Origin of the sequence: Gardnerella washingtoni, assembly GCF_049262705.1 — a bacterium.
Classification (GTDB): domain Bacteria; phylum Actinomycetota; class Actinomycetes; order Actinomycetales; family Bifidobacteriaceae; genus Bifidobacterium; species Bifidobacterium vaginale_D.
The window spans coordinates 403,701-459,780 of sequence record NZ_CP058398.1; the positions used below are offsets into that span (position 1 = coordinate 403,701).

At 38.3% G+C, this 56,080-nt stretch carries 59 protein-coding genes and 4 pseudogenes (2 of these 63 only partly in view); 43 read left to right on the forward strand and 20 right to left on the reverse strand.

The annotated features are described in order from the left end of the window. From HXT28_RS01450 to HXT28_RS01490, 9 genes and pseudogenes are all read left to right on the forward strand, one after another. Window positions 1-335, forward strand: partial view of a DUF4097 family beta strand repeat-containing protein gene (locus HXT28_RS01450; RefSeq protein ID WP_422113545.1) — the 3' portion only. Its footprint begins 259 nt before the window's first position; only the last 335 of its 594 coding nucleotides appear in the window; its start codon lies off the left edge, out of view; the stop codon is at window positions 333-335. A gap of 93 nt (window positions 336-428) precedes the next feature. After that, the gene (locus HXT28_RS01455; RefSeq protein WP_420027700.1) at window positions 429-713 is read left to right on the forward strand and encodes a hypothetical protein; all 285 of its coding nucleotides are present in this window, start codon (window positions 429-431) and stop codon (window positions 711-713) included. 107 nt (window positions 714-820) lie between these two features. After that, window positions 821-2,299, forward strand: a complete 1,479-nt coding sequence (locus tag HXT28_RS01460) for an Lsa family ABC-F type ribosomal protection protein (RefSeq protein WP_004113321.1) — start codon at window positions 821-823, stop codon at window positions 2,297-2,299. 442 nt (window positions 2,300-2,741) lie between these two features. Continuing rightward, entirely contained in the window at window positions 2,742-2,921 is a 180-nt protein-coding gene (locus tag HXT28_RS01465) for a hypothetical protein (protein WP_004114740.1), read from the forward strand. A 183-nt stretch (window positions 2,922-3,104) separates the two neighbouring features. Next, window positions 3,105-3,382, forward strand: a pseudogene (locus HXT28_RS01470) (hypothetical protein). Window positions 3,383-3,647: 265 nt separating this feature from the next. Next, the gene (locus HXT28_RS01475) at window positions 3,648-3,869 is read left to right on the forward strand and encodes a hypothetical protein (protein ID WP_004128528.1); all 222 of its coding nucleotides are present in this window, start codon (window positions 3,648-3,650) and stop codon (window positions 3,867-3,869) included. Between the two features lie 163 nt (window positions 3,870-4,032). Continuing rightward, entirely contained in the window at window positions 4,033-4,938 is a 906-nt protein-coding gene (locus HXT28_RS01480; protein ID WP_064623273.1) for a BRCT domain-containing protein, read from the forward strand. A gap of 25 nt (window positions 4,939-4,963) precedes the next feature. Further along, window positions 4,964-5,508 (forward strand): annotated as a pseudogene (locus HXT28_RS01485) (KilA-N domain-containing protein). Further along, window positions 5,507-5,827: pseudogene (locus tag HXT28_RS01490) on the forward strand (hypothetical protein); the annotation flags it as partial. The pseudogenes HXT28_RS01485 and HXT28_RS01490, both read left to right, overlap by 2 nt. A 310-nt stretch (window positions 5,828-6,137) precedes the next feature. On the opposite strand, the gene HXT28_RS01495 reads toward HXT28_RS01490, so the two are convergent. After that, entirely contained in the window at window positions 6,138-7,412 is a 1,275-nt protein-coding gene (locus HXT28_RS01495; RefSeq protein WP_422113684.1) for an ATP-binding protein, read from the reverse strand. Window positions 7,413-7,791: 379 nt separating this feature from the next. Here HXT28_RS01495 and HXT28_RS01500 point away from each other — a divergent pair, with 379 nt between their 5' ends. The 6 genes and pseudogenes from HXT28_RS01500 (at window position 7,792) to HXT28_RS01525 (ending at window position 11,825) form a co-directional block, all read left to right on the forward strand. Next, a complete protein-coding gene (locus HXT28_RS01500; RefSeq protein WP_016637474.1) occupies window positions 7,792-8,277 on the forward strand; it encodes an NUDIX hydrolase in 486 nt (161 codons plus the stop codon). Between the two features lie 377 nt (window positions 8,278-8,654). After that, window positions 8,655-9,227 (forward strand): DUF7010 family protein, encoded by a 573-nt coding sequence (locus HXT28_RS01505; RefSeq protein ID WP_422113546.1) that lies wholly within the window; start codon window positions 8,655-8,657, stop codon window positions 9,225-9,227. Window positions 9,228-9,683: 456 nt separating this feature from the next. Next, a complete protein-coding gene (locus tag HXT28_RS01510) occupies window positions 9,684-9,986 on the forward strand; it encodes a type II toxin-antitoxin system RelB/DinJ family antitoxin (RefSeq protein WP_004133089.1) in 303 nt (100 codons plus the stop codon). A gap of 103 nt (window positions 9,987-10,089) precedes the next feature. Beyond that, window positions 10,090-10,308, forward strand: a complete 219-nt coding sequence (locus tag HXT28_RS01515) for a type II toxin-antitoxin system RelE/ParE family toxin (protein ID WP_415695424.1) — start codon at window positions 10,090-10,092, stop codon at window positions 10,306-10,308. A 494-nt stretch (window positions 10,309-10,802) separates the two neighbouring features. Beyond that, window positions 10,803-11,065 (forward strand): annotated as a pseudogene (locus HXT28_RS01520) (hypothetical protein). A 148-nt stretch (window positions 11,066-11,213) separates the two neighbouring features. Beyond that, the gene (locus tag HXT28_RS01525) at window positions 11,214-11,825 is read left to right on the forward strand and encodes a CadD family cadmium resistance transporter (RefSeq protein WP_016788774.1); all 612 of its coding nucleotides are present in this window, start codon (window positions 11,214-11,216) and stop codon (window positions 11,823-11,825) included. 622 nt (window positions 11,826-12,447) lie between these two features. On the opposite strand, the gene HXT28_RS01530 is transcribed toward HXT28_RS01525, so the two are convergent. Next, complete coding sequence (locus HXT28_RS01530; RefSeq protein WP_422113685.1) at window positions 12,448-13,251, reverse strand: sulfite exporter TauE/SafE family protein; 804 nt, start codon at window positions 13,249-13,251, stop codon at window positions 12,448-12,450. 129 nt (window positions 13,252-13,380) lie between these two features. Here HXT28_RS01530 and HXT28_RS01535 point away from each other — a divergent pair, with 129 nt between their 5' ends. From HXT28_RS01535 to HXT28_RS01550, 4 genes are all read left to right on the forward strand, one after another. Continuing rightward, window positions 13,381-13,719, forward strand: a complete 339-nt coding sequence (locus tag HXT28_RS01535) for a hypothetical protein (RefSeq protein WP_422113547.1) — start codon at window positions 13,381-13,383, stop codon at window positions 13,717-13,719. 47 nt (window positions 13,720-13,766) lie between these two features. Further along, window positions 13,767-14,258, forward strand: coding sequence for an NUDIX hydrolase (locus HXT28_RS01540; RefSeq protein WP_422113548.1), 492 nt, complete (start codon window positions 13,767-13,769; stop codon window positions 14,256-14,258). Between the two features lie 528 nt (window positions 14,259-14,786). Next, window positions 14,787-14,966, forward strand: a complete 180-nt coding sequence (locus HXT28_RS01545; RefSeq protein WP_009994761.1) for a hypothetical protein — start codon at window positions 14,787-14,789, stop codon at window positions 14,964-14,966. Between the two features lie 155 nt (window positions 14,967-15,121). After that, the gene (locus HXT28_RS01550) at window positions 15,122-15,505 is read left to right on the forward strand and encodes an integrase (protein ID WP_422113549.1); all 384 of its coding nucleotides are present in this window, start codon (window positions 15,122-15,124) and stop codon (window positions 15,503-15,505) included. A 186-nt stretch (window positions 15,506-15,691) separates the two neighbouring features. Here the strand turns inward: HXT28_RS01550 and HXT28_RS01555 are convergent, their stop codons facing one another. Further along, on the reverse strand, window positions 15,692-16,009 hold the full coding sequence (locus HXT28_RS01555) for a type II toxin-antitoxin system RelE/ParE family toxin (protein WP_422113550.1): 318 nt from the start codon (window positions 16,007-16,009) through the stop codon (window positions 15,692-15,694). Continuing rightward, entirely contained in the window at window positions 15,990-16,262 is a 273-nt protein-coding gene (locus HXT28_RS01560) for a type II toxin-antitoxin system Phd/YefM family antitoxin (RefSeq protein ID WP_016637256.1), read from the reverse strand. The genes HXT28_RS01555 and HXT28_RS01560 overlap by 20 nt, the downstream gene beginning before the upstream one ends. Window positions 16,263-16,869: 607 nt before the next feature. Between HXT28_RS01560 and HXT28_RS01565 the strand changes: the two genes are divergently transcribed. The 3 genes from HXT28_RS01565 (at window position 16,870) to HXT28_RS01575 (ending at window position 19,501) form a co-directional block, all read left to right on the forward strand. Beyond that, window positions 16,870-17,856, forward strand: coding sequence for a helix-turn-helix domain-containing protein (locus tag HXT28_RS01565; RefSeq protein WP_422113551.1), 987 nt, complete (start codon window positions 16,870-16,872; stop codon window positions 17,854-17,856). A gap of 374 nt (window positions 17,857-18,230) precedes the next feature. Further along, window positions 18,231-18,716, forward strand: a complete 486-nt coding sequence (locus HXT28_RS01570; RefSeq protein WP_016637474.1) for an NUDIX hydrolase — start codon at window positions 18,231-18,233, stop codon at window positions 18,714-18,716. 182 nt (window positions 18,717-18,898) lie between these two features. Continuing rightward, a complete protein-coding gene (locus HXT28_RS01575) occupies window positions 18,899-19,501 on the forward strand; it encodes a DUF4097 family beta strand repeat-containing protein (protein WP_032814670.1) in 603 nt (200 codons plus the stop codon). 90 nt (window positions 19,502-19,591) lie between these two features. On the opposite strand, the gene HXT28_RS01580 is transcribed toward HXT28_RS01575, so the two are convergent. Beyond that, window positions 19,592-19,969: a type II toxin-antitoxin system death-on-curing family toxin gene (locus tag HXT28_RS01580; RefSeq protein ID WP_422113552.1), complete on the reverse strand. Its 378-nt coding sequence runs from the start codon at window positions 19,967-19,969 to the stop codon at window positions 19,592-19,594. Then, window positions 19,966-20,214 carry a prevent-host-death protein gene (locus HXT28_RS01585; protein ID WP_004128496.1) on the reverse strand — a complete coding sequence of 83 codons (249 nt, stop codon included), beginning with the start codon at window positions 20,212-20,214 and terminating at the stop codon, window positions 19,966-19,968. The genes HXT28_RS01580 and HXT28_RS01585 overlap by 4 nt, the downstream gene beginning before the upstream one ends. A 347-nt stretch (window positions 20,215-20,561) precedes the next feature. Between HXT28_RS01585 and HXT28_RS01590 the strand changes: the two genes are divergently transcribed. Then, window positions 20,562-21,206, forward strand: a complete 645-nt coding sequence (locus tag HXT28_RS01590; protein ID WP_422113553.1) for a helix-turn-helix domain-containing protein — start codon at window positions 20,562-20,564, stop codon at window positions 21,204-21,206. Between the two features lie 23 nt (window positions 21,207-21,229). Here the strand turns inward: HXT28_RS01590 and HXT28_RS01595 are convergent, their stop codons facing one another. Next, window positions 21,230-21,631, reverse strand: coding sequence for a DUF2178 domain-containing protein (locus HXT28_RS01595; protein ID WP_422113554.1), 402 nt, complete (start codon window positions 21,629-21,631; stop codon window positions 21,230-21,232). Then, window positions 21,628-21,831, reverse strand: coding sequence for a helix-turn-helix transcriptional regulator (locus HXT28_RS01600; RefSeq protein WP_422113555.1), 204 nt, complete (start codon window positions 21,829-21,831; stop codon window positions 21,628-21,630). Before HXT28_RS01600 ends, HXT28_RS01595 begins: the two co-directional genes overlap by 4 nt. A gap of 190 nt (window positions 21,832-22,021) precedes the next feature. On the opposite strand from HXT28_RS01600, the gene HXT28_RS01605 reads away from it, so the two are divergent. After that, window positions 22,022-23,215 carry a hypothetical protein gene (locus HXT28_RS01605; RefSeq protein ID WP_422113556.1) on the forward strand — a complete coding sequence of 398 codons (1,194 nt, stop codon included), beginning with the start codon at window positions 22,022-22,024 and terminating at the stop codon, window positions 23,213-23,215. Between the two features lie 128 nt (window positions 23,216-23,343). Here the strand turns inward: HXT28_RS01605 and HXT28_RS01610 are convergent, their stop codons facing one another. Both HXT28_RS01610 and HXT28_RS01615 read right to left on the reverse strand, forming a co-directional pair. Further along, a complete protein-coding gene (locus HXT28_RS01610; protein ID WP_064347015.1) occupies window positions 23,344-23,676 on the reverse strand; it encodes a type II toxin-antitoxin system RelE/ParE family toxin in 333 nt (110 codons plus the stop codon). Continuing rightward, window positions 23,673-23,987 carry a type II toxin-antitoxin system RelB/DinJ family antitoxin gene (locus HXT28_RS01615; RefSeq protein ID WP_064347017.1) on the reverse strand — a complete coding sequence of 105 codons (315 nt, stop codon included), beginning with the start codon at window positions 23,985-23,987 and terminating at the stop codon, window positions 23,673-23,675. The genes HXT28_RS01610 and HXT28_RS01615 overlap by 4 nt, the downstream gene beginning before the upstream one ends. Window positions 23,988-24,470: 483 nt before the next feature. Between HXT28_RS01615 and HXT28_RS01620 the strand changes: the two genes are divergently transcribed. From HXT28_RS01620 to HXT28_RS01630, 3 genes are all read left to right on the forward strand, one after another. Next, on the forward strand, window positions 24,471-24,977 hold the full coding sequence (locus HXT28_RS01620) for a GNAT family N-acetyltransferase (RefSeq protein ID WP_422113557.1): 507 nt from the start codon (window positions 24,471-24,473) through the stop codon (window positions 24,975-24,977). 130 nt (window positions 24,978-25,107) lie between these two features. Next, on the forward strand, window positions 25,108-26,043 hold the full coding sequence (locus HXT28_RS01625; protein WP_422113686.1) for a hypothetical protein: 936 nt from the start codon (window positions 25,108-25,110) through the stop codon (window positions 26,041-26,043). 371 nt (window positions 26,044-26,414) lie between these two features. Further along, window positions 26,415-26,639: a hypothetical protein gene (locus tag HXT28_RS01630; protein WP_004114701.1), complete on the forward strand. Its 225-nt coding sequence runs from the start codon at window positions 26,415-26,417 to the stop codon at window positions 26,637-26,639. 127 nt (window positions 26,640-26,766) lie between these two features. Here the strand turns inward: HXT28_RS01630 and HXT28_RS01635 are convergent, their stop codons facing one another. Next, window positions 26,767-26,937, reverse strand: coding sequence for an IS3 family transposase (locus HXT28_RS01635; RefSeq protein ID WP_422113558.1), 171 nt, complete (start codon window positions 26,935-26,937; stop codon window positions 26,767-26,769). 292 nt (window positions 26,938-27,229) lie between these two features. Continuing rightward, window positions 27,230-27,508, reverse strand: a complete 279-nt coding sequence (locus HXT28_RS01640) for a type II toxin-antitoxin system RelB/DinJ family antitoxin (RefSeq protein WP_422113559.1) — start codon at window positions 27,506-27,508, stop codon at window positions 27,230-27,232. Window positions 27,509-27,936: 428 nt separating this feature from the next. Here HXT28_RS01640 and HXT28_RS01645 point away from each other — a divergent pair, with 428 nt between their 5' ends. From HXT28_RS01645 to HXT28_RS01675, 7 genes are all read left to right on the forward strand, one after another. Then, entirely contained in the window at window positions 27,937-29,046 is a 1,110-nt protein-coding gene (locus tag HXT28_RS01645) for an ABC transporter ATP-binding protein (protein ID WP_422113560.1), read from the forward strand. 10 nt (window positions 29,047-29,056) lie between these two features. Continuing rightward, on the forward strand, window positions 29,057-29,836 hold the full coding sequence (locus HXT28_RS01650; protein WP_422113561.1) for an ABC transporter: 780 nt from the start codon (window positions 29,057-29,059) through the stop codon (window positions 29,834-29,836). Beyond that, the gene (locus HXT28_RS01655; protein WP_422113562.1) at window positions 29,833-30,771 is read left to right on the forward strand and encodes an ABC transporter permease; all 939 of its coding nucleotides are present in this window, start codon (window positions 29,833-29,835) and stop codon (window positions 30,769-30,771) included. The genes HXT28_RS01650 and HXT28_RS01655 overlap by 4 nt, the downstream gene beginning before the upstream one ends. Before the next feature lie 411 nt (window positions 30,772-31,182). Further along, complete coding sequence (locus HXT28_RS01660) at window positions 31,183-31,758, forward strand: hypothetical protein (protein WP_422113563.1); 576 nt, start codon at window positions 31,183-31,185, stop codon at window positions 31,756-31,758. A 334-nt stretch (window positions 31,759-32,092) separates the two neighbouring features. Then, entirely contained in the window at window positions 32,093-33,394 is a 1,302-nt protein-coding gene (locus HXT28_RS01665; RefSeq protein ID WP_064347037.1) for an MFS transporter, read from the forward strand. 205 nt (window positions 33,395-33,599) lie between these two features. After that, the gene (gene sstT, locus HXT28_RS01670; protein WP_016637719.1) at window positions 33,600-34,856 is read left to right on the forward strand and encodes a serine/threonine transporter SstT; all 1,257 of its coding nucleotides are present in this window, start codon (window positions 33,600-33,602) and stop codon (window positions 34,854-34,856) included. 93 nt (window positions 34,857-34,949) lie between these two features. Further along, window positions 34,950-35,372 (forward strand): GNAT family N-acetyltransferase, encoded by a 423-nt coding sequence (locus HXT28_RS01675; protein ID WP_016637718.1) that lies wholly within the window; start codon window positions 34,950-34,952, stop codon window positions 35,370-35,372. A gap of 72 nt (window positions 35,373-35,444) precedes the next feature. Here the strand turns inward: HXT28_RS01675 and epsC are convergent, their stop codons facing one another. The 4 genes from epsC to HXT28_RS01695 form a co-directional block, all read right to left on the reverse strand. Then, window positions 35,445-36,302, reverse strand: coding sequence for a serine O-acetyltransferase EpsC (gene epsC / locus HXT28_RS01680; RefSeq protein WP_422113564.1), 858 nt, complete (start codon window positions 36,300-36,302; stop codon window positions 35,445-35,447). 125 nt (window positions 36,303-36,427) lie between these two features. Further along, window positions 36,428-37,360, reverse strand: a complete 933-nt coding sequence (gene cysK / locus HXT28_RS01685) for a cysteine synthase A (RefSeq protein WP_422113565.1) — start codon at window positions 37,358-37,360, stop codon at window positions 36,428-36,430. Between the two features lie 736 nt (window positions 37,361-38,096). Further along, window positions 38,097-38,423: a type II toxin-antitoxin system RelE/ParE family toxin gene (locus tag HXT28_RS01690; protein WP_016637715.1), complete on the reverse strand. Its 327-nt coding sequence runs from the start codon at window positions 38,421-38,423 to the stop codon at window positions 38,097-38,099. After that, on the reverse strand, window positions 38,410-38,682 hold the full coding sequence (locus HXT28_RS01695; RefSeq protein WP_032814805.1) for a type II toxin-antitoxin system Phd/YefM family antitoxin: 273 nt from the start codon (window positions 38,680-38,682) through the stop codon (window positions 38,410-38,412). Before HXT28_RS01695 ends, HXT28_RS01690 begins: the two co-directional genes overlap by 14 nt. 534 nt (window positions 38,683-39,216) lie before the next feature. Between HXT28_RS01695 and HXT28_RS01700 the strand changes: the two genes are divergently transcribed. The 4 genes from HXT28_RS01700 to HXT28_RS01715 all read left to right on the forward strand — a co-directional run bounded on the left by HXT28_RS01700 (window position 39,217) and on the right by HXT28_RS01715 (window position 44,364). Beyond that, the gene (locus HXT28_RS01700) at window positions 39,217-40,965 is read left to right on the forward strand and encodes an ABC transporter ATP-binding protein (RefSeq protein WP_016637713.1); all 1,749 of its coding nucleotides are present in this window, start codon (window positions 39,217-39,219) and stop codon (window positions 40,963-40,965) included. Between the two features lie 352 nt (window positions 40,966-41,317). Next, window positions 41,318-42,580 (forward strand): ATP-binding protein, encoded by a 1,263-nt coding sequence (locus HXT28_RS01705; protein WP_032814807.1) that lies wholly within the window; start codon window positions 41,318-41,320, stop codon window positions 42,578-42,580. Window positions 42,581-42,791: 211 nt separating this feature from the next. Next, the gene (locus HXT28_RS01710) at window positions 42,792-43,601 is read left to right on the forward strand and encodes a nucleoside phosphorylase (RefSeq protein ID WP_016637711.1); all 810 of its coding nucleotides are present in this window, start codon (window positions 42,792-42,794) and stop codon (window positions 43,599-43,601) included. A 214-nt stretch (window positions 43,602-43,815) separates the two neighbouring features. Continuing rightward, window positions 43,816-44,364 (forward strand): type IV toxin-antitoxin system AbiEi family antitoxin domain-containing protein, encoded by a 549-nt coding sequence (locus HXT28_RS01715; protein WP_230953057.1) that lies wholly within the window; start codon window positions 43,816-43,818, stop codon window positions 44,362-44,364. Between the two features lie 285 nt (window positions 44,365-44,649). Here the strand turns inward: HXT28_RS01715 and HXT28_RS01720 are convergent, their stop codons facing one another. Beyond that, window positions 44,650-45,990 (reverse strand): Na+/H+ antiporter NhaC family protein, encoded by a 1,341-nt coding sequence (locus tag HXT28_RS01720; RefSeq protein WP_064347040.1) that lies wholly within the window; start codon window positions 45,988-45,990, stop codon window positions 44,650-44,652. A 532-nt stretch (window positions 45,991-46,522) separates the two neighbouring features. Here HXT28_RS01720 and HXT28_RS01725 point away from each other — a divergent pair. Continuing rightward, a complete protein-coding gene (locus HXT28_RS01725) occupies window positions 46,523-47,299 on the forward strand; it encodes an ATP-binding cassette domain-containing protein (RefSeq protein ID WP_016637708.1) in 777 nt (258 codons plus the stop codon). Beyond that, entirely contained in the window at window positions 47,289-49,367 is a 2,079-nt protein-coding gene (locus HXT28_RS01730; RefSeq protein WP_004110836.1) for a YhgE/Pip domain-containing protein, read from the forward strand. The genes HXT28_RS01725 and HXT28_RS01730 overlap by 11 nt, the downstream gene beginning before the upstream one ends. 108 nt (window positions 49,368-49,475) lie before the next feature. On the opposite strand, the gene HXT28_RS01735 is transcribed toward HXT28_RS01730, so the two are convergent. Together HXT28_RS01735 and nox are read right to left on the reverse strand one after the other, a co-directional pair. Next, complete coding sequence (locus HXT28_RS01735) at window positions 49,476-50,609, reverse strand: 4-hydroxybutyrate dehydrogenase (RefSeq protein ID WP_422113566.1); 1,134 nt, start codon at window positions 50,607-50,609, stop codon at window positions 49,476-49,478. Between the two features lie 181 nt (window positions 50,610-50,790). Continuing rightward, window positions 50,791-52,131, reverse strand: coding sequence for a H2O-forming NADH oxidase (gene nox, locus HXT28_RS01740; protein WP_422113567.1), 1,341 nt, complete (start codon window positions 52,129-52,131; stop codon window positions 50,791-50,793). A 356-nt stretch (window positions 52,132-52,487) separates the two neighbouring features. Between nox and HXT28_RS01745 the strand changes: the two genes are divergently transcribed. Continuing rightward, complete coding sequence (locus HXT28_RS01745) at window positions 52,488-53,096, forward strand: pyroglutamyl-peptidase I (RefSeq protein WP_422113568.1); 609 nt, start codon at window positions 52,488-52,490, stop codon at window positions 53,094-53,096. Between the two features lie 60 nt (window positions 53,097-53,156). Here HXT28_RS01745 and HXT28_RS01750 read toward each other — a convergent pair whose 3' ends face one another. Then, on the reverse strand, window positions 53,157-53,600 hold the full coding sequence (locus tag HXT28_RS01750; RefSeq protein ID WP_422113569.1) for a toxin-antitoxin system HicB family antitoxin: 444 nt from the start codon (window positions 53,598-53,600) through the stop codon (window positions 53,157-53,159). A gap of 126 nt (window positions 53,601-53,726) precedes the next feature. On the opposite strand from HXT28_RS01750, the gene HXT28_RS01755 reads away from it, so the two are divergent. Further along, entirely contained in the window at window positions 53,727-54,428 is a 702-nt protein-coding gene (locus HXT28_RS01755) for a hypothetical protein (protein WP_422113570.1), read from the forward strand. Next, on the forward strand, window positions 54,418-56,080 hold the 5' portion of the coding sequence (locus HXT28_RS01760) for an HAD-IC family P-type ATPase (RefSeq protein ID WP_422113571.1). It continues 989 nt past the right edge of the window; 1,663 of the gene's 2,652 nt are visible here — the first part of the coding sequence; its start codon is at window positions 54,418-54,420; its stop codon lies beyond the right edge, outside the window. The genes HXT28_RS01755 and HXT28_RS01760 overlap by 11 nt, the downstream gene beginning before the upstream one ends.

A 56,080-nucleotide genomic window follows, 5' to 3' on the forward strand; every position in this document is an offset into this window, starting at 1 on the left:
AAGTGCTCATCACGGATATTGAGATTGGTAAGCTTTATGTAGAAGTGAACAATGGCAAGGTAGAAGTTGTTAATTTGAAGGCGGATGATGTCTTTCTTAAATGTTATAATGGGTTGGCTTCAGCAACAAACGTAGAAGTAACTCATGTTTGTACGCTTGATACGTTAAATGGCATGAGTATTTTAGAAGGAACAATCACCAAGGATGCAAGCCTTGAAGTAGATTGTGAGAATGGTGTCACCGAGGTTTCAGATAGGAAGAAGGTAAATTGTAAAAACGATGGATTTGCGCATTACATGGTGCACTGTCTTAATGGGAAAGCTATTGCGAAGTAGCAGACATATAGATCAAAAAAGGAGCAATAAAACTTGATATAAGTTGGAATTAGAGCGTATATAGACATACCAAAATGAAGGAGGAAGTCGTATATGCTCTATGTAAAATTTGATGATTTCGAAGATGTTAGTGTCATGGGAAATGAGAAAGACCATGGCATGTTTATTCCAATTAAGGATGGAAATGTGTATGCTGAGTGCGAACGGTGCGGTGTAGTTGAAAGGATCACCTCACCATGCGAGTTCATTGCTAGCACATTTAAGTCAAGAGTGAACTTTAATGAAGGTTATGAACTTTGTGAGAAGTGCTTGCAAGAGGTTGAGTTTGTTACTGTCGCTTTGAGAACTGGAAAATTGCCTAATCGAGAATTGAAATGACTGAAAAGCAAAGCAGTGATAACCGTAGTAATACATGAAAAACTAAACGTTAAAAGGTGCACACACTTTGCACCCGGGCGGTAAATGATAATTTAGGGAGGCGTTTTATGTCAGTAATTAAAATTGAAAACCTCACTTTCTCATATTATGGATATGTAAAACCCATATTTAAAAATGTATCGTTTTCCTTTGATACAAACTGGAAAACGGGATTGATAGGAAGAAATGGAATCGGTAAATCAACTCTATTTAAGTTACTTTTAAATCAAGAAACTTATCAAGGTAAAATAAGCAAGGATGTTGAATTTATTAAATTTCCACCAAATATAAGCGATACTTCAAAATTAGGAATTGAGTTATATAAAGAACTAATATCAGATGATGAAGAATGGAAGTTATTTAGAGAACTCAGTTTGCTAAATGTAGATGAGAACCTTGTTTACAGAGAGTTTGAAACGCTTTCTAAAGGGGAACAAACAAAAATCCTTTTAGCTATTTTGTTTACAAGAGAAGATGGCTTTTTACTTATTGATGAACCAACAAACCATTTAGATATGGACGGAAGAAAAATTGTAAGTGAATATCTGAAAAGTAAAAAAGGATTTTTGCTTATATCTCATGATAGAGATTTTTTAGATGGTTGTATCAATCATGTTATTTCTATTAACAGGAATTCTATTGATGTCCAATCGGGAAATTTTACATCATGGTATGAAAACAAAGTGATGAAAGACCAATTTGAAATTAGTCAAAATGAGAGATTAAGAAAAGATATTAAACGATTAAAAGAGTCTGCAAGACAAAGTCAAATTTGGTCTGATAAAATTGAAAATACTAAAAATGGTGTAAAAGTATCAGGTGTAAAACCAGACAAAGGACATATAGGTCATCAATCAGCCAAGATGATGAAAAAATCTAAGAATTTGGAGAATAGACAAAACAAGGCAATAGAAGAAAAACAGAGTTTACTAAAAGATATCGAAACAAAGGAAAGTCTATTATTGCATCCATTACATCATCATAAAAATCCTCTAATATCGGTTAGCAATTTATCATCATGCTATGGAGAGAGACAGATCCTAAATAATGTAAGTTTCGAGATAAAGCAAGGCGACATAGTGGCTATATATGGGGGTAATGGTAGCGGAAAATCAACCTTGATTAAAATTTTATTAGGTATAAATCACGAGTATACAGGTGAGATAAAATTAGCAGGTAATTTAAAAATCTCGTATATTCCTCAAGACACATCTAATTTAACAGGTAGCCTAAATGAATATATTCACAAGCAAGATGTTGATGAAACATTGTGTAAAACAATTCTAAGAAAATTAGATTTTTCAAGAGAATTATTTGAAATGGATATGAAGAATTATAGTGATGGACAAAAAAAGAAAGTTTTAATTGCTGTAAGTTTCTCAAAGCCAGCTCATATATTTGTTTGGGACGAACCACTGAATTATATAGATGTAATATCAAGAATACAGATTGAGGAAATTATAAAAGAAGCAAAGCCTACACTCATATTTGTGGAACACGATAAGCGATTTGTAGAAGATATCGCTAATAAAATAATACAATTTTAAGTAAAATCCAAATCCCAGTTTGTAGTGCCTTAGACTTTTATCATCATACGACATTCCCCTTGCCAGTTTCTCTCCTGCAATGAACGTTAAGGCTCTTTTATTGATGCATGGTTATCATAAGGGTAGTCTTGATACACGTGAGACTGTCGTATTGATGTCTAGGGCTTAATAGGTGGGTGCATTTTTGCCCTTGTGTAGCAAGGCTTAGCGAGGGTTATCGTTAAAAGGTTTAATGCGAAGCAGCTTTAAGCTGTGTTCTCGCGGTGTTTGAGCGTATTTTGGCTGTTTGAGGGAAGATGTCTACGCTCTAGGGTCGAGTGCACAGGATGTTAACGTTAAAAAGTGCACCCACTTTGCACCCAGGCTGTGAAGTGGGAAAATATAGCTCAAAAGGTAAAATGAAACCTGATTATTAGTATGTGTACGAGGGGGTGTTTAAGGAATGGACAAGCTCGTTCGTTTTTGCCGTGAAGTAGCGACATTCGGCTTGACGGTTGCCTTAATCGCGATGCTGGTTGCCTTAATATGGGGTGGCACACTTGCTATTAGAATTGGTTTTACCTCTTTTGTTATTGGTGTCACAGTGATCTCGCTTAAGACTGTCCTTCGAAAGACTGATTGAATTTTGTTTGGTTCAAGTCAATAGTTGAATATCTCACGTTGGGTGACTATTACTGATCTCTGTCAGTAATAGTCACTTCTTTTTATGAATCTTAAAGTCAGGCTCAATGTCCGTCCTGTTTAGCCGGTGATTAGGGGTAATCGTTAAAAGATTAACAATTGTATCAATGAACATGCACGGAAATTGCAGAACCAGGATGAGTATGAGAAAAAATATACGAGTCTAGTGAACAGGTTCAATACTGTAGAATCAAGGCTTAATGGAGTAAAAGCTCGCATTGTTGAAAAGCAAATGAGGCATGATGGAGTTGAATATTTTATCGAGGACTTGAAAAACAGGACTTGTTAGCAGTGTTCGATGAAAACGTCTGGCTTAGCATGGTTGACCATCTAACTGTGCATCACGATGGAAAGGTTGATCTTACTTTCCTTGATGGGAGTGTAATGAAAGTAGACGAGTAAATAACAAATATACAATATATGAAGGCAAGTCAATATAGATTTTTTCTTGTATGATTAACTCAAGAAAAGTTAGCATAAAAGGTTGGCAAGCCATGAAAAAACTGACAAAATCCTTGACAGACAGACAGCGTAGTTCTGTCTCTTTTCACGTAGAATTTTTAATTGGCAGAAATATATACCTGATGTATAGGTATGCGTTCCTTCCTATCTTTATGAAATTTTTCAAAACAATAAAAGAACATTATTAGATTAAAAAGGAGGATTTATGAAAAATACGAAAAAATGCCCAAAGTGTGGGGGAAGTGAAATTATATTTGTGCCTGGATCTGCTGGGGTTTATGGGACTGGAAATAATATTATGACTGGCCATACAATTATGTCGGCAGTACCTATTGATAGGTATATTTGCACTGCCTGTGGTTTTAGCGAGGAGTGGATTGACCTTGATAATATGGATAAATTAAAAAAGAAATATGATGAGATTTAAATGAGAGTTACTTTTATATGAGGGTGGGATAATAGTTAAAACAGCAGGTCGAGGATTAAAATCGACCTGTTTTTATGTTTAAGGCACTTAGCTTTCAAGATATAATGAGTATTAGAAGATAAATTTGTAAAAGCTCATTTCAATAGATGAAGGAGGTGCTTTCATGTCCAATTCAAACTCAAATTACACTAAGCAACTCATTGATGATTACTGTGTGCTAGATACCGAAACGACCGGCTTTTCTGCGTATTATAATGAGATTATTGAGATTGGTATCTTAAAAGTTAGAAATAATGAGATAGTAGACCGTTATGATCAGCTGATTAAACCGAGTATAGAAGTAGACGGTTTTATTACAGCATTAACAGGAATAACTAATGACATGCTGGAAGGTATGCCATCTATAGACAGTGTGAAAACGTCTGTGCTTTCGTTCATAGGTGATGACATTATCCTTGGTCATAGGACTTCTTTTGATATGCGCTTTTTGAATGAAGGCTTTAAGGAACAACTGACTAACCGGTATATGGATACGATGCAATTTGCAAGAAAACTGTATCCTGAGCTGAAACATCACAGACTCTCCGATTTAACTGACTACTTAGGATTACACAATAATGAACACCGTGCTTTATCAGACTGCACATCAACGAAAGAATTATATGATGCTGTTAAAACACGCATGGCTGAGAAGAATCTAGTAATTGAAGATTTATGGCCTGTTAGCGGAAGTCACGGTGGTAAAGGGATAGATATCAAAGCAATTAAGCCTGATGAAGTGGTTGTTGATAAAGATGGATTTTTCTATAATCGGCACGTGGTTTTCACCGGTAAGCTTGAGAAAATGCTTCGAAAAGATGCTAAGCAGATTGTAGTGAATCTCGGCGGTGTCTTAGATAATAGTGTGACTAAGCAGACGAACTGTCTGATCCTTGGTGACAATGATTACAATGCAATTCTTAAAGGTGAGAAGTCTTCAAAGCATAAGAAAGCGGAAAAGCTCAAGCTTGAGGGGCAAGATATAGAAATTATTGATGAGCGTACTTTCTATGATTTGCTAAATGTGTGAAATTGGATGATTGAGAGGTGATTACGTGTCTAAAATAAATGTTGAAGGTTCAGAAATCAGTATTATTGCCATTGACAATAGAGATTATATTTCTTTAACGGATATGGTTAGAAATATTGATAACGGTTCTGCTTTGATTGAAAAGTGGCTTAGGAATAAGAATACGATAGAGTTTTTAGGTATTTGGGAAGAAATGTATAACACGAATTTTAATTCCACCGAATTCGAGGGAATTAAAAATGAAGCAGGACTTAACCGTTTTATATTATCTGTTAAGCAATGGGTGGGGAAATCAATTTTATTTATGCAAATGAAGCGGATATTCTTAATGTTTCTTTATTTGGAATAACAGCTAAAGAGTGGCGTGATGAAAATCCGGATTTAAAAGGCAATATTAGAGATTATGCAGATATATCTCAGCTTGTTTGCCTTTCTAATCTTGAGAATCTTAATGCGGTATTTATAAATGAAGGTATGAGTCAATCTGAAAGATTGGAGAAATTAAATGCAATAGCTATTGAACAAATGAGGATACTATCTGAAAGTGAATCAATTAAAAAATTGCAATAAGCTTGCGTCGTATCATTGGGAAACAGTAGCGATGTCTCGGGAAGAGTTTCGTATACCGGAAAACTATATGGATAAAGATGAATTGTATCTCTTTGTGTCGCGCGATATTCTGGATTCTCATTATGATTTGTCTAAAGTCACTCTTGGAGATAAGCCCATCGAATTAGTTGACTCATCGTTCAATTTACCTGGTCCAGGACTTAAAGCTTTATTTTTAGTTGGTAAATTTGATTTAAAAGACAAGCCAAGCTCTAATGTTTTTAAAGTACCAGGAGTTAATAAAGCAGGTAATGTTGCTGTAGGTTATAAGAAGAAATAGTAATATTTTGCACTCAAGAATCAAGCTATTAAGCCAATCTCAAACTTTTTAACGATAGCTTTTTCTATCGTTAAAAGATGCACCCACTATCCCATAGTGTGCACTCAAAAAAGTGTAGCTATACTACCCGTTCTCTCAATCCATACAGAATCAGTGGCGCTCCTTTACAAATCGCACTTAATCAAGATATCGTTTTGATGACATCTACTATGCGTGCAGTCTAGTTGCTGCGTTTTAGTCCTTGTGTAGCAGGGTTTAGCGAGGGTTATCGTTAAAAGGTTTAGCGTTTGTAGTCATGAAAGGCTTCGTGTTAGTTTTTTAAGCAGCCGATAGGAACTACGCAAACACCGTCTTTGCGGCAATACGCAAAATCGCCTGTTCCAGTCAAAACCATAAGGAAAGATGGCTCGTTCATTTTACTGGTGTCGATTTTTTCTTTCATCGCTTTAAGGCTTTTTACTCCTTCTTCAATGAGCTTTTCGCCTCCGAGTTTAATTTCAATAAGACCGTATTTACCGTTTCTTAAATGAATAACCGCATCGCATTCCTGTCCGTCTTTATCTCTGTAGTGGTAAACTTCGCCGCCTAGAGAATCTGCAAAAATTCGCAGATCTCTGATGCAAAGTGTTTCAAATAGAAAACCGAAAGTATTTAAGTCGTTTATCAAGTCGTTTGGTCCAATTCCCAAAGCCGCTGCAGCAATAGATGGGTCAATATAATAACGCGTATCGGATGAACGAATGGCAGTTTTTGATCTTAGATTTGGATTCCAAGCAGGCATATCTTCTACAACAAATATTTTGCGAAGCGCATCAACATACGACGCAACGGTTTCCTCGCTAATTGTCTTATCTTCATTAGCAGAAATATCTCGCGAAAGCACAGTATTTGGTACTTGTGCTCCTTGATTCCTTGCGTATGAGCGCATAAGACGCTTAACTTTTTCAGCATCTTTTTTTACGTCATCGGCACGATTAATGTCGGAGTGTACAATAGCATCGTAGTAATCAAAAGCTTGATCTAAAGCAATTTCATCACGCATATCCACCGATTGTGGCCATCCTCCACGGCATACAAGAAAAGCTAGGCGGTCAATACTTAAGTTTGAATCACCCTCAATACTTTTAGTTCCCGCAAAAAGGTTTTCCAAGCTAGCTTCGCCCGTGGAATCACCGGATTCATATAAGCTCATTGGTCTCATTGTTAGCCACGTGAAGCGCCCAGTACCAGAGTGAGTAATTTCTGTAGTGTTTGCAGGAACAGCAGAACCAGTTAGTATAAATTGCCCAAGCTCACTACGATGATCAACCTCAAACCGTATTGCATCCCAAAGTTTTGGAGCAAGCTGCCATTCGTCAATTAATCTTGGGGTAGCTCCCTTCAGTAATCGCTTTGGGCTTAGTTCCGACATAGCGATATTCTGTTCTTTCTTTTCGGGGTTGTCCATATATAAAACGCTTGCTGCAAATTGTTCTGCAGTAGTGGTTTTCCCACACCATTTCGGCCCTTCAATCAGTACCGCGCCTTTGCCTTCTAGCTTTCTTTTCAAAATATCGTCGGCAATTCTTTTCCTATATTTTTTCAACTCTGTCACCCTGTTTTTTTAATTAAGTCTGCTCGTATTTTCTGCTGATAATATGAATTCTATCATCATTTTCCGACGATTGTCGGAATTCTGTCCCGACGATTGGCGAATTTTCATTCCGATGATTGGCGGGATATTAGTACGACGATTGGCTTTGTTTAGAAATGTGGTTGTAAGGACTAAATGTTAAAAGGCATAGTTTGTGATGGTAATTCGTGACTCCCATTTGTTTTTAACATGAGCTAAGTTGTATATGGTGAACTGTAAGCAATAAGTTTTAATTTTCGTACATTAATATGTTTTATCGATGGATACAATGAATTTTTCGCAAGAAGGTATTATACACAAATATTTACCAGATTTTCTAAAGGAGTAAACCATGGAACATAATTGCGGATTTATTAACGATAAAAAAGCATTTAGATATAGAGCAGCAGCCATCATAGTCGAAGAAGGTTGTGTGCTATTTGCAAGAAATGATGAGGACGACTATTTCTACTCAGTTGGCGGAGCGGTTCACATGGGTGAGACGTCAGAAGAAGCCGTTAAGAGGGAAGTATTTGAAGAGACAGGTCTTAATTACGAGGTCGATCATCTTGCTGTCATACACGAGAACTTCTTCATCGGTAGCTCTGGCTTAAAAGGAGTAGACTTCCATGAGCTGACATTCTACTACATGATGAAGCCCATGGGCAAAAGAGATTTTACGAGCCATAGCACTACAGAGGCAGGTGCTAAAGAGACAATGCATTGGTTACCTATAGATGAGCTTGATAAGTGCAAGGCTTACCCGACATTTATGAAAGAATATCTTAAATCGGAGCATAGCGGAATAGAGCATATAATTTCAGATGAAAGATATTAATGAATCCCGCTATTATGGCGAGAGATCGTTACATAAACATTATTTCTGTTTATGTTCGGACAGAACAATCAGCTGAAAACATTAGCCAGGATACCATTAGAGCAGTTCGAAGATGTACTCTCTTATATAAATTATGAAAACATAGATCATGATACAATTACGCTTATCTGAGTCTCGAAAGGCGCAGAATACGCGTTGATGCCGGAGCAATGATCATTGAATTCGGTGGAGAGGAAGAAGAAAATCAGAAGGCTAAAGCGGAGTCTCAAACCTTGATACTTGAAACACTTATGTTTTGGATTGATTACCGTAGTGCCTTTACACTGCCACGACGTTGAATATCAGATTGTATAAATTAGCATTTGAAGGAGAAATCAATGAGCTTAGATGAATTGAGGAATGATATCATCATAAAGCAGAAAAAAGGATTACCATTTATCATGGCATCGGTGATTATATGGCTTCTGATAGTACTTGTGTCAATTTTAGATATCAATATGGATATGAAAAATTTATTGGTATTTTGCTGTTCATGCCCATTATTACCGCTGGCTTGGCTCATTGGTAACCTTATAAAGGTTGATATCTTTTCAAAACAAAATCCACTTGGACAATTAGGCTTCATTTTCACCCTAAATCAAATGATTTATTTATTAATCGTTATGTGGGTGTTTAGTGCGGTTCCGGAAAAGATGATTATGGTGTATGCAATGGTCTTTGGCGCACATTTACTGCCGTATTCATGGCTGTACAAATCAAAGGGATATACAGTTGCTGCAATTTCCATTCCGATGATTTCCTTGATTTTAGGATGTGCATTAAACGGCACAACGGTTGCTGTTGTGGCATGTATTATTGAGATAGTATTTGCTTGTGTATTACATATGGAATTAAAGAAAATGGGAGATAACTACAACAAATCCCAGTTTGTAGAGCTTAGCAAGGATTAAGTTTCTATGAAATAGAAATCTAAATCTAAAAGCGTTATGTGTAAATGATTAAGGCGGTAGTAATACCGTCTTTTTTGATGCCCAAAAAGGTTTCAGAATTCAAGGTTAAATTTTCAGAGTTCAAAGAAATAGCTTCATAGTTTAAGGGTAAGTTTTCGTTGTATCCAACACGTGATGAAACTAGACCACTCAATTTCATGTGGGGATGTTATAAAATCCAGACTATTGAATTTTCTTTAGTCTATTCTTATGTTCAAAAATCAACCTATAGAATAGATGGAGTTATCGCCGGCATCATGGTACTTGACCGTGCTATAAAAAGCGGTAATACAAAGGCAATGCGAAGGTAACACGAACACGAAAAACATGTATGGCAGCTGAGGGATCTTATTCATATAAATTGTGTTGCAATATGCGACACAATAATTTATTATATGCGTATGGAGGTTGGTTTATATGGCAGTTACTAAGACAGCGAATGTGAATGTGAGAATACAAGAAAATATTAAGCAGCAGGCGGAGCAGATTCTGGAAACGATTGGAGTTCCTAGGGCTACGGCTATTGACATGTTTTATCGTCAAATCATTCTTAATAAGGGTATTCCGTTTTCGCTTACTATTCCAAAGTCTCTTCCAGCACAAGATGATATGGATGAGAAAACGTTTAACGCGTTGATGGCTAAAGGTTATGATCAGGCGGTTCGTGGTGATAGTTATCCGATAGATGATGTTTTTGAAGATCTTGAACGAGGTCTTTAATGGATGAGTATAAGATAAAAGTCACTCGTCAGGCGAAAGAGCATCTTGCACTTATCGAGAATATATCGCCACGGAGTTACAAGCACCGATAGTGGCTAAAAGAATGCTCGAGCTGTTGAAGTCGGAAATGATGTCTTTGCAGACGATGCCTTATCGTGTGAAGTTAATTAGTGAGCAGCCGTGGTGTGAACTTGGTTTTAGAAGAATACGCGTAAAAAATTATTACGTTTATTTTTGTGTTGATGATAGTAGAAAAGAAGTTCAAATACTCGCGGTTATCTACGTGAGAAGAGACCAGACTAAACAACTGGAAGAATTGTAATGTAACGCGCTATCAAGCCAATCTTAAACTTTTTAACGATAGCTTTTCCTATCGTTAAAAAGTGCACCCACTATCCATAGTGTGCACTCAAAAAAGTGTAGCTATACTACCGTTCTCTCAATCCACGTCGAGAGTGTTGTATTGATGTCAAGGGCTGATTAGGTGGGTGCAAGTTTGTCCTTGTATAGCAGGGGTTTGCGAGAGTTATCGTTAAAAGGTTTAATGCGAAGCAGCTTTAAGCTGGCTTGGCGTGGTTTTTGAGCGCGGTTTGGCTGTTTGAGGAAACATGTCGACGGTGTAGGGTTTGAGTGTACAGGATGTTAACGTACTTCGCTTGCGTTGAAAGCACACTGTGCTTTCAACTTTGAGCAAGCTCAGCGAATCGAAGTGCATTCGCGAATTATGCTTTAATCGCGCATGCAAGTCGATTTGCCACTTTGCACCCAGCTGGTGAAGTGGAAAAAATTTATGCAGAAGGAAATGTACCGTAGCATATGTGGGAGAAAAAATATGCGAGTCTAGTGAACAGGTTCAATACTGTAGAATCAAGGCTTAAGGGAGTAAAAGCTCGCATTGTTGAAAAGCAAATGAGGCATGATGAAGTTGAATATTTTATCGAGGACTTGAAAAACAGGACTTGTTAACAGTGTTCGATGAAAACGTCTGGCTTAGCATGGTTGACCATCTAACTGTGCATCACGATGGAAAGGTTGATCTTACTTTCCTTGATAGGAGCAAAACGGAACTAAAGTGTTAAGCTTACAGGAAAAGTGTAAGGTAAAATAAAAGTATATCAGCAAGTCGCTGACGTGCTTTTTTGCTGTTAAAAGAGTTATGGGTTGAGTATCAATGGAGAGAAGAGGGTGCGTCTGTCTAAAAAATTAAACATTTTGAAAGGAGGAATAATGGAAACAATAGTATCCGCTTTATTAGTTTTTGTTTCTACATCCATTGACTACTTAGTTGTTTTGACTATTTTATTCGCTAGTCAAGGAAAGAAAGGTTTGAAATCAATTTATGTAGGGCAGTATTTAGGTACAGGACTGCTTGTACTGGCTAGTCTTATTGCCGCTTACTTTTTAAATTTTATTCCACAAGATTGGATTATCGGACTCCTTGGTCTAATTCCGCTAGGTCTTGGTATAAGAGCAATTTTTGTGGATGAAGATATTGATGAAGAAGATATCGAGGGGAAAATTACAGGAAATGGATCAAAAATCTTAGCATTTACAAGTTTAACAGTGGCAATGGGTGGAGATAATTTAGGAATTTATATCCCCTATTTTACAGGAAAGAGTTTGATTGAGATTAGTATAAGTTTAGTAATATTTGCATTAGGGATTTTGATTCTATGCAAATTATCTCAAAATCTCGCCTCAATTTCTGCTATCGGAGAGACTGTGGAAAAGTACGAAAAAGTAATTGTACCTGTCGTGTTTATTGGACTCGGTCTTTATATATTGATTGAAAATGGAACTATTAATTATTTCATAGGTCAAGTCCTAAAAGTGGTGTAAATTCATTTCCTTCCCTTTATCTGTTATTTTTATGTTCAAACTCAAACGAGAAAAATAAGTGGTGCTTCCCACCGTCACGGCGCTTCACCGTGCTATAAGATGCAGGAGGCTGATTAGGTGGGTGCAAATTTGCCCTTATGTAGCAGGGTTTAGCGAGGGCTATCGTTAAAAGGTTTAATGCGAAGCAGCTTTAAGCTGGGTTCTCGCGATTTTTGAGTGCAGTTTGGCTGTGTGAGGGAACATGTCAACGCTTTAGGGTCGAGTGTACAGGATGTTAACGTACTTCGCTTGCGTTGAAAGCACACTGTGCTTTCAACTTTGAGCAAGCTAAGCGAATCGAAGTGCATTCGCGAATTATGTTTTAATCGCGCATGCAAGTCGATTCGCCACTTTGCACCCACCCTGTGAAGTGAGTATATACAGTATAGTTTGCGTAATTATTTATCACGCAAAAAACATGATAATAAAATTTATACAAGCAAAAAGAGATGTTACTCAAATGGCATAATTGTAAAAAGTTACTTTATAACATTCTCCTATATCGTGGGGCTTAAATCTAAGCCCCACTTTTTATATTCAAAACTATTTTTTCAAATAAATAAAAGTCAAAGACTTTACATATTTAACGCTTATTCTTAGCTAAAATACCTGTTTTTAATATCATTTGTAAGCATACGCTGAACAAAAAAATACAAAACAATATATTGCATATAAAAGGTGAAATACTGCGCGCAATTATTGCGCCTAAGTTTACAGTAAATGTCGCAAAAATACCGATAATAATTCCTTCAGTAAAATGAGTATAATGGTAACGAGCATTAGCAATACTACCACTTATAGCTGTAGGAAGCGTGACAAGCAAAGCAGTTCCTCTTGCCATAAGGTCTCCCATGCCGAGCAAAAGTTGCACGCATGGCACTATAATTCCTCCGCCACCAACACCTAAAATACCTGAAAAAATACCAGAAACAACGCCTATAAATATAAGACATATAGCTTTTAAAAAATTAACATTAAAATCTACATTTCTTAACGGAATCCAAACTTGACTAGAACATATAACTAGTAATACAAAAAGTGTAAAACACCAAGGAAATATTTTTTTAGGCAAAATATGTGAAAAATATACCCCAATTTGTGATCCGAAAACTGAACCTATTATTAGAAAAAATGCTGATAAAAATGACACTTTGCCGTTTAAACCGTAAACAATGCTTCCACAAAGCGACGTTATAATTATGGCAACAAGAGAAGTAGCAGTAGCATGACGCTGATCAAATTTCATAAAAACAGTTAATGCAGGAACTATCACCATTCCTCCACCTACACCGAACAATCCTGATAAGAAACCTGCTAATAGTCCAATGAAAACGATTAAAACAATATTATGGAAATTATATTTGGTTTTAAAAATATTTCTCAACATATATCTTTTCTTCACAAAACACCTCCTCGTACTTTATTCACTACTTTTACTATATTATATGAAAAATAGAATGTTTCTATACTAGTTCAATTGTAATTTATGTATTTATTTATCTAATTAACGTAAGTAATGGATAATAAGAAGTTTATCGCAGAGACGAAAGATGTTCGTTTAACGGTGAAACGTGCTGATACCTTTGGTGTGAGCTTTGTTAACTGTGAACAAGATATATTGAGGGTTGAGGAAGCGCAAAATGTTATAAGGCTTATTCAAACTAAAAAAGTCTCAGCTTCGAATTGGCTGAGGTGGTTTACTCAGGGTATGCCTGAAATTGTTGTGAGTTTGCCACATGATGTGGAAGTTTGTGAGGTTGAATCTGATTCTAATCAAGTGCTCATCACGGATATTGAGATTGGTAAGCTTTATGTAGAAGTGAACAATGGCTTTATATCCACTGGAGAAAGATAAAATTCATATTTAATGAAATTGACAATCAGGCCTTATGGAGGGTTTTTATGGCTGAGATTTGGGATGCGTATGATAAAGAATTTAATAAATTAAAGAATATTACATTAGTGAGAGGAGAACCAATTCCTGACGGCATGTATCATTTGGTGGGCGAAGTAATTGTTAAACATATAGATGGGACTTACCTTATTATGCAAAGAGATTTTGAAAAGAAATTCGGTGGAATGTGGGAGTTGACAGCAGGTGGTTCTGCATTGCAATATGAAACACCATTAGAATGTGCAGTAAGAGAATTAAAAGAAGAAACAGGTATTGAAGCTTCAAAAATTATGGAGATCGGAAGATTTGTGCAGGATGTTTACCGCTCTCTTTATGTTGAATATCTATGCGTAACCGATTGTAAGAAAAATGCAATTGCTCTTCAAAAAGGAGAAACGGTTAATTATAAGTGGGTAGATAAAAAGAGCCTTTTGGAAATGAGCCAAGACGAGTTAGTATCATCAAGGGCAATCAAACTTATTAAAACAGTAGATATATAAATTCAAGTTTGGCTGTTTGAGGTAAGATATCAACGCTCTAGGGTTGAGTGCACAGGATGTTAACGTACTTCGCTTGCGTTGAAAGCACACTGTGCTTTCAACTTTGAGCAAGCTCAGCGAATTGGGGTGCTTTTTCGCGCTACGCTTTAAGTGAAAAGGCAGGTCATGTCGTTCGCGCGGTCTAAGCGCGCTCACGTCTTCGCCGCGCAGAAGCAGTGCTTCTGCCTTGAGCGGCTCAGCGCTCCGAATTACCTTTTCGCGCTACGCTCTAAGCGAAAAGGCAGGTCGGAACGCACGGCTATTAGTAGCCGTTCGGCTGATTTGGCACATAAAGTCCACTGGACTTTACATTTGAGCCAAATCACGCTTTGAAGGAGCTTGAAATGCGTTATGCAATTTCAAGCTCTGTCAAAGCGCCCATGCAAGTCGATTCGCCACTTTGCACCCAGGGTGTGAAGTGGTAAAATATAGCTTAAAAGTTAAAATGAGGCCTGATTATTAGTATGTGCACGAGGAGGTTTTTAAGGAATGGACAAGCTCGTTCGTTTTTGCCGTGAAGTAGCGACATTCGGCTTGACGGTTGCCTTAATCGCGATGCTGGTTGCCTTAATATGGGATGGCACACTTGCTATTAGAATTGGTTTTACCTCTTTTGTTATTGGTGTCACAGTGATCTCGCTTAAGACTGTCCTTCGAAAGACTGATTGAATTTTGTTTGGTTCAAGTCAATAGTTGAATATCTCACGTTGGGTGGCTATTACTGATCTCTGTCAGTAATAGCCACTTCTTTTTATGAATCTTAAAGTCAGGCTCAATGTCCGTCCTGTTTAGCCGGTGATCGGTTAGGGTAATCGGATGAAGTATTGGATACGTTGAAGAATAATATTAGAGAAATTATCGCTGGCAACAACTTAAGTGAGCTTGAAACGGTTGATAAAAGAATTGCAGATAAACAAGCGATACCATTAACCTTGCTTAAAGCTAAAAAAGACTACACGAAAACTGCCAACGAGATTGATGAGCTTAAAGGTAAGAAACAGCAGCTTCTTATAGAAAAAGCAGGTCAAGAAGATGCTAAAATACGAATCAGAGAAATGGAAGATTTTCTGAAAAGTGAGCGTCACGATATTAGTGAGTATGACGAGAAGCTGGTAAGAAAGTACATCAAGAAAATAAAAGTTTACGAGGACAGGTTCAGTATAACTTTTAAATCAGAGATTAGTGTGGATATTGAAAGGGCATCGTAAATTGAAAGGGCATCGTAAAAGCCAAAAGAATGTGAGCATTTGAAATGTTACAAAAGTCAGCCTAGGTGGTGAATCCTCTCTAGGCTGTTTTTATGCTCAAAAATCAAGCTATTAAGCCAATCTTAAACCTTTTAACGATAGCTTTTTAATAATCGTTAACATAATAATGATAGTTACTAGGAATAGTTATTCCAGTAGTGCGTCAATATTTCGTTTTGAATATAGAAGTCTGCGCACTTCCATAGTGTCGTCGATGACAACGTAAAAAACAGAAAAGTTGCGTACGCCAATCCTGTAGTAGGGGTGTTCTCGTGTTGTTGATGATTGGTAAGGAGCAAATAAGAGGGGCGATTCAAGTCGTTTATCGATTGCTGATTCTATGTCGTCAACAAGTCTGTGAGCAGCTTTTGGATTTTGCAGTGTATTGGTTATATAGTCAACTGTTTCTAATAAATCTTCTTTGAATAGTGGTAGAAAGGTTAATTTATACGTGTTCTTGCTCATTAATCCTTCTCCTTGCGCTATCAAAGACGTCGTCTTTAGAAAGACGTGTAGAAGTGTTTGCGGCAAAAGTATCTGCTTCGTCGAGTTTTCTTTCAATGTCGTCAGTGAGGGCAGAGTATTGTTTGATGCTCATGAGAACCATAGTCCCATAACCATTTTTTGTAAGGAATACTGGTGTATTTGAATTTATAACTGTTTCTTCTACTTCTGGAAATTTATTTCTTAAATCGGAAACTGGTCGAATATTAATCATAGTATCAACCTCCTTTTATCAAAAAAGTATCATAATATTATCAAAATTACAATAGTTAGCGCGCTATCGAACTTTTATTCCGACGTTTGGTGAGATATTAGTACGACGATTGGCTTTGTTTGGAAATGTGGTTGTAAAGACTAAATGTTAAAAGGTTTAGCGTGCGGTGGATTTAATATTACTTCTCGAGATTCTAAATGCTATTTTGCTGTCGAGTAGTTGTGCGATTTAGTTGCTTATGTTTTGGGGAACAAATCGGTGTAAAAATTGTAAAAAAGTTCCCTACACTGTTTGATTTATCATGGTAATGGCTTGTTGGTTATTCCAGAAAATAAGGTTCCTGAGTTTAAGAAGTTGCTTGTTGAGTATTATGAGGATGAAGATTTGCAGTCTGTGACGGATGCGTTTGCTTGCGTTTGTGAAGATGATTGGAAAGCGCTGTGCAAAAATGAGAGAAAACAAATTGGCGGTCGGTTGCGCTCATTTGTCGGCAGAAATTGCGCTTTCAACGGAAATTGCCAATCGCACTTGCTACTACGCAACTGCTGTTTCATCTATAATTTCACCATAATCATGATGAATTCGAGTTTGAAATGGAGATGTTTTTATGATTTTAGCAGATAAAATATTGGAACTGCGTAAACAAAACGGTTGGTCGCAGGAAGAATTGGCGGACAAATTGGGCGTCAGTCGCCAAGCTGTTTCCAAATGGGAAGGCGCACAAAGTATCCCGGATATGGAACGGATAATTGCATTGAGCCGTTTGTTTGGTGTTAGTACAGATCTTCTGGTAAAAGATGAAATTGATGTTATGGGGAAGAACGTCAACGCAGATGAAAATGCCTACCAGGAAGAAGCCGGCGTTCGCATGCGGGTAATTGAGCTGGAAGAAGCCTCCGCTTATATTGCTCACAGAATATCATTTGCCGCCTATGTTGCTCTAGGCGTTCTTCTTTGTATTCTGGCGGCAATCCCGTTGATAGGCAGTAATCTTTTGCTTTCTCCCACAGTAAATGCGCAAGTCGGTAAAACTATTGGCTTAGCATTCAGCGTTGCGATTATTACTGTAGCTGTAGTTATTTTTATTATTCAGAGTTTCCACGAAAAGCGTTATCAATATTTGGAAAAAGAGGACTTTGAAACGGCTTACGGCGTTGACAGTGTGCTCAAAGAACGCTTGGAACGGTTCATGCCGTCGTATGTGCTGCGGACGGTCAGCGGTGTCGTTTTATGTATGGTTGCCTTTATTTTTCTTATAATTTCGGATGCAGTGTCGAAATTTTATCAACTTTCATCCGGCTTTTTTGTAGTTATCGCTATTGTCCTGGTGGCAGCAGCTGTTTATTTATTCGTGCAGGCGAATATTGTTCGCTCGTCCTATTACCGTTTGCTGCAACCGAAGAAAAAGATTGTCTATCCTGCAAAGATTAGGTTATTGCTCCAAGCTTACTGGCTTATGATTATCTTCATTTATTTAGCCTACAGTTTCATCACGTCCGATTGGGGAAAAAGTTGGATTGTTTGGCCGTTGGCTGCATTGACTTACGGAGTAATAGAAGTAGTGCTCAAAGTGTGGAGGCTTGGAAAGAAATAAGTGACTTTCAGCGTCGATTTTCTGGCGAATAACAGGTGTTATCCGGATGAAATATGGTATGCCCACGCTTATATTACCCCCAAAGAGTGAAAGTATGATTAAAAAATGTCGCACATATAGGCTTTACCGTCGGTGGTGCGGACATTTTTTAGACAGCCACACCCAGTCTACTTTTGTTCTAGATAAGACTTATTCCTACGAGTTATCAAGTCTCTTATTTGCTGGCTGGTGAAGAGACTCGTAGCTGGGAATTTGGTGTTTATCGATTGGTTAAGGATAATTATCCTAAATATGTTTTATCGATGGATACAATGAATTTTTCGCAAGAAGGTATTATACACAAATATTTACCAGATTTTCTAAAGGAGTAAACCATGGAACATAATTGCGGATTTATTAACGATAAAAAAGCATTTAGATATAGAGCAGCAGCCATCATAGTCGAAGAAGGTTGTGTGCTATTTGCAAGAAATGATGAGGACGACTATTTCTACTCAGTTGGCGGAGCGGTTCACATGGGTGAGACGTCAGAAGAAGCCGTTAAGAGGGAAGTATTTGAAGAGACAGGTCTTAATTACGAGGTCGATCATCTTGCTGTCATACACGAGAACTTCTTCATCGGTAGCTCTGGCTTAAAAGGAGTAGACTTCCATGAGCTGACATTCTACTACATGATGAAGCCCATGGGCAAAAGAGATTTTACGAGCCATAGCACTACAGAGGCAGGTGCTAAAGAGACAATGCATTGGTTACCTATAGATGAGCTTGATAAGTGCAAGGCTTACCCGACATTTATGAAAGAATATCTTAAATCGGAGCATAGCGGAATAGAGCATATAATTTCAGATGAAAGATATTAATGAATCCCGCTATTATGGCAAGAGATTGTTACATAAACATTATTTCATTGAAATTAACAAATAACCGCCAATGATATATTACAATAATTAACAGTACCCGACGCGCCTCTTAACAATGCGAACCAAATCGGGTCTTTTGATTTTTGGTCTATAACCCGATATTTAACAAGGAAGTTGTTCAAGTGGCGAATAGTAGGAAGTTTGTAGCAAAAACGAAAGATGTTAGCTTAACGGTCAGAAGAGCTGATTCTTTTAGTATTAGTTATGTTAATTGTGAAAAAGATATATTTTGTGTTGAAGAAAATCAAGACGGTATAAAGTTCGTTCAAACAGAAAAAGTGTCGGCTTTTTACTGGCTTAAGTGGCTTGCTAAAGGCAGTCCTGAGGTCATTGTTACGTTGCCGGAGAATGTTGATTTTTGTGAGATTGAAGCTGAGTCGAATCAAGTATTAGTAGCAGATATTAAAGCTGACAAGATTTATGCAGAAGTTCATAACGGCAGGGTGGAAGCAAGGAATGTTCAGGCGAATGATGTTTTTCTAAAGTGTCTTAATGGTTCTGCTGTGGTGAATAATGTTAAGGTTGTTGTTTCTTGCATGGTGGATACGTTAAATGGTACGAGTGTTTTAGAGGGAGAAATTACCAAGGGTGCATGTCTTGAAGTAGTTTGTGAGAATGGTATGGCTGAAGTTTGTGATAAGCATAAAGCAGATCTTGGGCGCAAAACAAATGGATGTGCTCACTATGCTGTGCACTGCTTGAATGGAAAAGCTGTAGTGAAGTAATACTGTTGTGGTGTTTTATGTCCGCTACTTTGACTAGTCGCACGAAATAGAGTTTGGCATATTCTAAAAATGTTTTTAAATGTTGGAGTATTAGGCTTGGTGATTTTTAATCCAAGTGTAAAGGTCATTTTCATTTGCCTTGCCTGATGCAACTTTGAGAATAATATCAATCAGTTCTTCATCTTTATAAGACAACATAATGTTGTTGAGTGCCAGAAAGATTAGCATGACATGTGTGCCGATACGCTTGTTTCCATCTATGAAAGGGTGGTTCTTTATAAGACCAAAAGCTAGACGTACTGCCTTATCTAAGACAGATGGGAAAAGTTCATTCTCGTCAAATGTTTGCAGTGGAGTCTTTAATGCAGAATCAAGCATTCCTACATCTCGGATACCTGAAGAACCACCACTTGCTTCAATCAGAGCCTGGTGAAGTTTAATCACCTGTTCTCGTGTTAGATACTTCATTTAGCAAGTTCCTCATAAACTTTTTTGTTCTTTTTGATGAACATGTTGGATAAAGCCATAACTTCATCGTCTGCTGGAACAGTAACTTTTTCAGTTTTGGCTTTTGGGAACTCTAAAATCACATAGCGCGGAGCGTTGTTTTTCAAAATAACAGCTGATCCGTATGTGTCAACAAGTCGTGCAACCTTGGAAAAGTTTTGATTTGCTTCGGAAATAGAAACGAGCGTGTCTGTATTTACATTCATATCAATAACCTCCATTTTTAGAAGAATTATAGCATATATTTTAGGATAAATAAATCCTAAGTATTTTGAGAGCTATTTTATAAATGCCATATAGCCTATGTGTGCTCTAGTTGCTTGTGTTTTGGGGAACAAATCGGTTAAATAATCATAAAAAAGTTCCCTACATTATTTGATTTCTTATGCTGTTACAGTTGGTAACTATAGTGTTTCACCTTGTTTCTTTTTCCGCTGTAAATTATTTGTTAGTTTGTAATTAGGCGGTATCTCAATCAAATGTTTCAATACTAATTTGGTTTCCGTCAAGTAATTTCATGATGTGTAATAACTGATTTGAAAGGAGTTGTGTTATGAGTAGTGTTATATCTTTGGGAGAAAAAATTAAAAAGGCTCGTCTGGAAGCTGGGTTGACGCAGGAGGAGCTTTCGGAATTATTGATGGTATCTCGTGCTGCTGTAGCAAAATGGGAAACGAATCGGGGTTTGCCAGATATAGAGAATCTGAAATTTATTGCATCTGCTCTAAGCGTGAGTGTTGATTATCTTTTGGATGAGAACAATAGCGTTGATTTTTCTATTACTAAGAAGCCTATTAATCTCAATAAATATGGTTTCGACGGTAGGTTGAGCGGTTTTAAGAAGCTGAAAATTAAAGAGCAGATTGTATTAGATGAATATCCTGACTCAGAAATCAATATGCTAACTGTTGTTAAGACTTATAACAGTTCATCTGAGAAAATGGTGGATAATTTTGTTGGATGGTTTTCTACGCTCCTTGGAGGATTGCCATTGTTTGGCATATATGATTTCAGTAAAGCTGTTGCCACTCTTGGGGCTGATCAGTATTATTTGGTGGATAAAAAAGATAAGCAGTATTTCGTGCTTATAACCGATGAGTATATTATTAGCAGAATTATGGGAGTGGCGTTTAATAGTAAAAAGTTCCGTATTGGAGATAAGGAATTTATGAAAGTTGGTTTTCTTCGTAATAAGTAGTAAATGGGTGGGTGGGTCTGGTTTTAATATTTTTTCTCATAATATTTGTTGATAAAAAACATGATTAATGGAGAGAAGGCTACTGAAATAGTTAAAAGAGCAGCTGGTAAATATGCCTTTGTTATAAATGCAATTATGGCAATTATTCCCATTAGGTGCATCAGTATGAATGCCATTGTTGCATTTACTTTATCTTTGATTTTCTCGTTTCTTTCATCGTTCACATTTATTTTGTAGTTGTGGTCTTTTTTCATCATCTTATAGTGCATGATTTTTACGTGTGAAAGTGAGATAATCGCAACAAAAACAACCGACAATGCAATTTCTACGGATTCGTTCAGTTTAAGAGTGAGTGCAAGAATTAATCCGCAAATTCCTATTACATATCCTATGTACCAAAAATTCTGGGTTTTCTGTTTTTTCATTTTTTATCTTCCTCGTAGATAAATATTTCTTCGATTGTTAAATTAAAGTACTTAGCAATTTTGTATGCCAATATGATTGATGGGTTGTATCTTCCATTTTCCAAAGAACCGACTGTCTGTCTTGATACTTCGAGTGCGTCAGCAAGTTCTTCTTGGGCTATGCCTTTTTCTTTTCTAATTTGTTCAAGTCTATTTTTCACATTACATTCTCCTTCCTAATGGAAAGTTAGCTTTACATATAGGATAATCTTTTCGAGAGTAAATGTCAAGTTTACTTTCCATTGGATTTAATATCGATAATATTGTTTGTGAAGTTTCATAGTATTCAAGAGAGTAGAAAACTAGAAGTATAATTTTCTTTCAGATACTATTTCAGATAGTATTGTTCTTATGGATAACAGTAGTGAGCTTTTGGCAAGTAACAGTGAAAATGCGTTAGTAGATTTTACTGAAAAACTTCTTGTGGATGTTAAAGATTTTAACAATAACAACAATAAAGTATTAAGTGTTCCCGTATCTGAATTATTGAATTTTGGATCTGGTTTATCGTCATTAATTCCTGCATGTAATACAGTTACTCAAACAATAACCATTCCTACGGATGGTCTTTATAAGATTGCTAATAAAGCTGCAGGTGATACTCTAAAATACGCAAAAAATGGGAATCTATGGGGATCTTTAAGAAAAGCTGACGGTGGCTCTAGAATGATGCAGATTTCAAAGATGGAGTCTTTGCAAGGTTCTATGAAAACAGTATCTGCGTTTAATCCTGCTCTTTTAATGATGGCTGTGGCTATTTATTCTATTGAAAAAGATATGAAAAAGATTAAAGAGACGCAGGAAAAGATACTTACCTTCATGGAGGTTGAGAATGAGTCACAGATTGAGGCAGATGTTGAGTCATTGATGGGGATTGCTTCTACTTATAAGTGCAGTTGGGATAATGAAATTTCTGTTACGAATAATCATAAGCTTGTTATCGATATTAAGAATCGTGCTAGAAAGAACATTATTGCTTATCAGAAAAAGATTACTGACATTCTTCTGTCAAAGAAGTTTATTGTGTCTAAAAGTAAAGTAAATTCGACGTTGTCTGATTTAGGGAAAAAGTTTAAGTATTACAGATTGTCGTTATATATTTTCTCTCTATCATCTTTGATGGAAATAATGTTAAGTGGTAATTTTTCGGAAGAGTACATTACTAATGCAGAAAATGAGATAAAGAAATTGTCTGATGACTACTGTGAGAAATTTGAAAAAAGCTCTTTATATTTAGAAAAACTTGGTAATTCGGAAGTAGAAGTCAATGTTGTGAAAGCTATAGGTACTGCTGGTACTGCTGTTGGTAAGTTAATTGGTGGTATTCCTTTAGTTAAAGATGGTTCTGTTGATGAGTTTTTACAAGATAAAGGAAACGGATTACATGAAAATGCTAATGCAATGGGAGTAAAAGCAGTGAAGGAGTTTGCTGTTTTGCGTAATCCGGAAACAAAAGTGTTTGTGGAAAAAATGGAGGATATAACTCAAATCTACAATCGTACTTCGCAAATATGTGTTGATAAAGAAAAAATATATTTGTTGTAAGTCATATATTATTTCATGTTGTGAGAAAACGTTTAATGCGTTGATGTCAAAGGCTGATTAGGTGGGTGTGTTTTATAACGTTCGAAATTACGCTATTTCATTCGTTACTTTTTAACCCAAATCGCGCATTAGTTATTTGGGTCGTTAACAATGTTTTCTATATTTCTGCCTGAGTAGAATATGCGAATAACTGTTACAGTCATTTGGTTTTCGTCTACTTGGTAGAAAACAGTGTAGTTGTCGACTGGAACTCTGCGTATTTCTTTAGAACACCACGGCTCCCACTCTACAAGCTGATAGCACATAGGCATAGTGTTAAGAGAACGTATAGCATGCTTAATGCGGTTGACTTGTTTTTCCGCCGTTTTTGGAACTTTTAAATTAAAGCGAATGTATTCGTATAGCCCAGTGAGATCAAGGAACGCTTGCGGAGAATAAATGACGCTATAGGTTGTGCTCATACGCCGTATTCCTTAGCGAAGAATTGGTCTACTTCATCTGCACTGTATTGTTTGCCAGTTGAAATAGAGTCGATGCCTTTTTGTAATTCTTTATCCAACTCGGCTCTTGTTAAGCTGCCTAAAGCAAGCGGTTTTTCTTGCTTATTAGTCGGCAGACGAAGTTCAAATGGCATGCCTTTTTGTAAAACAATCTGGCTGTAAAGCATTTGGATTGCTGAAGATGGTGTTATTCCAAGCTGGTTCAATATGCTTTCAGCATTTTCTTTAAGATTTGTATCGATTCTTGCATATACAGCGTTTGTGTTTGTCATTGTGCTCGCGTCCTTTCTGACCTTATTTTACAAAATGTTTGCAAGCATACGCAAGCAGATGAAAGCAAAAGTTTAATCACTATTCAGATTATGACTTCACATTGTTGTATCTTCGGATTCAAAATCAAGCTATTAAGCCAATCTTAAACCTTTTTGCAATATTTTCTTATCGTTAGAAAGTTTAGCGTGTGGCGGCTTTAAGCTTGGTTAGTACGATTTTAGATGCGATTTTGCTATTTTATCAGTTATAACTTATAAATTATCGATTTTGTTATTAAATTTCACTTATAGGTGTGATGAACTGTGATTAGTTAAGTGGTTATAAGTGTATTCGAAAAGCCTGCACTTATTGGAAAAATAAAAAATTTTCTTTAATAAAGCTTGTATGTATGGTTTTTTTTTAATAGTAATACTATTAAAGCTAAACAGACTATTATGGATTCTAATTTTAATAAAATTGCATATTAGAAATAAGGAGCACGTATGCGACTAATTAGACCAGATAAGAAATATATTCAAGGTTATATAGAAGCAAATGAAGAAGATGAAATTTTTAGGCCGAATGCAGAAAGACGTTTTATACACCCTGAGACAATTATAGAGAGTTCTTATAACTATGAGCATGGTATAAATTTACCTGAAAATTATGTTAAAGCTACTACATTTTGGCTGATAGATAATGAAAAATTTATTGGTGAAATTAATATTAGGCATGAATTAAATTCTTTTTTAATTAACTATGGTGGTCACATAGGGTACGAAGTTAGGCAGTCTGAATGTATGAAGGGCTATGGAACGAAAATGCTTTCTATGGCACTTACATATTGTAAAGAGACTTTGAATCTGCATAAGGTTTTGATTACATGCGATGATGACAATATTGGCTCCATACGAGTTATAGAAAATAATGGTGGAATTTTAGAAAACAAAGTGAAAAATAGCTTATCAAGAGGAAATGTTACGACAAGAAGGTATTGGATTAATATATAGGGAAAATATTAAATTTTATCTATACTGACCACTCAATCGTGGCTTAGGACAATTTTTTAGATATTCTGTGCAATCAAAGCTGTACAATGAAAGCACGATATTTCGTAATTGCATTTTCTGGAGAAAGATGATGAGTGAGGCGAATGTAAGGCCAGTGCTTTTCAAGCATGCTTTTTGGGATAATGTGATTATAGAAACTGTTGCTGGCATTTGCACGCTTATTATTTCGCTGCTTGTACAGCAGTTCGTAGGGCACCGAGTACTAGGTTGGGAAACTGTGGTCATACTCGCGTTGAGTGTTGTGGTGTTTTCGCTGCTAAGTGCAGCGTGTCTGCAGTGGTATAGGCATCGTAGACCGGATGACGGGTATTTGCTTATTGGAATTATCGATTTTGTGCTCAGGCTGTTGGTGACTTCTGGTATTGCTTTATTGCTTGTTTCCGATATCACGTTGCTAAGCATTATTATTGGTGCAACAATCACCAGTGTGTTGCTGTTTGTTTTTGAAAAGCCTTGGCAGCGTGGTATGACGGATGCGCAATTACAGGAAGCTTCAAAGAAATCGGTTGAGCTTGGCGTTCAAATGCTTGAAGAAGAGCGCGTAAAGCGCGCCGAGGCGAGAAACATGATTGCATTACAGCATGCGAGCGAAGTTAAAACAGACACTCCTAGAGGTGTGTCTCTAACATTCTCCTCGTTAATCGTTGCGAATATGCTGATGGAAGCAGTATGCGATGTTGTCATATTTGTGCTTGCGTTGATGCTGCAATGGTGGGTGCTTGGTACTATCTTCGGATGGCGAACGCTGCTTGTCATGTTCTTGGGCAATATGCTATTTTCTTGCGTGGCGGCTGCGGTTATGGTTCTGATGGGCGCATTGAAGGCTGATCAACAGAAATGCCTAACAAAAAGTTTGCCTTTCTTGGTTATTGTTGTATTGCTTCGATTGCTGATTTTTGGTGTTCTCGCTTGGCTGCTTACACCGAGCTTAGTATGGGTAAGCGTAGTTGTTGGTATTGTGCTTACCGATATTATCCTCGTTATCAAGTGGAACCCTAAAAGGTGAATTTTTAATTTGTTTCGTTTATAATAGAAACAAATGTAAAAAATGATAAATTTATCGACTATAATCGAAAAAGACTTGCAGCTGAGAATTTGGTGTTTATCTATGCACCCAGGGTGGTTTATGCAAAAGTAACTATAAAAGTAATTACAATAGAAGTCCAAAAAAGTCCTAGTTTTTGCTGCAAGAATCCCCGTGAAAGGGATAGCATAACCCTATTTCTATTTGTTACAAGTAAAACTTAGAACACCTTATACATTTTATGTGTTATCAAAAATAACAACAACAATTGTATGGCAAAAAATTATTGGATAGAATGAGTGTTAAACCTATTTGGTGTTCGACTCCGTGGAGTGAGTGAGGAGGATATTCTCATGTACAAGGTTCTTATGTTCGTGCTGAAGTTGGTTATGTTTACAGCTGTGAATTTTATGTTCCTTTACTTGTCGATGGTGGTATACGGCCATGATTTTGGTGTGATGTTCAAAACGTATGGGAATGCGCTCGGTCCGTTTACGTTCATGCTTGCTTTGATGACAACGATGTTGTTGCCTAATGAAGGAACTATTTTTGAGGGTAAGCGGCAAAAAGTGTGCTAAAAAACCGAGTTATCGTTGAAATACCAAGGAAAACTTGCTGTAGTTAAGCTAAAAAGGCTTAACATTTAGTATTACTTGACATTGAAAACAAAAGGGGCTTAGGACAATTTTTAGACATTTTGTGCAATCATAGTACGATGTTCCATAATTGTCTTTTAAGCCCCATTTTAATTCTGTGGTTGTTGTAAGAATCAATATAAGTATGAATAGCTTGACGTAATTCTTCTGTGCTATCCCAGCTACTGCGACTTAGATAACAAATTGCGAAAAAGTTATGCAATGAGAACGTTATTTGCAATTTTTATATTGCGAGCATGCTGTTAGCGATTAAGCCCTCACTTTGGTGTAAATTCATTTCCTTCCCTTTATCTGCTATTTTTATGTTCAAACTCAAACGAGAAAATAAGCGGGGCTTCCTACCATCACGGCGCTTGATCGTACTATCTGATGCAGTAATGCGAACATAAAAATCGTGTATGACAGTCAAAAAATCCCATTCATGTAAATTGTGTTGCAATATGCGATACAGTATTTTATGGTATGTGTATGGAGGTTGATTGATATGGCATTCGTGAACTTAACGTTGTACATCAGTCTTGCAACGACGCTTTCTTAAGGTCTTCCATAGAGGAATACGATGGTACGTTAGGGTCTCTGGAAATTCTTCTAGCTTCTTCCATAGCAGCCAGTGTTTCAGTGTTATATTGTGGCTGCTTAATTATGAATGGGAAACCGCCTTCCATTATGGAAGTTCGTAAGAAAATATTGATAGCATCAGTGACGGAAATTCCGAAGCTGCCAAATAAGTCTTCAGCACTTTGTTTTACACTTGGTTCAATACGTATGTTGATGTTTGCAGTTTTAGACATATTATTATCTCCAACTACTTATATTGTATTGCAAATGTTAAACAAATGTTTTGTGGTTGCTTGTATTTGAGTTTTTGACGTAATACTCATATAATTTTCCACGTAAAGCACATTTAAGTTTATGAGGTGTTGCGCTATGACTGCCCAAATGATCGCTAGTCTTAAGAACGGTTTGAAAGGCATATAAAAGCACATAAAACAGCTTAAGATACATATTCTTTAGCAGTATTAAACACGCATTGCACATGATGTTTGTCATTATGTTTGCACGTGCGCGTTGGTTTTTGCATGTTTTTGCATGTTTTGCGCGTTCTTATCGTTCTTATAAGCAAGCGTTATCTTTTTATCTAACTGATTTTCATTGTTGAAATTTATTCAATAACAGTAAGAATGAAACTTTAATAACAAGTAAGAACGAAGCAATAATAATGAATAATAATATAGAAAATGCAACTAATAGTCGCGATAACAATAATAAGCAGTCAGCTAGCAACTTAATATTGCGTATTGATAATGTAACAAGATCTTATTCTCGTGGATTTGGCCGTAAGAAGACAACTCGCCAAGTTTTACATAACGTATCTTTTGATATTCATTCTGGTGAAATATTTTGCTTGCTTGGTCCAAATGGTGCAGGTAAAACAACTACCGTGAAAATTGTTGGTACGTTGTTGGCTCCTGATAATGGTAGTGTTCGTATTGCCGATATTGATGCTGTGAGTAATCCTCGAGAAGCACGTAAGCACGTGTCGTTACTTCTTGGAGGTGAGCGAGGATTTTATCAAAGGTTAAGTGCATTAGATAATCTTCGTTATTTTGCGGATCTTTCCGCTGTTCCATATAGGGAGCAAGGAAAGCGTATTCACGATGCTCTTGAGCAAGTTGATTTACTTGATAAAGCTCATGATGTTGTTCAAACTTTTTCAAGGGGAATGTGGCAGAGGTTGCATATTGCTCGATCGCTGGTTGCTAGAACGGATCTTATGCTTTTAGATGAGCCTACCACTGGTTTGGATCCTGAAAATGCTAGGAAAGTACGTGAAATTATTCATGCTTTACGAGATCAAGGAATAGCGATTTTGTTAACTACGCATGAGATGAGTGAGGCTGAAAAATTAGCTGATACTGTTGCTGTAATAAATCACGGTAATATTATTGCTCAGGGAAGTGTTCAGCAGTTGGCTTCTTTGCAGCATATTGATCATGTAACAATGTACGCGTATGACGGTGAAGTATCAAGCGGAACTACTAGTGTTAAGGAAGAATTGCAAAAACTTGATGGAGTGTTGTGGTGTGATGTTTTTGAATCGCATGGAGTGTTAAATATTACTATCGCGTGGAGTAAAACATTATCGCAAGAACGAAATATCAAGATTTCTGTTGATGGGATTACGCGTTTAGGTGATCGCGCTGCAAGTTTGGAAGAAACGTATCTTGCTATTGTGCAAAATGATAATATTTCTGCATCAAATACTTCTACTTCTTCTGCTGCTGCTACGCCGTCTTCTTCGTCTTCTTCACCTTCATTGAATAAGTAGGAGGCTTAATATGAATACTTCTACTCATTCATACGCTTCTGTGATTCGTGGCATGTGGTTTCAGCTTAAAAGCTTAGCAAAAACAACGTTTTTCTTGCAAAATGCGATACTTGCTCCAGTATGTTTTGCGTTGATGAAAATTGTTGCATACTATGGTTTTTCTCATGATTGCGCTAATTGTCTTAATAATATTTGGGTTGATTCTTCTATAGCTGGATTATGGTCTGCTACAACTACTGCTGTTGGAATTATTGGATACCAGCGTTATTTAGGAACATTGCAATATTTAACTTTAAGTGTTATCTCACCTTCTGCAGTGTTTCTTCCTATTGTAGGATCTGCAGCTTTACTTGGTTGTATTGGTATGCCGCTTGCGATTATTACCGTTGCTGTTTTCTGCCATGGGTTCTTTATAATAACATTCACGCAGCTAGTTGGATACTTACTTTCTATGCTTGCTTGCGTAGCTTCTGCTGCATTATTATCTGGAATTTTTGTATTATGCCGTAAAGCTACAGTTTATGAAGGTTTGATTTTAATTCCTGTATGGATGCTTTGTGGAATAGTAATCCCCGTAGAATCAATGCCATTGCCAGCTAGCATTATTGCGTTTATTCATCCGCTTACGTCTGCAGTGTGGGTGTCTCATGCGCAATCATTTAATGCTACTACTGTGTTAGCAATTGTTTTATGTGTTGTATTATCCAGCGTTCTGCTTGTTATTGCAGGTTTTATGTTACGTCATGCTATTCGACTTGCAACGCTTAATGGAAGTTTGAACATAATATGATACGAAATAATAATCAGGTTGAAACTATGAGAAATAAAATTATTCAAAATAGTAAGTGCGATAGATTGCATCAATATAATCAATATTCTCAGTATGGTCACGTGAGCGTGTTATCTAGTATACGAACTGGTGCAAGAGTGAGTATACAGAGTATACCTAGCTTAAATAGTTGGAATACTGCTGTTATCCGTATGATTGTTGAGCCTCTTTTATCCACGTTCTTATACGTTTTTCTAGCTGGAGCTGTAAGCGGAGGATTCAATGGAGCAGCTAGTTATGCGACTAGCGCGGGTTTTAATCATAGTTTGATTGCATCAACTCTTGCTGCTGTGATGGGTGCGTGTTCTATTTCCACAAGTATGACGGTGTCAGAAGCACTAGCATGGGATCGTTTTGAAGGCACAACACCATTCGTGCTTACAAGCGCAAAAGTTGCATTACCATTATGGTTCGGTCGTATTATTGCGCTCGTGACTATTTCTTTGGTGAGTGATGCTGTGACTTTGTTTATAACAATGCTTGTAGTAAGCCCGAGTGCTTTCTTTGTGATTAATATGAGTGCGTTGATGCTGTTGTTCCTTATTGTTCCTGTTGCTTCTACGGGATTTGGTATTGCTATAGCTGCTATAAGCATGATGATGAATGATGTTTATACTATTTCTAACGCGCTTAGTGCAATACTTCCTATTGTTTGTGGTGTGATTGCTCCAATTAGCGTATTTCCTAAGATGATGCAATACGTGTTATACGTGATTCCAGTAACTCATGTTACTCAAGCATCTCGTAGTATAATTGATGGTTCTGTAAATGTTGGCGTATCGCTACTTGTGATTCTTATTGTTGGCATGTTATGGGCAATTGTTGGTGTGATCATATGGAATATTGGTGTTGCGGTTCAACAGCGTAAAGGTACTTTAACAAATATAGGGTTTTAGGTAATAAATATGTGAATTTAGTTAATTAAATAAGGATTTTATTAGTGGGTATAGGGGTGGGTGATACTAAAAGCATGTTGATTATTGCGTAAGGTTGTTTAGCTATCTTAAACCTTTTAACGATAGCCCTTCCTATCGTTAAAGCGTGCACTCATTTTGCCACACATCTGTTTATGTATGGAATAAAATCCCATAGATTATCGGATGATTTTTAGCTACAATTATTTTGTAGATTGCATATATGCGTTCTTTGCCCATAATTTACATCCCGTCAGTTTTATTAGACTCAAAGATGATTTGTACTACGAGATGAATGAATATTGGGCAGATGATGGTGAAGAACAGGGTAAAGATTGAACATGAGAATCGTAGCTGCAATTAGGTAAAGATTAAGTTGTGGAGGAGGCATAAATGAAGCATATCAAGCATTATGCTTTTTTGACTGTGGTAGTTTGTCTTATGTCACTTATTTCAGGCTGTAAGAATCAGAATAGTTTTAGCAATAATAATAGAGAGCAAAAAACAGAAAATCAAAAGTCTGCAAAAAATGAAGGACACTCAGAAAATAATGAAGATGTTGACTGGAAAGAGGTAAGTAAAAATGGTGTTGATGAAACTTTGCTCATAAAAAACATAGATGAAAAGGTTCTCACACATGTGGCTAAACAATTACAAAACCTATGCGACGAGATTGGTGAAAAGGGGATTAAAGATAAATACTATTGGCTGACAGGACAATGGTATAACGATGTAATATATTCTAAACAATACAAGAGTGTTGTGTCGTTGGGTAAAAAAGCAATGAAACCATTGTTCCTAATAATATATAAAAGCAAAGAGGCTGGAATGTATGAATGGGTTTGTAGTAAAGCGTTAGATGAAATATCTGGTTTTGATTTCTCGGGATTAAACAATGGCGTAGGCTGGAGTAATTCTAGAGAATTTTTAAAGGCATTTACTGATAAAATTATTGAACAAAAGAATTAACAATTCTCTGTTTACAATTGTCTTGGATGCCTACTAGGCAAGGTGAAACTGAGTATTATCAAGTCTATTATTTGTGATTACTACTGGAGAAACTCGTAGTAGTTTTAGGATAGTTTCTCACGGTTTTAGATGCAAATTTTGCTTTTTCTTTAAACGAGAGTATAGTGTTACCAAATTTGTAAAATAAGCTATTGGATTTGTGTAGTTTGTAGTGAATTATTTAAGTTGGATAGCAATTTGCAAGTAATCATGCGAGTAGTTATGTAAGTTTGCATGTAAGTATTCATGTGAGTTTGCATTATTTTGCAAGAGTTTTAGGGGAGAGCTGGTTGCTGTGAAGACGATTTTTAGCAAAGATAATATTTTTATTCGTATGAGATCTATTAGTCCTGCATTGCGATGGGCGCTGGTTGGCTTCTGTTTTTCTATGCTCGGCAATCAGGCGTATGAAGGATCGGTTTTGCCTTCGATTATTATTGTTGGCTTGCCGGCTTGGGTGATTGGTTTTCGTAAGACTTTCATGACGGTTGCCGATTTTCTTTCGCCATGCTCTGGTTGGATTGTTGATAAGCTTGGTGGTTTTCGCGCTCTTGCAATGACTGAAGGTGTAGAAGGCGTGCTCAGTTTGCTACCGCTTCTTATGCTTGGCTCTCCTGCGTGGAAGTGGTCGCTTGTTGCTCTTTCTTGCGCGTTGTTGATTACTGGTCAAGTGATTGATATTGCCAGTGAAGTTTTCGAGGTTGATGCTGCAGGCGGCGATGACGGCATGATTGTAAACTACAGCGGCATTGTAAGCGTTTTGGCGAGTGTTACAGGAACCTTGCTCGGCTCTCCGCTTGGATCTTGGATTGCAAGCTGGTCGATTCCTGCGGTTTTGATTTTCTCGTCCGTGACTTCTTTTGCGGCTTGTGCTACGCGATTTATTATGAAACAAGACATTGCGCAAGCATCTAACGAAGTAGAGGGAGCGTCGCAAGATGTAGAGAATGAATCGCAAGCGATTAGTGAAGAAGGAGAAGTATCGCAAGTATCGCAAGAAAATGACGTTGCCAACAAATCTACAGCTAAGCAATCTGTGAATCCATTACTCAAGAGTAAAATCATGCTTCTTGCTGGATCTCTTTTGGTTGCTTTTATTCCTGCATGCTCTGTTTCTTATATTCTTCTTGGTCTTGGTAAGCAATATGGTTCTAACTCTTTGACGATATTGTATATTTTCACTGGTGTAGGAAGCGTGCTTGCGTCCGTTTTGTATGCGCATTCGTCTCAAAAACTCGGTTTAAGAAAAGTTGCGATTTTAGGTATTGCTGTGAGCCTGCTTGCTTATTGCCTTATGTTTATTAATCTTTTGCCAATGATGTGCTTTGCATTCTTACTTGAAGCTATTGGCGGAATGCTACTAGTAGAGCCGATTATTGTTGCGCGTCAGATTCTGTTTAAAGGAAGTACTCTCGCTAAGTTTTCTGGTTGGGCGCGCCTCGCGTTTGCGATTGGTGCTACTACTGGTTCGTGGATTGGATTTGCATTCTCGTCTACGTTCCAATGGCAGCTTTTGCCTATACTCGCGCTGATTTTCACAGCAGGATTGCTGATTGTTTTACCGCAGTTACCGAACACGAGTTATGTCACAGACTAGGGTGCGATGCTATTTCATAATTCAATAGTTGTGATTTTACTCAAATATACTTGCTGAATCGACACAACATAGAAACCTAACAATTTGCATATATATGCATACCTATGTATAATCTGTAAAAAATAAAAAATAAAAATCTTGCAAGTGTAAATACAAATAAAAGAGTATAAAATATTCTGCACAACTTATAATACAGGAGACTCTTATGCACAAGATTATTCAAAAGTGGAATAGTATTGACCTTATTCTGCGCATTGTCATTGGTCTTTTTCTCGGTGCTGCACTTGGTATTTTTGTGCCTGCTCACGTTTATGTGCTTGATCTTATGGGAAAGCTATTTGTGAGCGCACTTAAATCTGTTGCTCCGATTTTGGTGTTTTGCTTGGTGATTGGCGCGCTGGCGAAAGCAAAAAGTGTTGGCAACATGAGGCTCGTAATCGTGTTGTACGCGCTATCTACGTTTACTGCAAGCCTTGTAGCTGTATGTGCGGCTATGATTTTCCCTGTTAATTTCACTTTTGCGCATGTTGAAGCAGCATCTTCGCCGTCTCCTCAAGGAATCGGTGAAGTTCTTAATTCTCTTGTGTTAAATATTGTTGTCAATCCGGTAGATGCCCTTGCTAAGGGTAACTTTATTGGCATTCTTTTCTGGGCAATTGCGTTTGGTGTTGCCCTTCGCTTAGCTGAACCTTCTACCAAAGCATTCTTCGATAATGTTTCGTCTGCTATTGGAAAAATTGTTCACTGGATTATTAATGCAGCACCTTTTGGCATCATGGGTCTTGTGTATACAACAGTGGCAAGCAATGGTCTTCGCATTTTTAGTGAGTATGGTTCCGTTATTGCCTTGTTAGTTTGCACAATGGCTGTTGTTGCTCTGATTGTTAATCCTATTTTGGTCTTCCTTCTTACTCGCAAGAATCCGTATCCTCTTGTTTTTAGAACTTTGCGTGATTCGGGTGTCACAGCGTTCTTCATGCGTTCTTCTGCTGCGAATATTCCTGTAAATATGAATTTGTGTGAAAAGCTTGGATTTAACAAAGACAATTATTCTGTTTCGATACCGCTTGGTTCAACTATTAATATGAGTGGAGCTGCTATAACGATTTCTATTATGGCTTTGTGTGCTGCGCATACACTTGGTATTTACGTTGATATTCCAACGGCTGTGATTTTATCTGTACTTTCTGCAGTTTCTGCTGCAGGTGCATCTGGTGTAGCAGGTGGTTCGCTTTTGCTTATACCTCTTGCATGCTCGTCGTTTGGTATTTCAAACGATATTGCTATGCAGGTAGTTGCTATCGGTCTTATTATTGGCGTTATTCAGGATTCTTGCGAAACTGCACTTAATTCTTCCACAGATGTTCTCTTTACAGCAGTTGGCGAATATCGCATGTGGCAGCATGCGGGTCTTAAATTTGTAATGGGTAAGGATCACGAGACTGTGCAGCTTAAAAAGTAGCTGTTGTTAAGTATTCTTCTTAGTGCACGTTCTTACGTTTATGCGTTTTATGAGCGTGCGCTTTTTGCTATATTTTGTGGGGTGTTATTGTAAATGAATTTAGCAGACGTGCAAATAAAAGAGTACGAAAAGTATAATAGCAAAGATATTTTAAGGCTGTATGATTCCGTTGGCTGGTCTGCGTATACAGATGATTTAGTCGCTTTGGAACATGGTTTTAACAATTCACTCAAGGTTTTAGCTGCATATAAAAATGATGAGCTAGTTGGCATTGTTAGGGCTGTTGGTGACGGGTATACGGTTGTTTTTATTCAGGATATTCTTGTCTTGCCTGAGTATCAAAGGCAGGGGATAGGGTCTGCTTTGTTAAAGGCGATTGTGGATCGTTATCCTCATGTTCGTCAAATCCAATTGACCACGGATTGTACTGAAAAAACTATTGCTTTTTATAAATCAGCTGGTTTTATTGAGTTTTCAGAAATCGATTGCTGCGGTTTTATAAAAGACAGAACATGATACAGTCGTTTTATCACTATTGGGTAAGGAATAGCGAAATAGTAGAAGTGGAATCAGCATTTTTAGTGCGCATTAGGCTTTAGGGAAGTGGTAGGTTGTGTTTGCAGGAATACTGCGGTTAATCCACGCATTTGCTGCGATTATACTTCCGCTTCCTATTGTGGTTTCTCCGCCTAAGATTGTTGCGTTTGCGTAAATTACTGCGTTATCGCCAATATTTGGATGCCTCTTTCCGCCTTTTATAGGATTTCCATCCTCGTCTAGCGCAAAACTTTTTGCACCCAGCGTTACGCCTTGGTAAAGCTTAACATGCTCGCCGATTACAGTTGTTTCGCCGATTACAATGCCGGTTCCGTGATCAATGCAAAAATATGCGCCAATTTTCGCGCCTGGATGAATGTCGATTCCGGTTTTTCTGTGTGCATATTCGCTCATAAGTCTAGGAATTAGCGGTACGTTAAGTTCGTAGAGTGCATGAGCTGTGCGGTGAATAAGCATTGCATAAAAACCTGGGTATGCGAGTGTTACTTCTACTTTGCTTGTGCAAGCAGGATCGCCTTCGTATATGGCTTGAATATCTGTTAAAAGTAACTTTTTAATTGTAGGAAGAGTATTTATAAATTGATCGCAAATTTCTCGAATTTCAGCTGCGTTGCTTGTGTAGGATTGAAGTTCGTGGAATATAATGCGTTCTATAGTGTCTAGTGCGTTTGAAGTAACGGTATACAAACTAGCGTTATTATTCAAACTAGCGTTGAGTTGCGTAGTATTATTGCTTTCATTGCGCACATGCAACTCAGGCAAAAGTAACACCTGAGTCGCATGTATGAGCGCAATAATATTGTGATAGTTAGGTATGAATGTAGCTTGCCTTATGTCAGAATCATGAATTGAGTTGAGTTTGCTTATAAGGTCAAGATGCTCATTCATACATTAATCTCCAGTATTTTTATTTTCTTTATTTCTTCTTATTTTCTAGTTTTGATTACTAATTAATATTGTCATTTATTATTTAATCAAAACTTGTGTGCTTATAGTAGTTCTCCTAAAGGTATTTAGTCTTCAAATAATGCGGTAGACAAGTATCGATCTCCGGAATCTGGCAGTATTGCAACGATGGTTTTGCCCGCATTTTCTTCTCTTTTTGCTTCTTGGATTGCTGTCCAAACTGCAGCTCCGGAAGAAATACCTACGAGCACGCCTTCCTTTTTGCTTATAAGCTTACCACTTTCGATTGCGTCTTCATTTGTTACATGAACAATGCGATCGTAAATGTTTTGGTTGAGCACATCTGGTACGAATCCTGCGCCGATTCCTTGAATCTTGTGTGCTCCTGGCTTGCCGCCTGCGAGCACAGGGGAGTCGGCTGGCTCTACTGCGATTACTTCAAGATGCGGATTTTGCTCCTTTAAATATGTGCCAGTACCCGTGATCGTGCCGCCAGTTCCAACGCCAGCGATAAGAATATCCACGTTTCCGTCAGTGTCTTGCCAAATTTCTGGGCCGGTTGTGTTGTAGTGTGCGTGCACATTTGCTTGGTTGGTAAATTGTCCTGGAGTCCACGCGTTTGGCGTGTTTTCAACGATTTCTTTCGCCTTGGCAATTGCGCCTTTCATTCCTTCTGCAGCTGGGGTGAGCACGAGTTCAGCTCCGTATGCTTTCATAAGTTTTCGGCGTTCAATAGACATGCTTTCTGGCATGACGATAATGCTTTTGTATCCTTTTGTTTGAGATATCATTGCAAGACCAATACCTGTGTTTCCGGAAGTTGGCTCAACAATTACTGAGCCTGGTTTGAGAGTTCCTGCGGCTTCTGCTTCTTCAATCATCTGCTTTGCGATGCGGTCTTTTACGGAACCTGCTGGGTTGAAGTATTCGAGTTTTACGAGGATTTTTGCTTGAAGATTGTGCTCTTTTTCAATGTGAGTAAGCTCCAGAAGTGGAGTGTGACCTACGAGTTCTTGCACGGACTGGTAGATGTTAGACATAATATTTCCCCTTACTTGTTTGTTTTGTTTTGTTTAATTTTGTTTGTTTTTAATTTTTTAAAAATAATTTTTATTAATAAAGCGACTATTGCTTATTAGTTGTTTCTAACGATGCCATTTATTCGTTTTAATATTTAATCCGTATCAATTTTTATTTTTTAACATTTTATATTCGAATTTTGGCATAAAAAAAGAAACAGCGCGCTGTTTCTTAAATCGTAATTTGCTGCGTTCTAACGTAAATGCTTTTAACACAGGCTAGATGTTATGCACAGTCAGTGCTTGAAAACATCATTTCGATTAAGAAATGCGCAACAGCATACGTTACAACAACAATTTGTCATCATATTTGTATGATACATGTGCACTCCTTTACTCGTCGAAATGGTGATAAGTGAAGACTATAGCGAATGGATTTGTGTTTGTCAAACTTTGATTTGTACTACTTTTTCTGCGTGAGTGTCTGATTCTGGCTGTTTTGGGGCACTGGTGCAGATTGCGTTCTGCGTTATTGTCTCATTTTGTCTATCTTCGGACATTAATGCAGTTTGCGCGCTGCGTGAGTGTCTCTGTTTGGCACTAGTGGTCATTAGGTGCAAAATTGCAGAGATTGGCTACTTTAAGGCGGTGAAGAAAATTGCCGCAAACGGCAAAATCTTCACTGGTATTTATTAGATGCGTATCTCAATAGCAGATGTATATCTCACTGACATGTGCGTATCTCAATAACTTTAACTTACAGTATGTCAACCCAGTTTTGTCTAGCATGAAGTATTCTATGCACCATAACTGTTTTGTTCTCTTCGCAAATTTTATAGAAGATTACATATTTTTTAACGAAACATCTTCTAAAGTTTTTGCTACTTAGGTAATCATCGTTCGCCAGTCTGTATCGATACGGCATTGTTGATAGGTTTGAAACAGTGGCTTCTACGTTATCGAGGAATTCGGCTGCTGTAATTGGTGAGTCTAGATTGTGCGCAATGTAATGAACTATGTCTTGCAAATCTTTGTGGTAACTTTGCGAAACGATTATTGCGTATTTTTGGTTATTTTGCGCCATTGTTGAGTTCTTCTCTTAAGCTTCGCATTGATTCTTCAAAAGATAATGTGCGATTGTTACTAAAATCAGACTCGCTTTGAGAGAGTGACCTGTACAGTTCATATTTGCTCATGAACTTGTTGAATAAGTCAATACTCATTACAGCTAAGTCTCCGCGACCGTTTTTTGTAATGAAAACTGGCTCTTTTGTTTCGTGACAGAATGTTGATATCTCGTTGTAGTTATTGCGTAAATCTGTGCTTGACTTAATAGTTGGCATCGTGCGAGTCCTTTGAGATGATTGTTATTTCGTTATTTTTGGCTATTTTATTATTTTTTTGAATGAGCTTATCTAGTTTGCTTTATGTATATAAATAAATTATCAACATAGTTTAATGTAATATAAAGATATTATATGATTATTTCTTTAGATTATTGACTTTGATTGTTTGATTTCCATAATGCTAGTAGCCAATCGTTGCAAATTTGCAGTGATTGGCTACTTTGTTGTTGGTTTGCGCATTTGATACGTTTATGCTGATATTACATATGAGATCAGCGTTTTAATTTGATTTTTTTTTTAACTCTATGCTTATTATTTCTAGCAAGCATTATGTATAAGTGTGTTTAAGCATTTATATGTGTTGTCAAGTAGATAAGCATGACCAATCAGGATAAGTATGATAGTGTAGCTTTCAATGCTTTGTAGCGAGTGAATAAGCAAATAGCTTATGAAGATGCTAGCTGCGAAAATGCTATTAGAGAAGAGATAGTAGAAATAGTATAGATATAAAGGAAGTGAGAGGTAGCGAGAATGAGTAAAACTGACAACGCGGCAAATCAGCAATCATCCACACTGCATCCCGACGTAAAAAATTACGTAAAACTATTTTTCAAAGAAAACAAGTTTGTAGCTTTTCTTTCGATGATAGTTTTTATTGCCTTGTCTATGATTTTCACTGCTATTTCTTGGCTTTTGCAAATTATTTTCGACTATATGTCTGGCAAAGGAGCCTTCTCTTTAACTACTATTTTGCTGCTTGTCGCTTCCTTTATGCTGGTAATCTCCCTGATTTTTGCGTTGAAGCGCAGTGCGTACCCTCGCTTTCTTGAAAAAGCAATGAATCAGTATAAAGAGTCTGTTATTAAGAAGCTTTTAAAGAAGAGTTATAGTGATTTTTCGCTTGCGAATTCCGGCACGTATCTTTCTGTACTTACTAATGATTGCGAGCGTATTCAAGAAAAGTATTTGAAGAAGATTTTTGACTTTGCTCAAGACGTTCTTATGCTTGTAAGTTCGCTGGCTCTTATGATTTACTATAGTCCGCTGCTCACTGTTATTGCTCTTATTATTTCTGTGCTTCCTATGGCGTGCTCAATTCTTACAGCTAGCGGAATTGCCACTCGAGAGGAGCAGGTTTCTAAGTCGAATGAGTCTTACACTGCTTTAACGAAGGATGTTTTGAACGGAGTTTCAGTTATTAAGAGTTTTAAGGCGGAGCAGGAGGTTATTGATCGCTACAAGAATCAGTCGATGGAGCTTGAGCATACGAAGAATCTTCGCGAAAAAACGATGACTACTGTTTCTGCTCTTGGCACGATTTCAAGTCTTGGGACTCAGCTTGGCGTGATGCTTGTTGGTGCTTGGATGGTTAACGCTCATGTTGGCGTTATTACTGCTGGCATGGTTTTAGCTTTCACTAATTTGATGAATGGCGTTCTTCAGCCTATTGCAACTCTTCCGCAAATGCTTGGCGAGATGAAGGGTGCTAAGAGGCTTATTAGTAAGATGGCTGATTATATGAGTAACGCTAAGGAAGATTCTGGCGAGATTATTGACGATTCTATTAAAAGTGTTGTTTTGCGAGATGTTTCGTATTCTTATGATGCGGATCATAAAGTTTTGAAAAATGTAAATCTAACTTTGCAAGCTGGAAAATCTTATGCAATAGTAGGACCTTCTGGAGCTGGTAAGAGTAGTTTGATTAATCTGCTTATGGGATACTACAAGGATTATGAAGGTAGTGTGAAGCTGAATAATCACGAGCTTAGCAATGTAAGCAAGAGTTCGCTTTACGATAAGACTACTCTTATGCAGCAGTCTGTGTTTATGTTTGATGCTTCGATTTTAGATAATATTACGCTTTTTAAGCCGTTCCCGAATGCGGAAGTTAATCGCGTGATTCACTTGGCTGGTTTGGATGATTTGATTGCTGCTAAAGGCAAGGATTATCAGTGTGGCGAGAATGGTAGTCATCTTTCTGGCGGCGAAAAGCAGCGTATTGCTATTGCGCGAAGCTTGCTTAAAAAGTCCGAGATTCTGTTGGTTGATGAGGCAACGAGTGCGTTAGATAACGAGACGAGCGCGAACGTAACGCAGTCTATTCTGGATTTGCAAGGAATTCTTCGACTTGTGGTAACTCACCGCTTGGATGCTAATTCGCTTAAGCAATATGATGAGATTCTTGTGATGAAAAGCGGCGAACTTATTGAGCGCGGAAGCTTTGAGGACCTTATGAATCAGAAAGCTTACTTCTACTCGCTTTACACTGTGTCTATGTGAGGATGTTGACTGGCTTGTTGCAATGCTCTGCGCAATTTAGCGCAATAGATCCTGAGCCAGTGTTAGTGGCCATTAGGTGCAAATTTGCAGCGATTGGCTACTTTGAGATATTGAGAGTTTAAATTATCCAGATTATAATAGTAGCCATTAAGTGCAAAATTGCAGCGATTGGCCACTTTGTGGTTGGCTACTTTGTGGTTGGCTGATCTTGGATTGTCCACTTTACAATTGGCTAATCTTGATTCGGTCACTTATGCATACTTTGTCGCAGTGCTTGCGGAAATATTTGCATAGAAATAAGAGCTTTGTGCCACAGCACGTTTGCACAATACTTATTGAAAGGATGCTAGATATGCCTGTTAAAGAAATAAAGAGAGACTATTATATTCAAAAGCTCGATTCGACGAAAAATAATGGTCTTATCAAGGTAATATCCGGCATGCGTAGATGCGGTAAAACGTATATTTTAATGAAACTATTTTATGACCATTTGATTGCGGATGGTGTAGAAGATGATCATATTATTCGCATAGCATTGGACGATAGAAGAAATAAGGACTTGCGTAATCCTGATAATATTCTTGCACATATTGATGAGCTTCTGAAAGACGATAAGACATACTATCTGTTTATTGATGAAGTTCAAATGATGGATGATTTTGTAGATGTGCTTAATAGTTTTTTGCATATCAGTAATCTAGATGTTTACGTTAGCGGTAGTAATTCTAAATTCCTTTCGTCGGATATCGTTACAGAGTTTAGAGGAAGAAGCGATCAGATTAGAATTTATCCTCTTTCGTTTTCTGAATTCATGTCTGTTCGTGAAGAGGATGAGCGGGATGCTTGGGAAGAATATTGGAGATTTGGCGGTCTTCCTCAAGTTGTTTTAATGGAAAGCGATGAGCAAAAACGCGAGTTCCTTCAATCAGTTTTTGAAAACACTTATAAAAGAGATATTCTTGACCGTCATGCAATACGAAAAAGAAGTGAACTTGATGATGTTACTAGAGTAATCGCTTCTTCTATTGGAGCTTTAACTAGCACTAGAAAAATCGTTCAAACGTTTAAATCTGTTTCACAGGTTTCGACTACAAGAACGACTGTTGAGAGATATATCTCTTATCTAGAAGATTCATTCCTTTTAGAGAGCGCTATTCGATATGACATTAAAGGCAGGAAGTATATAGGTAGTCCTGTGAAGTATTATTTTACGGATCTTGGCGTAAGGAACGCGCTTCTCGGCTTTAGGCAGATGGAAGAAACTCACATAATGGAAAATGTTATTTACAACGAGTTAAAACGTCTTGGTTACAAGGTGGATGTTGGTAGTGTGCAAGTTAGTGAAGTGAATAAAAATGGTAAATCAGTTCGCAAACAAACGGAAGTTGATTTTGTTGTAAATATGGCAGATCAAAGATTTTATATTCAATCTGCGCTTGCGCTACCTACTAGAGAGAAGACGTTGCAAGAAGAGAAATCTTTGATGAATATTAGTGATGCGTTCCGTAAGATTATTCTTGTTGGTGGGAGCGTAAAGCCTTGGCATACTGAGGAAGGCGTTCTTGTATTGGGATTGCTGAATTTCCTTCTTAATCCTGAAACTATTTATAAGTAAGGCATTGCGATTTTTTACACCTGAGCTGGTGCTAGTAACCATTAGGAGTAGTTTTTCCTTCTGTGTTAGTGTCTCTGTTTGACTTAGTGGTCATTAAGTGCAGATTTGCAGTGATTGGCTACTTTGTGATTTTTGTACGATAATGTGCGTGCTGGTACATAGGATTGAGTTGCTTGTAGGATGGAGCTGATCGTATGGAGGAGCTGATTGTATGGCAGAATATGATTTACCGATTTTAGAGTATGATTCCGATAAAAGCGCAGTTTTAATGCCAAATCACGATAATATTTCTGTTCAGCTTCCATCTAAAGCGGTTTTTGCTTTCTTGGGCGATGAAATTGATCAGTATGCTTTAAGTAGAAAAGCTACGATTGTAGCAAATTTTGAATCTGCAACTAAAGTATATCCGATATATGTTTTGGAAGAAAAAGTAGGAAATGCAGTAAGAGAAAATACAGGCAGCGAAGTAGAAGAAGAAACGCAAAAAATCTGCTTAGTGCAGGCTCCAGTTGGCGCTCCTGCCGCTGTTCAGATCTTAGATTGGTTGATTTCTTACGGTGTTAGCGAAGTTGTTAGTGCTGGTTCTTGCGGATCGCTAGTTGATTATGCGGAAAACGTTTTTCTGGTTCCGTATAAAGCTTTAAGGGATGAGGGGACTTCTTATCATTATTTGCCTCCAAGTCGTTATGTTGATGTTTCAGAGCGTTCAAGGCGTGCTATTTTGCAAACTTTGCAGGCGCATAATTTGCCTTATCATGAAGTTAAAACGTGGACTACGGATGGGTTTTTTCGTGAGACTAAGACGAAAGTTGCTAGTCGTAAGCAGGAGGGATGCGCGGTTGTTGAAATGGAGTGTTCTGCTTTAGCTGCATGTGCACAAATGCGCGGGATTGTTTGGGGTGAAATTCTTTACACTGCAGATACTTTGCACGATGTTGAAAATTATGATGAGCGTAATTGGGGTGGGGACTCTAAAGCGTATGCGCTTGAGCTTTGTATTGAAGCAGCGTTGCGTATTTGATGCGTTTATGCTGATATTACATGTTGAATCAGCGTAAACGTGTCATTAAGTATTGTTGTGCTGTAATCGCAGAATCCTATCAGCATAATCATGATAGTAATCGTAATAGTAAAATTTAATATAATTCATCCAATCGTGCTAATATAATTTACAATATATGCACGAAAGGACGGTGACTATTATCACTACATTATTAAACGCTAATGGTAGCAATATGGTTACTTTAAAAGAAGCAAAATCTTGCGGACTGTCAAAATACAAGTTTTATAAATTTGTTAAAGATAATGAACTAGAACAGTTAAGCGGTGGAATATATGCGTCTAAAGACTCGTGGGTAGATGAGTTGCTCCTTATTCATAAGCGTTCACCATCCGCTGTTTTTTCTCACGACGAAGCTTTCTTTTATCATGGATTAGTTGATATGGAGCCAATTACTCACACTATTACTGTTTATAGTGGTTTTAATGCTCACCGACTGAAAGCATCGTGCAATGTGAAAGTTTATAGCGTAAAAAAGGAATTGCTTGAAGTTGGAAAGATTTTAGTCACGGATAATCTCGGTAATAAAGTGCCAATGTATAATCTCGAAAGAACTGTCTGTGACGCGTTTAGAAGCAGAAATTTAATTGAAATTCAAGAATTTAATACAATCTTGAAATCCTATATTGCTAGACCAGACAAAGATCTCAATTTGTTAATGGAGTATGCGAAACTTTTTAGAGTAAACAATGTTGTTCGCAAGTATTTTGAGGTGTTACTATAAGTGAATTTAACTGATGCGCAAATAAGAGGTAGAATCAAAAACCTCGCCGAACAAAATAACGCAGATCCTCGTGTATTAATGCGTCTAACGTAGTCATGCGCTAGTGTCTATTAACTGCAGATTTGCAGCGATTGGCTACTTTTGGATTGACTGATTTGTGATTGGTTGATTGGGATTTAAAAATAAACGCCAGTAAAGTTTATTTTTAACTCTACTGGCGTTTATTAGTTATTTTCGTTATTAGTTATTTTCGTTTTTACTTGCTGTGTTTACCAAAATAATCTGCTAAATAAACTGCGACAAAACAATGCCAGCAATCATAAGCGGAATGTTGAAAATAAGGAATGTTGGAACGCAAGTATCCCAAATATGACTGTGCTGACCGTCCGCGTTTAAGCCGGCAGTAGGTCCAAGCGTGGTATCGGAAGCAGGAGAACCTGCGTCGCCAAGAGCTGCAGCTGAAGACATAAGAAGAATCGTTGCAGGAGTGCTAAAACCAATGCTCTGGCAGAGTGGCACGAACAAAACCGCAAGAATAGGAACTGTACCAAACGAAGTACCAATACCCATAGTGACTAGCAAGCCAATAATCGTAATTACAAAAGCAGCAATTAACTTGTTTTGTCCCATAGCAGTAACGCCTATATGTACAAGTTCATCAACCCCACCAGTTGCTTGAATCACATTAGCGTAGCCGCCAGCAATCAGCATTACGAAAGCAATAAGACCCATAAGCTTTACGCCACCCATAAGCTGCTTGTCGATGTCGTTCCACTTTATTGCGCCAAAAATAATCATGGTTGCAAGACCTGCAAGAGAAGAAAGCGAAAGATCCTTACTAATAACTTGCACTACTACAACAACAATAATTGCAAGAATAGTTACGTAATGTGCTTTAGTAAGAGGGCCAACAACAGCGTCCGCAGCACGAGTATCCGCTTGCGTGGTTTCATATTCGCGAGGCTTGCGGTATAGCACAAAAACTGCGAACAGTAAGGCTGCAAGCATTGCAGCACCCAAATACCAGTTAACAGCACTAACGTCTGCAACACTAACCTTCATGCCGTTTTTAGAAAGATTCGTAGCAATAACAGTTTGGAAAATTAGGCCAAATCCAAATGGAATAGCAATGTATGGAACTTCAAGACCAAAAGCGGTGCAGCAGGCAGCGGCTCGGCGATCAATCTTAAGTTTGTTCATAACTTGCAAAATCGGCGGAATAAGAATAGGAATATAAGCAATGTGAACTGGAACAATGTTTTGAGACATGCACGCAATTACTGTTAAAACAGCAAGAAGAATGAATTTGTTAGTTCCAATAATTTTGCTAATTTTTTTAGAAATAATTTGAGCCAAACCAGTTGCTGTAATTGCTTCCGCAAAAGTACCAAGTAAAATGTAGGCGAGTGCAGTTTGTGCGTTAGTAGAAAAACCGTCGCAAAGCAACGCCATAATCGTGTGATTCCCATCTCCAAAAAGCGGAAGATGGCCGGCAATGCCACCTGCAACGCAAGCTACTATCATTGATAGCAAAACATTAAGTTTTGCAAGACTAAGTGCGCATAGCACTACAACCGACACAATAACCGGATTAAATATAATATTTAAAATTTGCAAACTCAGCATGCCGTTCACCCCTTTAAATGCTTGAATTTAATATATTGTTTGAAGTAATACGTTTTATTTCGTATTGCTTACGCTTGTATTTTTGCATATGTATTCTTACATATGTATTTCTTACATTTAGTAATTAAAGACAATATAGCATGGAAGTGTTTACAACATGTTTCTTGAGTGAATATAAAATATAAACAATTAAATAAAAAAATTAGTGTAACTCAACAATTGTTTGCACAAAAGAGTATTCTAAATGATTAGTGGTGAAGAATTGATAAATCACCAAATGTTCGGTTTTACACCGTTTTATTGCAGCATTGCAACGTGAGTTTATCGCTGAAAAATAGCGGTAAAGCAATGCGAAAATTAAAAATTGTTTTGCTAATTGTGAAGATCTAAAAATAAGCAGTAAACAATAAACAACAAACTGAAAAACTAAAAAACTGAAAATAAGTTATTTAGAGTATTTAGAGTAAGGAGGAATGCCTGGCGCTCTAAGTAAAAAGGATATTACGACATATCTTAATTACAAGCGTCAAACATGCAAATTATGAAAGATAGTAAAACACTTTTAGAAGCTAAAGAATTAGGCTTACAAATATTTAGAAGAACACCATTTTGGGACGTATCGTTAAAAGTAGAGCCTCATCAAATCGTTGCAATATCAGGTGAACACGGCTCTGGAAAATCAGCTTTGCTGCTTGCACTGTCTGGTTATATGAAATTTACGAACGGAACTCTTACTATTGCGGACTCAACTCTTCCTAACGATTTTAAAAAATCACGTAAATATGTGGGATTGGGATTATTCAACGGAATTAACGAATTCTACAAAATGCAAACAATAGAAGAAGTGTTGATGAGTGAGCTAAAACTCGCATCATCTTCGCCACTATTTCGCGAACAGTATAAAAATGATGTAAAAAATCGCGAAGCATTGCGCCAATACGCGTACAATCTTCTTGCTCAATGGAAAGTATTTTCTCCTCACAAAACAGCAATAGGAGAGTTGACTCCGTGCGAGCGCATGCGTTTGGCAATTGCGTTGGCATTATTAAAGCAACCGTGGCTGCTATTTGTTGATGGAATTGAGACGGAGCTTACTAGTGAGCAACGCGAATGCTTACTTTCCGATATTCGCGAATATGTTAGCAAAAACTACTGCTCCTGCCTTGTTGGAGTTTTGCAAAGTGAGTTAGAAAAGCAAGCGGATCAAGTCTTAAGACTTATGCCAAATAATGAGAAAACAGAAAATTCTCATACTGATTCTCAACTTGCTACAAGTGAAGCAAACGGTGGTGAAAACAATGCACGTTAGTACTATTGCTCTTGCATTTCGTGAGATTAACAATACGATGAAAGGAAAAGCTCGAAAGCTTGTTATTGGAACCGTAGCTTTGATTCCACTTTTATACGGATCGCTTTACTTATGGGCATTTACAAATCCTTATAAGACTTTGGATACTGTGCCTGTGGCTGTTGTTGTTGAAGACAATGGCGCTATGATTAACGGCAAAATGCGAAACATTGGAAACGAAATCAAAACTCGTTTAAAGAATCAAAAAGACGGTAGTGAAGGTTTCCAATGGAATTTTGTAAATAGTGCTGAAGCAAATAAGGGCCTTAAAAATGGCAACTATTTTATGGTAGCAACTATTCCAGCTTCCTTTAGTAAGTGCATTGCTTCCGCGCAATACGATACTCCAACTAAAGCAAAACTTCACGTAAAGTACGATCAAGCAAGCAATATGCTGGCTTCACAAATTGGTAAAACTGCTTTCCGCACTATGCGTACTGAGATTAGCGAGGCGATTGCTCAAGAGTATTGGGAGCACATGTTTGCGAAAGTTAATTCAGCTTCCGATTCTCTTGGTGCTGCTGCAAACGGTGCTGGAGCATTGCATGAAGGTTCAAAGTCTTTGCAAGGCGGAATAAATAAGCTTGCAGATGGGTCGAATAAACTTTCGCAATCTTTGCAAAAACTTCAAGGCGGATTAGGGGAGCTTCAAAAAGGCGCGAATACGCTAACTGAAGCCAATGCTCGCAGCAAAGAAGGAGCTCAATATCTTGCACAAAAAACGCAAGATTTAGCAAACGGAGCCCAACAGTTAAGCGAAGGAACGCAAAGGCTATCGGCAGCGACAAGCGAATTCTATGAAGGAGCTCAAAAGCTTGCAGCTTCAAGCAACGAATTAGAAGAACATGTTAAAGCTGGAAACGCTGAAACAAAAGCACAAATTACTGGTCTTCTTATGCAAGCGCAAAACCCAGCAGTAACAAAGGAAGACGTGCTTGCTAATTTGCAAAGATTGGCAGAAGGATTAGGTGAAAATTCTAATCTTCTAGAAACAAATCTTTCTGCTTTAAGCGCTGGAGCAGACAAGCTTTCTGCAGGGAGCTTGCAAATAAAGGGCGGTGCTGACGCTCTTATGCAAGGCATGGAGAAAGTTAATGTTGGTTCAGATAAGTTAGTTGCTGGCACAAATAAGCTTGCTGACGGTTTGGCTCAAGTAAGTAACGGTAGCGAGAAACTAAATAGTGGCGTGAATGAAGCTGCACAAGGTTCTGCGAAAATAGTGAACGGTTCTGATCAGCTTAATTCCGGCGCTAAGAAGCTATCTGATAACACTCCAAAGCTTGTTGATGGTACTAAGAAATTGCATGACGGGCTTAAAGATGCTCAAAAGTCTGGAAAAGTAAACGGTATTGTTCAAAAAAGTAAGATGATGAGCGCACCAGTTTCCTTGGAGGAGCACGAGTATTCGCACGTTGAAAACTATGGAACTGGTTTTGCTCCTTACTTTATTTCTATCGCCCTTTGGGTTGGTGCTCTTATGACAACATTCGTTTTGAGAGTTATGGATAGGCGAGCGATACTAAACGGCATGAATCCGCTTAAAAGCGCGCTTATTAGCTTGACGCCGTTTGTGATTATGGGCGTTTCGCAAGCGATTATTCTTATGGGCGTTGTTCAAGGAGCGTTGAAGTTCCAAATCGATAATGTTGTTGCATTCTACGCGCTGGGGATTCTAGCGTCAATAGTCTTTATGGCTATAATGCAAATGATTATGGTGGTGTTCCGCATGCCAGGGCGAATAGTTGCGATTGTGCTACTTATGTTGCAAATCACAAGCTCTGCAGGAACGTTCCCAGTACAAATGACGCCGGCATTCTTTAGAGCTGTTCACCCATATTTGCCAATGACGTACTCGATTATGGGGTTGCGTCAAGCAATGTCTGGAAAGAACAGTGGTGAAATAGTTTCAGGCATTGGAATGCTTGTGCTTTTCGGCGTTATTGCGATTGCCATAACAAGCATTGCCTTCCGCATGAAGCGTACTGTAAAAATGTTTGATTTGCATCCTGTAATAACGCTTGATGCATAAGCGTTCATGCAGGCGCGATAATTAAAATCCCCGCAGCTCTTGTTGGTTGCGGGGATTTTTTAGTGAATTTTGTTTAATTTAGTTACTTTATAAATACGTTATCCGACTTTAGAAAGTAGACGCGTAGACTTCAGCAATAGCATCTTCGTCCATATGTATATAGGAGTTCTTCAAAAGTCGCTGCTGTTCTTTAACAACGCTTGAAGCCCAGCTTTGAATCATGTCTTTGGTCATGCCATACTCGTGAAGCTTATGCTTAGGAAGAATCGTGTTAAGAACTTCGTCAAGCTTGTCTAATACGTCTGCATTCTTGCATTCTAGAATATTTGCCATGAAGTCGAAGAGCTTAGAAAGCTCAGTGTATTCAGCGCTAGTGCTGCTTTCAGCATCGTGCTTAGCATAATAGCGCAAAACGCTTGTAAGAAGCGCAGCATTCGTCTCGCCGTGAGCCACGTGGAAAGTGCCGCCAAGCGGATAAGCCATCGCGTGAACGCAACCGCAGCCAGCGTTACCAAACGCAATGCCAGCGTAAAGGCTTGCCGAAACCAAGTCTCCCACAACTTGGGCTTTTGCGCTGCTACCTTCCTTCACAACTCGCATATAACTTTGCAAAATAAGACCGCAAGCCTTGTAACTAAACATTTTTGTAAGCTCTGTTGCAATAGGAGAAAGCGCGGACTCAATCGAATGCGTAAGAGCATCAATAGAGCTGGTTGCAAAAACGTAATCCGGAAGGCTCTTTAACAATTCCGGAATAAGAATCGCGTCCGTAGCGTAGCAAGCATCGTTCGCCAAACCCTTCTTAGTGTTGCGCTTAGTAAGCGAGAATACGGCAACGTTCGTAACTTCGGAGCCAGTGCCGCAAGTAGTTGGCACAAGAATAAGATCCGCACCTTTTTGTGCAGGAATCTTGCCGTCGACCAAATCTTCAAGTGGGCTTGTTTGCTTCAACGCGCAAACCTTGGAAATGTCCAAGACAGTGCCGCCGCCGATGCCAATCACGCGCTTTGGAGTAGTGTGAATATCGCTAACAATCGCATCAACCATTGCGTCGCTTGGCTCGCCTTTGCCGTATTGCTCTTGGAAAATCACGTCGCAATCAAGATTCAAATCGCCAAAATAAGGCTCCCAAATGTACTGGTTTGTAATAACCAAATCGCCCTTACCAAGCTTGAATTCTTGCGCAAAGTCACGTGCGTTCTCGAACTTATGAATAGTTGGTTTAATAGAAAGCTGCTTCATCCTAGACTCCTTTGTGTTGATTTGCATGTCTTACGCTAATAGTGCGCGTTGTGTGCGCGCTTTGTGCGCGGATGATTAAAAAACCAAGCAACTGCTCCATTATAGAACAGATTGCTTGGTTTAATAAATGCGATTTAAGCTAATAGCAGAAGCTAATCAGCAGAGATTAATCAGATATTAATCATCCCTTCAACAAAGCCGTGTAAGCAGCCATCGTAATGTAGTTGTACGGCTGGTTGAAGTGAGGCATGAAGAAGATGTCGCACAAAGCAAGCTCCTTAATAGTAACCTTCTTCTGAATAGCCAGCGAGAACAGGTGAATTGCGGCAGACATATCGTAGTTAGAAGCCAACTGGCAGCCAACAATAATCTTCGTATCCTTCTTGTAAACGATGCGAATCTTCACCTTTGGATTCTCAACTTCCATAAACGTAGGCTTTTGAGTATCCTCAAAATCAACGTAATCAACATCCATGCCCTCTTTTTGAGCGGCAGTTAAGCTCAAGCCGGTGCAAACAAGCTTGTAGTCGTAGATCATCATTGCGCTAGAACCTTGCACGCCCTCGGTTTCTACAGGAGTTCCGCAAACGTTGTGACCTGCAATCAAGCCGCTTCGAACGGCGTTAGTAGCGAGCGCAATGTAGTTTACGCGGTCTCGAGCGTTGTCGTAGATTGTAGCGCAGTCGCCAATTGCGTACACGTCCGGGTCGGAAGTTTGCTGCTTCTTGTCAACGAGGAAAGCGCCGTTAGCATACTGCTTCAAATGATCCTTACCGAGCGCAACGTTTGGATGGAAGCCAATAGCGCAAATCACCATATCAGCATCGTAAGTGCCTTTGCTTGTTTTAACAGCCTTAACTTCAGTGTCTCCAACAATCTCCTCAACAGCTTGACCAAGCTCAAACTTAATGCCCTTATCTTCCATAATTTGCTTCAAATTGTTAGAAAACTCTGGGTCAAAGTATCCGTTAAGGATATGGTCTTCCATGTCAATAAGGGTCACGTTTTTACCAAGACGTTCGAAGGCTTCAGCAAGTTCCACGCCAATGTAGCCGCCGCCAAGAACCACGACGTTACGGAAATCGCGTTCTTGAAGCTTAGCGATAACAGTTTGCGCATTCTGGAAAAGCTTTACCATTTGCACGTTTTCTAAGTCAATGCCTTTAATGCGAGGCTTGTTTGGAAGGCTGCCGGTAGCAAGAATCAGCTTGTCGTAAGAATCGTGAATAACAGTGCCGTCTTTAAGTTCGACTGTTACTTCTTTCTTTGCGTAATCAATGTCAAGAACTTTGCTTTCAAGATTTACCTTAGCGCCTTTTTTAACGAAATCTTCTGGCTTCTGGTAGAACAGTCCGTCACTGCTTTGAATCTGCTTGCCAATCCACAAAGCCATACCGCAACCAAGGAAGGAAATATTGCTATTTTGATCGTAGATGGTAAGTTCGTTTCCTGGGTAGCTCAAAATGGTGTTAGCGCAGGCAGTGCCGGCGTGATTTGCGCCAATCTGAATGATCTTCGTCATCGGTAATCTCTTTTCGTCGTTGAATCTAGTTTAATTTTGTTTATTTCTGTTGAAATTATGGTATGTGCTGTATTAACTACTTTGTTTAAGTTACACTGCAGCGTGATGGCACATCTAGCGCACAATCTTATTACATGAATGCGAGTCTTACCAATTTTGATTTTGTGCGTGTTGTGTGTGGAGTGTGTGGTTATTTCACAATCTGACTATAACTAATCTTTTTGTGAACATGAATTACGTAGTAGAATCCTGAAGTTTGTATACTGTTTATATACAGTGACATTCACATATGTACAGTTTTTTGTGATGCGTTTTAATGTTTTAATAAAGTGATATTCGTATGAAGGGGTATTGTGATGTGTATTTTGATTACTGGTTTTACGCCGTTTAATAATGAGTCTATAAATCCGTCGTGGGAGATTGCACAATCAGTGCATGCGCCTGAAGGTGTGGAACTTGTTCGTTTGCAGATTCCTACGGAATTTAACAAAGGTGCGCAAAAAGTTATTGAGAAAATAGAGGAAGTTCACCCTAATGTTGTGCTTTCGTTAGGGCAATTTGGTGGTTCTGCTTGTTTTAACGTTGAGTATGTTGGCATTAACTGTAGAGCTGCGCGTATACCAGATAATAGTGGGTATAAGCCTTGGTATGAGCCTGTTGTGCAGAATGGTGATGTGGCTTATAAAGCGACTTTGCCAGTTGTGAACATAGTTGATGCTTTAAATAAAGCAAAATTGCCGGCGTCTGTGTCTTTTTCTGCTGGCGCGTACGTATGCAATGACGTGCTTTACAGTGTTTGTTATTATTGTCAGACTAAAAAATTGCCAATTAAGAGCGGTTTTATTCACGTTCCGTATTTGCCTGAGCAGGTTCTTGATAAGCCGAGTACGAGTTCTATGAGTTTAGCTGATATGCTTCGAGGTATTGAGATTGCGCTGCAAGTAATTACGGATGATTGCAAATAATTACAAGTAATTACTAATGAATAGTGTGAAATTTTGGGGAATAGCCCGAAATTTTATTCTCTACGCTCGCTCAAGCACGCGTTCAATAGCGTTATTTTGCGAAAGAAGATACACGCAATACTGGTTCATGCTTATTCCTTCTGCTTGAGATTGCTCAGCCAACTGCCTGTGTAATTCTTTAGGAAGACGTAACTTGAACTGACCTGAATAGTCATTCAGCTCATGGTAAGACGGCTCTTTTATGTTGATTTTACTTTCAAGTGCTGCTTCAAGCCAAGCCTTTTTAGCATCCTGCGCATTTGCTGCTGCTTCTTGTTCAGAGTCTCCCGAACTTATGCATCCTGGCAAATCGGGGTAGTAGGACACAAATCCGCCTTCATCTGAATCTTTTACAATCTCCAGCTTATACGATAGTGACATGTAGTAGCTGAGCGTTTTATTTGTTAGTGTTTTGGCGTTGTTTTTGTGAGTGATATTTTTGCTAGCTTTATTTGTTTTAGTCATATTTGATTTCATATTCTGCTGATTTTTAAAAGTTTCATAAAAGTATAAATGGTGTTATATGTGGTGTCAATGGGTTATTGTATTACAATTTGTCAAATTGCATAAAATACCCCAAAACAGCCACTTATGGTGAAGGTGTGGTATAAAAGTCTTATGTTTTCTAAACGCGCTATTACCATTTTTGCGGCTGCTGTCGTAACTGCTTTAGCGCTGGGCACGTTGAGTGCTTGCGAGCCGCAGGGTAAAGCTGTGGGGGATACTGGTCGCGCTGGAGACATAGTTCACGATGGCATAGATATTAATGACATTCATTTGCTGGTAATTGGTTCTAGATCAGCAGCTCTCGATGCTGAGATTATCCAAAAGTGTAAGATGGCGAATTTAAGCGCTTCATACGTGTCGGTGTCAAATATAAATAATGCGAACGATGCAGCTCAGCAAGCTATTCGCGCTGTAAGCGAACAACCTGTTTCATTAATACTTATAAACGCGCTCGACGTAACAAGCTTTGACGATCCGCATAATGCTAATGATCAACTCAATAAAAAAGAGAACAAACAGCTCAATAAAATCGCGCGCAATAAACAAAACGAAAGCGAAGCATGGATTTCAGCGCTGCAATACGCGCGTTACGCTGGAGTGCCAGTTGCGTTAATAAATCCTGTAAAAGCACCAAAAGACGCAACTTTATATGCTGCAATATTGCGAGTTGGGGTTGGGGATATTTCGCATAATTTAGCGCCTGAGCGTTCGTCTTTGCTCAGCATTGTTCGCGCAATAATCGACAATACTCCACACGGTAGGGAAGTGATTATACATGACAAGTAATGAACAAAATGCAATAGCGTCTACAGAAAACACCAATAATAAAGCTATTGCAGCGCTTCCTAAAGTAGAAGTTTCTGGATTGAGCACTGAAGAAGTTGCAGAGGCAGTTTCTCGCGGAGACGTAAATATTACTTCTAAGCAGACTTCGCGTTCTTTCATGGATATTGTGCGCGCGAACGTGTTCACATTGTTTAACGCGATTATTTTTACAGCAATGGTAGTTGTGCTTGCAACTGGTTCGTGGAAGGATGCTGTTTTTGGTGCGGTAATTCTGGTAAATACTGGAATTGGCATTGTGACTGAATTAAAAGCAAAGCGTACGCTTGATAGTCTTTCTATATTGATCGCAGCTCGCGCAATGGTGCGTAGAGGCGGAGAAAATATTGAGATTGCGCACAAAGATATTGTGCTTGGTGATGTTTTGTGGCTTAGAGCTGGCGAGCAGGTTCCGGCAGACGTAGAAGTGCTGGAATCGTGGGGCTTGGAAATGGATGAGTCCATGCTCACGGGCGAGTCTGCTACAGTTCGAAAAACCAAAGGTGACGACGTTTATTCCGGATCTACTGCAGTTTCTGGAATGGCTTTAACACGTGTTACTGCCGTAGGAGAGCACAGTTATGCGGCAAAATTGGCGGCACAGGCGAAGGTTTATACCAAAACAATTTCTGACTTAAGCCGTGGAATTAACACGATTTTGAAGTATATGACGATGGTTGTGGTGCCTTTGTGTGTGTTACTTGTGTGGTCTCAAATGCACAAGGTTGGCGGATTTGTTGAAGCTTGGCAGACTGGTGCTTGGAGGGGAGCTGTTGTTTCTGCTGTTGCAGGCGTTGTTGGTATGATTCCAGAAGGGTTGGTGTTACTTACTTCGCTTAATTTTGCGGTGGCTGCTATGCGACTTGCGCGTAAACAAACGTTAGTTCAGGAATTGGAATCTGTAGAAACCTTAGCGCGCGTAGACTGCTTGAATCTGGACAAAACTGGCACTATAACCGACGGAGGTATTGCATTCGTTGGTGTGGAAAATATAGATAATATTGGCGTAGAGAATCTGAATAATACTAGTGCAGAAATATCTTTACAAACCAGCTTACAAACCAACCAAGCTTTATTTGACTTATCAAACGAAGAAAATCCAAACGCAACAGGTGTTGCAATTATGCAAGGGCTTGGCGCTCAAGGAGTCGCAGCTAGTGAGCATATATCTAACCGCCTTCCATTCTCTTCTGCTAGAAAGTGGAGTGCTGTGCAATATGCGCAAAGTAGTGGAGAGCATGAAACTTGGTATATGGGTGCTCCGGAAGTATTGCTCAGCGCGATTAATTATGTAGATTCCAATGAACTCTTAGCGAAAGTTAATTCTTATGCTGAGCAGGGTGAGCGCGTTCTGCTTCTTGCGAAAGTAAGTAGCGAAGTAAGTAGTGCTGTAAGTAGCGTCGAAAATAGCGAAGTAAATAGCGTCACAGAAACAGATAAAACTTTTGGCGATTCTCCTACTATTTGCTCCGCTGCTCAGCCTGTTGCTTTAGTTCGCTGCTCTGAGCGTATTCGTGAAGATGCGCGTAAAACGCTCGAATGGTTCCGTGAGCAGGGCGTGCGCTGCCGTGTAATTTCGGGAGATAATCCTACAACTGTTGCGGCTGTTGCTGCAA

What these genes read in the sequence shown, in the direction of transcription:
- HXT28_RS01455 (WP_420027700.1), top strand. Translation starts at nt 429, where the DNA reads ATGCTCTATGTAAAATTTGATGATTTCGAAGATGTTAGTGTCATGGGA.
- HXT28_RS01460 (WP_004113321.1), top strand. Translation starts at nt 821, where the DNA reads ATGTCAGTAATTAAAATTGAAAACCTCACTTTCTCATATTATGGATAT.
- HXT28_RS01465 (WP_004114740.1), top strand. Translation starts at nt 2,742, where the DNA reads ATGGACAAGCTCGTTCGTTTTTGCCGTGAAGTAGCGACATTCGGCTTG.
- HXT28_RS01475 (WP_004128528.1), top strand. Translation starts at nt 3,648, where the DNA reads ATGAAAAATACGAAAAAATGCCCAAAGTGTGGGGGAAGTGAAATTATA.
- HXT28_RS01480 (WP_064623273.1), top strand. Translation starts at nt 4,033, where the DNA reads ATGTCCAATTCAAACTCAAATTACACTAAGCAACTCATTGATGATTAC.
- HXT28_RS01500 (WP_016637474.1), top strand. Translation starts at nt 7,792, where the DNA reads ATGGAACATAATTGCGGATTTATTAACGATAAAAAAGCATTTAGATAT.
- HXT28_RS01505 (WP_422113546.1), top strand. Translation starts at nt 8,655, where the DNA reads ATGAGCTTAGATGAATTGAGGAATGATATCATCATAAAGCAGAAAAAA.
- HXT28_RS01510 (WP_004133089.1), top strand. Translation starts at nt 9,684, where the DNA reads ATGGCAGTTACTAAGACAGCGAATGTGAATGTGAGAATACAAGAAAAT.
- HXT28_RS01515 (WP_415695424.1), top strand. Translation starts at nt 10,090, where the DNA reads ATGCTCGAGCTGTTGAAGTCGGAAATGATGTCTTTGCAGACGATGCCT.
- HXT28_RS01525 (WP_016788774.1), top strand. Translation starts at nt 11,214, where the DNA reads ATGGAAACAATAGTATCCGCTTTATTAGTTTTTGTTTCTACATCCATT.
- HXT28_RS01530 (WP_422113685.1), bottom strand. Translation starts at nt 13,251, where the DNA reads ATGTTGAGAAATATTTTTAAAACCAAATATAATTTCCATAATATTGTT.
- HXT28_RS01535 (WP_422113547.1), top strand. Translation starts at nt 13,381, where the DNA reads ATGGATAATAAGAAGTTTATCGCAGAGACGAAAGATGTTCGTTTAACG.
- HXT28_RS01540 (WP_422113548.1), top strand. Translation starts at nt 13,767, where the DNA reads ATGGCTGAGATTTGGGATGCGTATGATAAAGAATTTAATAAATTAAAG.
- HXT28_RS01545 (WP_009994761.1), top strand. Translation starts at nt 14,787, where the DNA reads ATGGACAAGCTCGTTCGTTTTTGCCGTGAAGTAGCGACATTCGGCTTG.
- HXT28_RS01555 (WP_422113550.1), bottom strand. Translation starts at nt 16,009, where the DNA reads ATGAGCAAGAACACGTATAAATTAACCTTTCTACCACTATTCAAAGAA.
- HXT28_RS01560 (WP_016637256.1), bottom strand. Translation starts at nt 16,262, where the DNA reads ATGATTAATATTCGACCAGTTTCCGATTTAAGAAATAAATTTCCAGAA.
- HXT28_RS01565 (WP_422113551.1), top strand. Translation starts at nt 16,870, where the DNA reads ATGATTTTAGCAGATAAAATATTGGAACTGCGTAAACAAAACGGTTGG.
- HXT28_RS01570 (WP_016637474.1), top strand. Translation starts at nt 18,231, where the DNA reads ATGGAACATAATTGCGGATTTATTAACGATAAAAAAGCATTTAGATAT.
- HXT28_RS01580 (WP_422113552.1), bottom strand. Translation starts at nt 19,969, where the DNA reads ATGAAGTATCTAACACGAGAACAGGTGATTAAACTTCACCAGGCTCTG.
- HXT28_RS01585 (WP_004128496.1), bottom strand. Translation starts at nt 20,214, where the DNA reads ATGAATGTAAATACAGACACGCTCGTTTCTATTTCCGAAGCAAATCAA.
- HXT28_RS01590 (WP_422113553.1), top strand. Translation starts at nt 20,562, where the DNA reads ATGAGTAGTGTTATATCTTTGGGAGAAAAAATTAAAAAGGCTCGTCTG.
- HXT28_RS01595 (WP_422113554.1), bottom strand. Translation starts at nt 21,631, where the DNA reads ATGAAAAAACAGAAAACCCAGAATTTTTGGTACATAGGATATGTAATA.
- HXT28_RS01605 (WP_422113556.1), top strand. Translation starts at nt 22,022, where the DNA reads ATGGATAACAGTAGTGAGCTTTTGGCAAGTAACAGTGAAAATGCGTTA.
- HXT28_RS01610 (WP_064347015.1), bottom strand. Translation starts at nt 23,676, where the DNA reads ATGAGCACAACCTATAGCGTCATTTATTCTCCGCAAGCGTTCCTTGAT.
- HXT28_RS01615 (WP_064347017.1), bottom strand. Translation starts at nt 23,987, where the DNA reads ATGACAAACACAAACGCTGTATATGCAAGAATCGATACAAATCTTAAA.
- HXT28_RS01620 (WP_422113557.1), top strand. Translation starts at nt 24,471, where the DNA reads ATGCGACTAATTAGACCAGATAAGAAATATATTCAAGGTTATATAGAA.
- HXT28_RS01625 (WP_422113686.1), top strand. Translation starts at nt 25,108, where the DNA reads ATGAGTGAGGCGAATGTAAGGCCAGTGCTTTTCAAGCATGCTTTTTGG.
- HXT28_RS01630 (WP_004114701.1), top strand. Translation starts at nt 26,415, where the DNA reads ATGTACAAGGTTCTTATGTTCGTGCTGAAGTTGGTTATGTTTACAGCT.
- HXT28_RS01640 (WP_422113559.1), bottom strand. Translation starts at nt 27,508, where the DNA reads ATGTCTAAAACTGCAAACATCAACATACGTATTGAACCAAGTGTAAAA.
- HXT28_RS01645 (WP_422113560.1), top strand. Translation starts at nt 27,937, where the DNA reads ATGAATAATAATATAGAAAATGCAACTAATAGTCGCGATAACAATAAT.
- HXT28_RS01650 (WP_422113561.1), top strand. Translation starts at nt 29,057, where the DNA reads ATGAATACTTCTACTCATTCATACGCTTCTGTGATTCGTGGCATGTGG.
- HXT28_RS01655 (WP_422113562.1), top strand. Translation starts at nt 29,833, where the DNA reads ATGATACGAAATAATAATCAGGTTGAAACTATGAGAAATAAAATTATT.
- HXT28_RS01660 (WP_422113563.1), top strand. Translation starts at nt 31,183, where the DNA reads ATGAAGCATATCAAGCATTATGCTTTTTTGACTGTGGTAGTTTGTCTT.
- sstT (WP_016637719.1), top strand. Translation starts at nt 33,600, where the DNA reads ATGCACAAGATTATTCAAAAGTGGAATAGTATTGACCTTATTCTGCGC.
- HXT28_RS01675 (WP_016637718.1), top strand. Translation starts at nt 34,950, where the DNA reads ATGAATTTAGCAGACGTGCAAATAAAAGAGTACGAAAAGTATAATAGC.
- epsC (WP_422113564.1), bottom strand. Translation starts at nt 36,302, where the DNA reads ATGAATGAGCATCTTGACCTTATAAGCAAACTCAACTCAATTCATGAT.
- cysK (WP_422113565.1), bottom strand. Translation starts at nt 37,360, where the DNA reads ATGTCTAACATCTACCAGTCCGTGCAAGAACTCGTAGGTCACACTCCA.
- HXT28_RS01690 (WP_016637715.1), bottom strand. Translation starts at nt 38,423, where the DNA reads ATGGCGCAAAATAACCAAAAATACGCAATAATCGTTTCGCAAAGTTAC.
- HXT28_RS01695 (WP_032814805.1), bottom strand. Translation starts at nt 38,682, where the DNA reads ATGCCAACTATTAAGTCAAGCACAGATTTACGCAATAACTACAACGAG.
- HXT28_RS01700 (WP_016637713.1), top strand. Translation starts at nt 39,217, where the DNA reads ATGAGTAAAACTGACAACGCGGCAAATCAGCAATCATCCACACTGCAT.
- HXT28_RS01705 (WP_032814807.1), top strand. Translation starts at nt 41,318, where the DNA reads ATGCCTGTTAAAGAAATAAAGAGAGACTATTATATTCAAAAGCTCGAT.
- HXT28_RS01710 (WP_016637711.1), top strand. Translation starts at nt 42,792, where the DNA reads ATGGCAGAATATGATTTACCGATTTTAGAGTATGATTCCGATAAAAGC.
- HXT28_RS01715 (WP_230953057.1), top strand. Translation starts at nt 43,816, where the DNA reads ATGGTTACTTTAAAAGAAGCAAAATCTTGCGGACTGTCAAAATACAAG.
- HXT28_RS01720 (WP_064347040.1), bottom strand. Translation starts at nt 45,990, where the DNA reads ATGCTGAGTTTGCAAATTTTAAATATTATATTTAATCCGGTTATTGTG.
- HXT28_RS01725 (WP_016637708.1), top strand. Translation starts at nt 46,523, where the DNA reads ATGCAAATTATGAAAGATAGTAAAACACTTTTAGAAGCTAAAGAATTA.
- HXT28_RS01730 (WP_004110836.1), top strand. Translation starts at nt 47,289, where the DNA reads ATGCACGTTAGTACTATTGCTCTTGCATTTCGTGAGATTAACAATACG.
- HXT28_RS01735 (WP_422113566.1), bottom strand. Translation starts at nt 50,609, where the DNA reads ATGAAGCAGCTTTCTATTAAACCAACTATTCATAAGTTCGAGAACGCA.
- nox (WP_422113567.1), bottom strand. Translation starts at nt 52,131, where the DNA reads ATGACGAAGATCATTCAGATTGGCGCAAATCACGCCGGCACTGCCTGC.
- HXT28_RS01745 (WP_422113568.1), top strand. Translation starts at nt 52,488, where the DNA reads ATGTGTATTTTGATTACTGGTTTTACGCCGTTTAATAATGAGTCTATA.
- HXT28_RS01750 (WP_422113569.1), bottom strand. Translation starts at nt 53,600, where the DNA reads ATGACTAAAACAAATAAAGCTAGCAAAAATATCACTCACAAAAACAAC.
- HXT28_RS01755 (WP_422113570.1), top strand. Translation starts at nt 53,727, where the DNA reads ATGGTGAAGGTGTGGTATAAAAGTCTTATGTTTTCTAAACGCGCTATT.